The sequence below is a fragment of the Bacillus cereus group sp. MG1 genome, from assembly GCF_040460035.1.
GTDB classification, from domain to species: Bacteria; Bacillota; Bacilli; order Bacillales; family Bacillaceae_G; genus Bacillus_A; species Bacillus_A cereus.
Genome location: NZ_JARVGY010000001.1, coordinates 2,916,028 through 2,971,004, shown reverse-complemented (window position 1 = coordinate 2,971,004; position 54,977 = coordinate 2,916,028). Strand labels below are relative to the sequence as shown.

Sequence of the window (54,977 nt, the reverse complement as noted above, 5' to 3'; positions counted from 1 at the left end):
GGGAATTCATCAAAACCGTCTAACCATGTAATTGGATCGTCAATTTCTGGATTTGCTGTTTTCGCATATAACCAAACTAAATCATATACAACTTCAAAATCTAGCTTACTTAAATCTGCATTTGCTAAATCAATAGTGGCTAGTGAACCCTCTTGAGGATTTGAAGGGGCCAAAATCCCTAACTTAAACATATCAGCAAATAAATCACGTCTGAATTGCGCTTTATATCGTTTAACAGTAGCTGCTGTACTTTTTAATCGGACTTGTTTTCCGTCTATTGTAATTGTCTTTTCCATTTACTATTACGCTCCTTTGGGTGCTGCTGGTGTTTTTACATATACCTTTTTGTACCAGTCGTTATAAATTGCTTGTGTTGTTTTAGCAGTCGTTTTCGTTTTAACCATTGGTCTTCCACCAGGTACTAAAACAATTGGGCTAGAAACAAACTTCAGTTCATTTGTATTTGGTTCAGCCGAACTTGTTTTTGTTTTAGATGCAAGTGTTGGACGACTTGCTGAACAGTTATACATAACATGTAGAGTTGCATTCACGTCACCATCAAACTCAAATAATAAAGCGAATGGTTTTCCTTTTGCATCAGCCAATTCATTTAATACACCATCCGTTTCATCTAATTCTTCACCGAGTGCATCAATAGCAAATTTTTCTGGGATAGTAGCAATACTTAATGTTCCATCGTAACCCTGATTATTACTTGCCGCGTAATAAAGCATGTCATCTGCATAGAATTCAATTAAATCACCGCGTGGCTCAAATGTTAGTTCAACTCCACCAGGTAATGGAATTGGTGTCCCAAATGTAACTAAGAAATCTTTACTATCAAATGGCACGTAATGTACATTTTTCAAACCGAATGTTACCTTGTTTTCATTCATTTACAACAACCTCGTTTCATATGTTTTTTGAAATAATTTCTCAGATTCAATAAAAATCCCATACGAGTCATAAGGTATTTCATGATCGTCTAGGACCTTTTCCAGCTTGGCTTCTGCAACCAAGTCCTTTTTTGTGGTATAAAGTTCGATATTTAAATCATTTATCTTGTGATAGACCTTGTTATCAGCCATTAAATTTGCTGAACCATCCACAAGAAAACAGATATAAGGCGGCTCCGGAACTGGATTACCAGGTGTTGCTATGAAATGCGAATAAGCCACAGGATAACCTGTAGCTTCAAGAATTTTTATAAATTCTCCTAATATCATGATTCAATTGCCCTCTCAACACGTTTTGGTAATTCATCAATTACATACTCTTCCACGGGACGAATATGCACTTTCTCCGGTACTCGTCCACCACCAGCTTTCGCATGGCCATTTTCTAAAAGATGCGTTAATTGTCCTTTTGTATTATGGATAACAACAGCTTTATCAACTTTTTTCTTACGCCAACCTTTTCGATAACCACCTGTTTTTTTAGGACTATTTTGTCTTAACTTATCTACAGCGATATCAGCTACATCTTCTTGTACATTTGTTAATTCTTCTTCCACAACACTTGCATATCTTTGTAATTCTCTAGCAAGCTCTCCCGCAAAATCGTTCATATTAAACATGCTCCTTTGCGATAATAGTCAATGTTTGATACATTTCATCATCATTCATTGGCGGTTCGATAATATCAAAGATACGACCTTTCATATTGATTCGCATTAATTCTGTAATACCTGTTGTATAAGGCATCACAAACCGATAAATACGTGTAGATTGTGATGCTGAAGCTTCAATGTACTCCGAACCTTTTACCGTTTTTATCATTGCCCATGCTCTTTTAACTTCTTGCCAATTACCTGTTTCAACTTCTTGATTTAATTCATCTTTTATTACTTCAGGTTGTTCAATGATAATTCGATTTCTACAATCACCTGTATTCAGTGGTTTTTTATACTGAAAAGGACGCATATTAATCACCGTCCAATTTAATTTCTTCTAATGCTTTATCGATACCTAAACTATTAATCTGACTTAAAAAATTCTTGTCAAAATACTCTAATGCATCGTTATAAACATAACGAGAACGTTCAAAGACTAATTCTTTGAACTCCTCGTCTTTATTTAAATCATAATTCCCACAAACCCTAAGTAATGCCTTGTTAGACGTAGAAAGGATGCGCTTTAGGTTATCATCTTCCTCATCCCCTAAGTGCATCCTATCTTTAAACTCTTGCAATATTTCATCTGAAATTGTTGCGTTTCTCATTTACTTCACCCTTTATTTAGTTTTTGTTTCTGCAGGTGGTGTAAATGAAATTTCTAACTCGTAAACAAGTGCCGCTTTATTATCTTTTGGTTTCCCATTAGCAAATTGTTTAATTGTATAAAGAGTAGCATCTTCGAAAGCTAATGTTTGATCAAATTCTTTTAGCTTGTATCCACCTGCGATTGCAGCAATATATTGTCCTTTTACAAAGAATAATGCTTTGCCAACAGGAACTTCCTCACACTCGACAGGTTTAATATTATAAGGTAATGCCATTACCCATTGACCTGTTGCGGTCTGGATTGTATTACGTGCTTGTACGCCAATCGCATCAATCGGGTTAACTACCATTACAATTTTATTTAATACTTTTCTGGATTTCCCTTTTGCATCAGCAGATAAAGCTTTTACTACTTCGTAAAGTTCGCCTGCTACAATTTCCCCTTTATCAGACGGAGCAAATGTTAGTTTACCAGAAGATTTTTTATCAGTAACAGCGCCTGTTTCTGGATTTACATCTTTCATTAAACCAACTGGTTGGTGTGCTATAGATCCGCCACCATTAATAAAACCAAATTCTAGACCAACAGAATATGTTTCTACTAAAACAGTTCGAACATAGCGTTCAATCCATTCCGGTCCAAGCTCCTTCATATCATTCGGAATTGCTGCAAATGCAGTTAATTTAAGTTGGCCAATCTTTTCTTGTTTGAAGATGGCATCAATTTGCCCGCGAATTTCACTGAATAATTCGCCCCATACATACGCCTTCGTTGCATCAGAGTAAATAAACTTCGTAACTGCTCCTAAGTCTTGCAAACCAATTTCAGCTAATAAGGGATGTTCTGTAACTAAATCTTCAAACACACGCTCTTGCGTCGTTACAGGAAGGATTGAGCCATCTGTAAATCCACCTTCTTTAACAACTGCATTGAAGAATGTTGTTTCTGCTGAAGTTAAAACATTTTGACCACGTTGCTGTAAAATGGAACGATCAAGCATATCGTTATTTACTTGTTCACGAACTGTATTTGCTACATCTGTTTGTAGTGCATCAAAGAAACCTTCAAACGCTGACGTTTGTTCTTGTTCTGTACTTTCCGCGTTAGTTAAAGTATCCGTCAATTTTGCCTTTGCCTTATTAAATGCTTCAGATTTATTAAATTTAATAACCATTATGTGTTTCCCCCGTTTTTTATAATTTTAAAAGGAGCCCTTTAATCCCACTGTTTTTTACAGGTTTAGGATTCGGCTCCTTCGGTTGTTCTTCTATATTGTTTTGTAAATCATTCAGGATTTCGTTTTTTAATCCTGATAATGCTGCATTTAAATCTTCTTTTGTAATTCCTTGGCCCTTGTTCATGGTTCCATTTCTAAAGCCATCGATTACTTTCTGCGGAAGCATGGCAGCAGTAGCCGTTGAAGCTGTCATTTTAACCTGATTCTCCATAAACATGATTTCATCCGCGAAATTGTTTTCTAATGCTTGTTGCGGACCCATCCAAGTTTCTTCAGCCATCATGTTAAGTAGTTCTTCTTCTGATTTACCACTTTTAATAACATAGGCATTTACAATTGCTCGATCTGTTATTTTTAACATCTCAGCCGCCTTTTCCATGTCACGATGATCTCCACCATGCCACTTAGCAGCGTTGTGAATCATGATTTTTGCTGTTGGAGAAATTCGAACTTTATCACCTGCCATAGCAATTACAGAAGCTGCACTTGCTGCTAAACCAACAATTTGAACTTCCACATGACCAGGATAATTTTTTAATGCTGTGTAAATTTCCGAACCCTCATCTACATAACCACCAGGACTATTAATTGATACAATTAAATCCTCACTATTTGCATTATCCAGTTGTTTTGTAATCTTACCTGGGCTTGTCGCATCCATTTCAAACCAATCATAAATCCAAGCTTCATCATTCGAAATGATTGGTCCTTTAACGTCAATTTTCACCGTCATTTGTATTCTCACCTCCTTCAGATTCAGTTAGTTTCGTATAGTTTTTCGTAATATGATGTGTATTTAAGTTAGGATCATCAGAAATTTCATATCCTACTTCTAATCGAATCTCATTCCCTGTAAATGCACTTGAAGAAACGAGTTTATCGATGCTTGTCGCAAGATCAAATATACTTTGATAAGAAACAGCTTTAACTTCAATTTTTTGACCTGAAAGATACTCTTCTTCTTCAAAAAATTTAACGTTTGCTTCATCAGAAAGCTTTTTTAATAAAGGCTTCACTGTGAAAAGCATATAATTTTTCGTTTGCTTCTCAACATCAGCCATTTCGCCATATATCAAAGCAGTTGGAATACCGAAAGCCATTGCTACTTGATTTAAGAATCCATTTGTTACCTTATTAATTTCCTCCACACTCTGCCCAGAATTTGCTCCACCTGACGTTTCAGCATACTTAAAACCCGGTTGTTGCGGAATGATAGCAACGTCTTTTTCTCCAATTGCTTTATACATGTTATCAATAAATTCTTGAAGTTTGGCTTGATGTTTTTCACTCTTTGCAGCGAGCATGTCCATATCAACTGTTCCGCGAATTTGATTCTTACGTTTTTGAGAACTTAATATTCTACCGAATAAATCACCATAATCAGCAAACAAACCATCGATAAGAGGTGATAACTTATCATTCCTGTATCTTAAATGAATGACTTCACTTTGTTTAAAACTTCTCTTAAACTGATAATCTTTTACAGTGACATTTGTAAAAGTATCTTCAAACACAGCATATTCGTTATGTTCAAAGTCATCAGCAATAAGTAGATCACCATCATCCGCTTGAATAATCAAAGCTTCATTATCATAAATAAGTTTGTAAATGAAACTCTCCCAAAAGGTACTTGCTGTCATATTCTTATTCGGTCTAACATTTAATCGGTAGTAAAGCTCATCCTTTTCAAATTCTTCACCGTTTTTCACTCTAAATTCTGACTGACTAATCGTTCTACCTAAAAAGGATATACAGGTATCAATTGCTAATCTTTTCATGTGCACTCTGTTTGCTTTTTCAATAAACATTTCCACATCAAACATAAATCCTACTTCACTATTTCTTTTAAATACTGCGTCCAACCATCCAATGATTATCACCCCCTTTATTAGAATTTAATACCGTCTAACATAAAGTCGAATTCATCCACAAGGATTTTATCCGCTTGCCACAATGCATGGATAAAGGCTTGGAATCCATCTGTTTTCCTTTTAAATTCGTCTTTTTTCAAATACTCTTTGTTTCCATCTTTTTTGATATGAACGTAAACATTATTCGTGTACCAACGCATTAAAGGGTTATCTCCAAAGATAATATGGTTATTAGCAAATAGCGTTTCAACTCTTGGAGCTAAAAGTGAATGAATCGCTTTTGGATTACGGATATATAATAATATGAAACCTTCCGCTTCAAGTGCTGTTTTAACCAGATCAAGACGAAATGTATCGGCTACTATTGTATTAACCCCATATAACTCACGCATTTTTACAAACCAATCTACAATGTGAGAGATATTAATCACTGGCTCATCTAAAATAGTGAGCAATCCTTTTTCTTCCCATTCCTTAATAGGTACTTTTAATTTCACTTTGTCCAAAAAGCCTTTCCTTACAAAAGAATGTGATTTCCAAATATAATCTTCACCATGCTTAAATAGTAGGCCTACCGCTGCAAAGTCTTTGATACTAGCAAAATCGAGCCCGCCCACGGCTGTTTTATGCCTTAAATCCGGAATTTCTCGAAGTGTTACTCCATCTTCTTCAAACCCAGTACGTATGATTTCTTCCCACGGGGCTACAGACTTCGTTAAATCTACTTCTGGTAGATTCATTCTTTTTGTCATAAAGTTTTCTCTATTAGATGGATCATTTTCAAGATTTTTATACTGACGCATAACTTTTTTAAACAAACCTCTAGCATATTGACTCATAGGCTTACTAAACATTGGATTTGCTTTTTCCCACATATCTGGATTGTCTACTTCTTCAGAATCATCCAACTTACAAATAAAAGGAAATAATCTATCCTCTTTTTCTTTCCCTTTCAGGATATTCATGGCCCGCTCTTTCATTTTGTCAAGATAACCTTCACGAACAAATCCATCTGTGGTAATAAAAAATTCCCTAGAGTTAGGAACTTTACCTAAACCACTAGAGAATACCTCTACAACATCGCTATTTTCATACCTATGTATCTCGTCATAAATAACACATCCATCTCTTAATGAATCTTTACTTCCTGCATTCGATGTATGAAATTCAAAAGTTGAACGAGTAGCTTTGTTTGTTATTAATTGTTTTGTTGAGACAAATAGTTCATCTAATATCTCATGTTTTTTATTCTTCTCATAAACATCTACAAAAGACGTTTTAGCCTGCCTTTCTGTATTAGCAACTACCGATACATTATAATGCTCAATACCGTGCAATTCGCTAATAAAGAAGTGTGTCAATGCACTAATCAATCCATTTTTACCAGCCCCCCTTGCCATCATCCAAAAATGCTGATCAAAATAAACATCCTCATATTCATCAAACAAAAAAACAAATGCTATTAAAAATTTTTGAAAGGAATTTAATTTGAAATGCCACTTTTCTATGAAAGTTACACATTTATGAATTAAATCCATATCGAAATGTAGATCATTACGGGTTAATATATCTTGCTTTAAATAATGAATAAGCATGATTCGTTCTTTATTTAATAATACTGTTCCCGTCTCATATAGTTCTATATATTCACTTACATACTTATGAACAATCATATTAAATCACTTGCCGAATACTTCTTAATTTCTTTTTTATTATTTCCTTCTGGCAACAAATCTGTTAGTTGTTTAATGACCCTTTGATATGATTGATCACGGGTATTATATAGCCGGGCAACAGGCCGTTCTCTTTCATACGGCTCTGTTTTATCTGATTGTGAGAACATTTCATAATCACCATTCTCAGATATATCCATCCACATCTCATTCAATAAAACTCGTAATCTTGCTGCCTGAATAATTAACCCTTCAACTACTTTCAACTTACTAGGTGGGATTTCTTTAAATAGTCTTTTCAAACGATTTTTTTCTTTGTTAACTAGTACCTCACGCTCATCAATATCCGCCATACTATCACCTCGATTCAATCATATTTTCATACTGGGTAGGGGTCCTATGCGATATGGCTCAAAAATCTGGAAAAACGACCCCCTCCTCCGGTGCCCCTTAGAGCAATTTTTGATGAAATATTTTAAGGGGGGGTGTTATTACCGAATCATTTTTACCACTTCTCATCATGTTCCCATTTATTCTGTTTCTTTTTGAATGTTCTACCGTGTTCTTTATTATGACAATCCACACAGACTATTTCGAGATTATCTATTTCTAATGCAAGAGCTGGATGATGTTCGAGTTCTTTTATATGATGGACAACAAGTTGAATCTTCTTACGCTTTGCACTCTCGCTGTATTCATTCGTGTCTGTTTGTACTCGGCCATTACGTTTACATTCCTGGCACTCATAGTTGTCACGCTTCTTTACTTGCTCACGTATACTCTTCCACTCACCACTGTCATAGAACTTACGCTTCTGCTGTTTGGTTTTGTATTCCTTCATTACACATTACACCACCATCTGCACACCACTTACAGCCTAATCCATCCTTCGATTTCGCTATTCGTTCATTATACTGTTCCGTATATCCACATACTTTACATCTAAACTGTACAATCTTTTGTACCCTTTTACTTCTTAATAGATCGTCAATTAGTTTGTTCATTAAACTTATATCGGCTTCTTTCTTTGCTGCTGGTGTTAGATTATTATGAAATCCCTCTATCACTTCAATTAAGATTGGCAACTTCTCTACATCTACATACTCTTCAATATCATCTACCCCAACCGAATGTATAAGCGTACTAATTGCAATTGCTTTCTCAAGCTTAGTTAATTGCATCTATTCTCATCCCTTACGCTTAAATCTTTTCTCCATCTGTCTCTTTCTAGTAATTCTTTTATTGATGTTTGTTTCAGGTATTCCACGGAATAAAACATAGGTTTCCCGTCATATAGCTTGTAATACTTAACATCTATTCCAGCTTTTTTATGCGCTTTTTCAAGAGGTTTAAGGCATTTGATATATGCTTTCTTATCAATGAGCATAAGACCAAGCGCAGCAATCTTACCATTTAAAACGCTGTCCAATTATCCTCACCCCTTATCTTCTAATAAACTAGCAATCATTTTATTTAGTACACTTAATGTCGCTTCTCCACACTCTTTCTCTGTTGCACCGTTTACTATCGGTCCGAACTCTTCTTCTAATCGTTGTAAGTCAATATGTTTAGCAAGTGCATCCTCACCTACCGCTACGAGGATTGAGCTAACAATACCTATCTTCTCAAGTTTAGTTAATTGCATCTACCTCACTCCTTCTCTATCAAATGCAACACGTTTGCGCTTATCTTTCCTTAACAACAAATATAATTTATATCTGAATGTTTGAATCACTATCATTAATACGTTTGACAATTTCTGAAGCCATCGCCTTACCATTTAAAACGATGGGACATTCTACTGTAATATCTTTCAGTGCGCTCTTTCCCTTAAACCTACTCATAACCTTTTCCAACTTCTCCAATGCAGCCGTACATTCATTAGCAGCTTCCGTTACTTCTTTAATTCCTTTTAATGCTTCAGTTGTTTCAACATTTAATTCAATTGTTAATCCTTGAATATTCTTTTTTGCATCATGTGATTTTTGTGTATATTTGTTCATTACCCACACATCTACAAAAGCACCATTACATTTTGGACAAACTGTTACTTCTTGATATTCTTCTTTAGATGGATGATAAACTTTATCCATATGACCACATACTAAACATTTAGCTTTATGAAAATACTTTTTCTCTTCATTCACCTTACTCACTCCTCACCATTCTCCTAATAACTCACGTAACTTCGGATGCCTGTATTCGTACCACTTATAGAAAGATAACCAAAATGCTTTTATTGTATCTTCATACATTTCTTTTGCCTCTTCATCGCTTAATTGAAACTCTTTTTTTAAGCACTGTAATGATTCATTGTAATGAAAACTTTCTACACTTTCACGCCAATTAACTAATGTACCTATTAAATAATGTCGTGTCATTTACTAAACACCACCTATGTAATTTTCACATAATAAAAAGCACCCAATTTGGGTGCTCGATATACTGATATATTCATAAAAAACATACAAAAAAACAGAGAAATTTACCTTTACCTATTGATGCGCATTACGATACGTGTTATAATAAGTATAGAAAGTTGAAAGGAGGTAATAACGATTTCTAGTAGGGAAGTAATTAAGAGGTTAAAAAAAGAAGGATGGTTTATAGTGAACATTGAAGGCAGCCACCATCAGTTCAAACATCCTTCTAAGATTGGTAAAGTGACTGTGAAACATCCGTGCAAGGATATTCCAAAAGGTACACTTCGCTCAATCTATAAGCAAGCGGGTTGGTTATAAACCACCCCTTGCTTTCCCTAATTATACAAGAAATCGTTATAAAAACAAATTATGAAAAAAGACTATTACGTTTATCCCGCTATCCTTGAAAAGTCTTCAGATGGTTACGGTATTTACTTTCCAGACCTTCCTGGTTGCGTTTCTCATGCAGATACACAAGAAGATGCTTTAAAGGAAGGTAGAGAAGCATTAGGACTTCACTTATATGGTATGGAAAAGGATAATGAATCAATTCCCGAACCGACACCAATTGATAAATTAGAATTAGATAAAGATGAAAATTCTTTTTTAATTGATGTTTGGATGCCACCACTTAGAAATAAAGACAAAACAACTTATAAAAGAAAAAATGTAACTCTTCCTTCTTGGTTAGAAGAATACGCAACTCATAAAGGCGTTAATTTTTCCGAGATCCTTGTAGAAGGTTTGGAAATGCATTTGGGCATTAAAGATAAAAATAATACACCATAAAGGACGCCATGAGCGTCCTCTTTTTTATATAAGCTATTTGTTACTCATATTCATTTTTTATTCTTCTTTGAACCGACACTATAAGATAAGCACGTATCAGCTCAAAGAAGAGCAAAAGCTCTCCTTATGGACCGTTTAATTATTTTTGTATTCCTGCATAATCACAATTAGATTCGAAAGTTCTCTTTGTAATTATGTACTCGCCCTATAAACGCCAGTTCATTCAAACAGACATCCATAAAGCTTTATTCGGTAACCAACCCATTAAAATTTTACAGTTACTATTAAAAATAGAAAAGAGCAACCATGCACCAGTCGCTCTTACGTAAAATTCTATGCTATTACTATAATTCATTTTTTCAATAGATACCATATGTAAAACTTACTGTAAGAAAAGTGTAAGTTCTTCAGCAAGCTTTATCCTTCTAGAAATTTCAGCATGCTTCTGATATACATAACTACTACTATAGCCTAGTTCCCTAGCTATAGATTCTAATGTTTTTCGTTGCACATACTTACCAAATAGAATTTTATTTTCTAGCCCTTCAAACTTACTAATTAATATTTTGAGGTCGTACTGATCGTTCATCTTATTCGCTAGTTCATATTCTATAGCCGCTATGTGTTCCTCTATTTTCGCACCATCTGAATCAGCAGTTAACTTATACTTTGATAAATCACCAACACTCCAACGCATTAATTCTCTTTTACTTCTATGCAATTTATTTTCTAAATAAATGATTTCATCTTCCAACTTTTTATAATCTTTAAACCATTCAAACAAGGGTTGGCTCACCTGCTTCCTCTTTCACCATGTAAACTCATTTCTTCATGTTACGTTTATTTAACTGTTTTCTTAAATGCCCGTAACTCACATTAAACTTTTTAGCAATTTCAATATATTTCATTCCATGTTCTTTAAGTTTCATGGTTTCTTCACAAATTTTATTCCATTCGTCTTCTGTTCTTTGTATGGATGTTTTAACAAAAACTTTACCACCCAAAACAACCCCTATTTCATTCAATCTCTTCCCTACTTCACACTTTGTCCAACAATACACAAAATCACGAGAACATTTATTGTCACACTGACGGCAATGATTATCTGTTAATCCTAATATTTCAATCCTCGCTTCTTTTGGACTCATATAGTAACCATTCCTAACTTATCTACATGATATAAATAATCAACAGGTGCTCTATTAGTTTGTGGTACTATATACGCTCTTTTCTCAAATTCCTCTCTTGGAATAGACTTTCTTCCTCCATCATAAAGCATAGCTTCATAGTATTCTGTTACTACAGAAACAGGAACAAAATAAATAACCTGATCTGTTCTGAACTCTATTAAAAAGAAACAAATTGCTCCCTGTTCTTGTGTATCCTTTAAATAATCAATTTGGTGCCTACTTATATTATCTAACGGGAAGCTCGTGGTTTTTTCAGTAGATTTCGCTTCAAAATAAACAGCTCTCCCTTTGTACACACCGTCATAATCTACTGTAGATTTACTTTCCCATGCACTTTTAGTTATATTGCCTTTCCTATCTGTCTTTATCACTTTTATTGGTGTAGGGCGCTTATTAAATACTCCTACATTCGCCGCTTTATACATACGGCATGTATTGTTTAATAAAAGCTCAAATGACATTCCTCTATTTGCGTAACCCATGATACACCGTCTCTTTCCACTAAAATAATTATTTTTTACAAATTATAATCTTGTACTACCTGGCTTAAGAACTCTCTTACCGCGCTCTTCTTTCTTGCTTCTGGTTTAATTACAAGCTCAGTTACCTTAAACCCCAGCAATTCAGCACCTTCTATATTTCCTCTAAGCAAGTTGTGTAAATTATGACTATAATACTCATCCGTTACCTCAATCACCAATTCAAGCTTATGACCAGCAGGAAATGTAAGTAATTTTGTAGCTGCTCTATACGTTTCATCTTCTTCCATTCGTTTATTGTGCCGACGTAGTTTTTCTTCAAAATCTTCAGATTTACTTATCTTCATCATTCTGTCTCACCTTTTTCTAAAATAAGAATTTTGTTATAAAACCTCTGTTAAAATACGAAACTCTTTATACATCTGATTTTCAATGGTAATTTCAATTGGTTTACCAACTAATTCAGAAACAATATTTACTTTCGCATCTTGCAAAATACGATTCGTTTCTTTTAATACTTTTTGATACGCTTTATGTTTTTCATCTTCCGATTCCCAATTACAATGTTCCCCTATATTAATAAGGTGTCTTCCTCCACAACTAACCCCGCTATTCCCATCAAAACGGAATTCGAGTTGCAGACCCATTAAGAATGGCCTATCCCTCCATGTTCCAAATTCAGCTTTCTCAATCTTACCTAGAAATTTACCATCCATTTTTATCTCTCCATTTCATTCAAATAACTATTTTGTTTAGTTCTCTTCTTTAATTTCCTTAGTTAATTTAACTGTTCCGATATCCTCGTAAGGCTGAGCGATATATCCTTTATCGTGTAGAGCTTTAACTACTTCTTGCATATCCTTCCAAGCTTCTGTACCTTGACCAAATTTAATAGTGATTATATTCATTTTTCATTCTCCTCTACGAATAATCTTTTTTACATTACACATACTATCCTCAAGTCAATTTCCCATGACTACACTCTTTCAAATCGGAGCTTGCTCCTCCGAAATGTTTTGGATCGTGGCAGGTAACTTAGTCAGTTACCTGCCATTTTCTATTCAAATAACGCTTTTAATAAAAATTAGTTGAAACAACAACTGTCGGCTCTACAGATACTTTTATTAACTTTCTATAGTATCTTTCTCCATTGATTTCAATCGATGTTTTTCTTGCTCCCTTATATAGCGTGTCTAAACGCTTAAAATCACTTTCAGAAATTAACTTCCAAACAAACACATCATCCATCGATTCTTCAACATTTCTAGTATCATAACGCTCCCATTGCCAAAACATTTCCGATAGCCAATCATCTAAGTCAGAATGCGTTGTAAAAATGTACGCTTCATCACCGCAGTCGTCTTCTCTGAATACAAAATAGTACTCCGTTAATATGCTAGTGCCTTTTCCTTCTCTTTGAACGAACTCTTTAAAAGCTTCCCAATTACTTTTCAATCCGCCCCAATCTAAACTTCTCACCATTCTATTCCCCTCCGTTTTTGTACAAAATTCAAATTTGATAACAACCCAGGACTCCCTCATTTAAGAAAGTCCTGGAAATATAATTATTTAACTTGAACCAATGGATTAGCTTCTCCACTTACTTGTGGTAACTTACCATCCCATTTTTCAATTTTTTTAATTTCTACAATTTCTGGAGTTAAAGACTTCTTAATAATCTCATTCGCTTCAGCTTTTCCTCTTGCTTCCTCAATAGCTTTCTCTGCATTGATTGTAGCTTGCTTTTTCTCAATCTCTGCTTTTTCAAGGTTCTGTTGAGCGTCTACTACTCCTTGAATCGCTTTCGCTGTATTTGCGTCTGGTTTAGGTGCTTCTAACGTAACGGAATCTACTAAGAATCCAGTAGTATCTACCATTTTTCTAAATTCCTTTTCTATCGCTCCATTAATTTCCCCTTGATGCTGGAATACCTCAAGAACTGAATAGTTAGAGAAAACGTTTAATGTAGCTTTCTTAAGTCGAGTCTGTAACCACCCGTTCTCAATTACATCTGGAGCTTGTCCTTTGAACTTGTTATAAATCTTAGGAAGTTTCTCTGCATCATTCATGTAATCATAAGATAGACTCACTGTTAATGGCTTACCATCTTTGGTTTGCACGCTAAATTTATCTACTTTAACCGTTTCTGTTGAAATAGGATAAGCTGTTACACGTTTAAATGGCGAAACTAAGTGCCATCCTTGTCCTAAAGTTTCCTTTTCAATTCCTGTACTTCTGTTATAAACAACACCTGCATGTCCCTGATCAATCACCTTCACGCTCATTGCTGTTAAAATTCCACCTGTTAAAAGACTGAAACCTACTACTGCTGCACCTACGATTTTCTTTGTATTCATTTTATTTTTCCTCCTTGAACATGTTTTTAATTTTTAATACTACGTTTCCAATACACTCAAAAACTCCTAATTTACCTGCTACAATCCATAAAAATGACAACACTATGATAAACACTATAATTCCTACAAATAACGAGAACATTGCATCACTCCTTTCTCTTTAGCTTCACAGCAATCCAGCGTGGTATTTTTGTATATTTTAAGAGTGCAAACATGGTAGTTTCCGTATCTCCATTCACAAATGACCAACAAACTCTTCCCATCATTCTGTCCCAATTAAACGTTGGATCAAGTTTTTCTTTGTATGGCCATAACGTTTTGTTCTCTTCAATAGTTATATTCCCCATACCTTTCCTAGCTTTTTTAAACCATTTGTAATCTTTATTGTTACCCTTGCATGCATATAAACCATATTGAGTGCCTCTTGCATATCGCATTTTAAATGTATCTCCTTATCCTTTATTTGAAATAGGGCAAACTATTTATTCACTTGCTTTATCCAACCATATCTTCAGCGAAAAATAGAATTTCTAAATTATCTGTTGCAGCCTCATATATTTGATGCGAGTTCATGATTTGTACAGTTGCTCTATCACCTATTACATGTAAAACACGAGATGCATACACCTCATCCGTTACAACATCACCAGAACGATATTCGTTCGGCTTACGTCCTTTTTGAGCAAATACACGTCTTACGCTTTCTGCATCGATTTCTTCTACTGTTGCATATCTACATTTATTCGCATGATTGTAGCCCCAATCACTATGTATCGCTCCTTCGCATCCCCACGATCCCCATAACTCTACTTTGTCGTTAAAAGTATCCTTAATCACTCGTTTCACTTGTGTAATAACTTTGTTATCCTTCAATTCGCATACAACCCATTGACCAGTAGCTACATTCTTTTCATCAATTTGTAAATTCATTCCCTATCTCTCCTTAATTAAAGATTTATGAATTCAAACTAATTTGCTATATAAGTTAACCTTCTGCGCTTCATTCGTTCTTCTCTTGATGGAATAACCATCTTCGACCAGAACGAAGCGTCCTTACCCTTCTTCCCACATTCTGACCGTGTCATTATTGGAATTGTTATAGCTTCTTCCATTGACCATCCCAAACGTCTAATTCTATCGCGAGCAACCGTGTAACTAATCCCATTTAATGCAGCTATCTCCATTTGTTCATCACTCAATGCTTTATTTTCAAAACAAGAATTTACTTTGCTTGCTCGTTTCATACATTCGCTTCTGTTTAAAGGCGGTTGACTTATTGCATCAATTCTTGTCCATCCTCTTTTTATTCTGTCACAGTATGCGTGACGAGCTATCCCGTTTTGTAAGGCTATTTCCTTCACCTTATTCCAACCATACTTATCCCGCATCGGAACAGGGGTTATTATTGCAATTTCTTTCTCCCAACCTAAATCCCTAACCCTCCTGTTCAATGTGCTACGACTAATTCCATTCTCTGCTGCCATTTCATATTCTTCTGGAGTTATATAATATTCATATGGATTCCGCATGACTATCTTCTCCTTTAGACCATGGTGATGCTTCTTTTGCCATTATCGCTACTTGTGATCGAGATAAAATTGGCGTATTAATCGCTCGTTCAAAATCCCATTTACATTTTTTTACCCTTTCCCATAACCTTGAATAACTAATCCCATTTAATCTTGCTCTTCTAATTTGTTCATTTGTAAAAACACGTTTTTTCTTTTGCTCTCGCATTTTTTCTATTTCTTTTGAATTCATTGGTCTCTGAGTTATCGCTCGTTCAAAATCCCAACCAAGTTTTATTCGCTTTTCAAATGTTTTCATCGCAATACCGTTACTAAGTGCTACATCTTTTACTTCACGCCAAAGGTGATTTTTAATAGGTGGTGTATCGATCGCTCGTTCTTTACTCCAACAAAGATCATAAATTCTAGACCTTAACGTACTTGCGCAAACACCATTTTTTTCTGCTATTTCGTATTCTTCTGGAGTTATATAATAATCATATGGATTCCGCATGAGTATCTTCTCCTATTCAATTGTTAATTAAGTTCTTGAATTTCTTCTAACGATCTATTCGAAACTTCAATACTACGAATCTTAAAACTATAGTTTTTACGATATTTCCCACGGATTTTTAATGCCGCTTCTTCCTTCGTTTCAGCTTCACAAAATTCTAATTTGAATCCTGATTCTGTAACAATATCCACCATGTATGTATCTATAAGTGGCTCATAAATAAAATCATGATCTATTGTGATTTGTTCAGTCATTTAACTCACCTTCTATCGGTGAAAGTGTAATAATCATTTGTTGCTCTAACACGTTCCCTATCACAGCATTCATCCATAGATTAGGATTCATTTTTCTTATTAAAAATTCGATGACTACAATTAACTCTTCGGTAGATAAGGAAACAAATTCTCCTAAAGGTTCTTGATTAAACTTGCCACCACGTTTTTCAATCGTTAGAACTACATCATTATCAATCACGTATCTTTTTGCAGTTACTAAATCAAATTGACGGACTTTCTCGCGGCCGAATCCTTTTATTAATTCCTTTAGCACGTCATAAATGACACGAAAATCTAACACTTTTACTTGCTGTTCAAGCTGCTCTCTACACTGCTTACATAAAGTCCTTTCCAAACTAGAAATATATATTTTACTCATATCAGACTCAGGAAAAGGATTTTCGCATTTATAACACTCTTCTCCAATTACATCTTCAAATGGATTTAACATGTAAATCGCTCCTATGATTTATATTTGTTTAGCACTTCTTGTAATCTCTCACGCTCTTCATCAATAGATTGCGAGTTTTGCTTTTCGATTTCTTTTTTAGTTGGCTCAACATCTTCACGTAACCAATCTGGAACAATTTCTTTTCTATTTGAACGACCTGGTCCCGAGCCATTCAATCGCTTATTCTTACTCATTTCAAAGCGTCTGTCTAATGCAGCAACATCATCTAATGTTTTTACTTTTTGCTTTTCCCAGCTTTTCAAAATGGCCTTAATGTAATTCCATTTTGGCTTATTTTCATCAATAGCTTTGTGAGCAGCATGTTTAATTAATTCGCTACCAAACGAATCACAAAACTCTCCTAATTCCGTAATGGCAATTTCACTTAATGGAATTCCTTCACCTTTTAAAAAGTTATAACCGACCTTAAATTCTTCATCGACTAATACATGTGATTTCGATTCTTTCTTATCATCATGATAATTATTAGTATTTTGTATATTATTAGTACTTAGTAAAGAATTAGTATTTAGTAGTCGGCATTTTTCCATAGGGTGGTTCGTCCACTCGGTGGTTTCACCATCATGTGGTTCATCCATAGGGTGGCTTTTCCACCCAGTGGTTTCACCACTAGGTGGTTTATCCACCCTATGGTTTTTGGTATCTATGGTTGGTAACTCATAAACAATGGTTTCCCAATGTGAAATTTTCCCTGTTTCTGAATTTTGGATTGGATATCTCTTCAAATACCCTGCCTTTTTCAATTCTTTTAGGGTACTTGTTGTTGTTTTCTCGCTATCCTTGGCATGTTGACTTAATTCAGTAGCATGAAATGTCCAATCATCCGGTAAAGAAAGCATGTAAGCCAATAACCCCTTTGCCCTCCAACTTAAATTTTCATCGCGCAAAGGTGTATTGTGTATAACCGAATAATTCGTATCCTTTTTCACTCGAAAAATACCCATATTTCCTACCTCTCCTATTTCCAAAACATCAATTAATTGTTATAATACGTATTATTATTTTTTCTTTAGGACCCGTTGCAGCGGGTTCTTCTCTTATGCATTCTTGCGAATTCTTTCAACTATTTCTTTTCTGCCACCAACCTTTTCAAGACGATCTGCTACACGAAAAACCTCTGTTCTTTCTGCTTCACGATCACTTTTTTGTTTCTTAAAATACATAGCTGATAACTGTTTTGATATCTCTAAATCTCTTATACTTTGCTTCTGATAAGCGTTATGTAATTCAAGATACAAAGTTTTATTCCTTTCCTTATTTGCCTGGTTCATTTGTTTATATAACAGATGCAGATTTTGTATACACTCTCTACGCTCCTCTTCTAATTCCAAAGCCTTTTCTAGATGTTCCGGAAGAACTCGGCTTTCTATTCCCATCATTTAAAGCCTCCCTTTCTAAGCGATCACTTTCATCAAACTTTCGTTCAATGAAAGTACCACCTTTATAAACTCCATACGCAAATATCACTATCCCTAATCCAAAGATACAGACATTCGTTGTACTTTCTACTGTTGTAATATCCATTAGGCTAAAACAAACACCTTTTTAGACTCTATTTCTTGTGACAATGCTTCATTTAAGTACTCTTTAATGTTATTCATCGCTTCTAGCTTCCAAGCTCCACCATCGGCTTCAAACAAACCACAACGAGCACCTTCACGCATTCTGAATACAAACCTACTTTCTGGTTGTTCTACTTCTACAAATGTTCTATATGGCATTAACTCAACTGGGTTAGGAACTTTCGCCTGCCCTCTTGTAGCAGTTCCTGTTTTTACAGTTACAGCTTGCGATACACCATCATCTTCAATTCCTTTTACCATTTCATCTACAACATTTCCTATCACCTTTAAAATAATGCCACGATGATCATTTTCTACAAATCCTGACTGTAATGCGATATTAAGTTCTTCTCTGTCATAAAAACTATCAAAGTTAAAACGTGGAATAGATGCTTTCGCTTGGATATATGTACTTCTAGCCTTATCTCCATTAACTGCAGTAAAGCAACTTACCGTTGTTGGATTTTCAATATGAATCATTAAAGGCTCTGCAGTATCAAATTCTGATTTCACATAACTTACTAAACCAGATAAACTACGTACTACAACTTCCGCAGGTGTTGGCTCTTGCACAAGATGTAATCGTTGCGTGGAATATGTCTGTTCCCCGATTTTATGTGTTTCAATTGTTCCAATCTCTAATACCTTTTCAATTGCTTCTCTTGTCATAGTCATTTTTATTTCCCCTTTTCTTAATTAGATTTAGTTTTCAAATAATCGATTACTACTGTTTGCTTCTCAGCAGCTTGATTTTGTTCTTTCTCTTCTACTTCTTCTACAGGCTGTCCAACATCTGTTTTCACATCACCCTGTAGATCCATATAAAACTGTCCCTGGATCCCGGAAGCTAACTCTTGACCAACTAAATTTCCGTTTTGGTCCATATCTAATAAAATCTTAGACTCTACCGCTTCTGTTGGTGCTAGTTTCGAAGTGGCTTGAACCTGACAATTCCATACATCACGCTTTTTATCACCAGCAAACGAAAGTGTTAAAACAATCTTTCTTGCTTTTTTAGGATCAGTATTTAAATCCGCCATATTTTCCATTACACGCTCAAACTCTTGATGAAATCTTTCAGCAAGTGCTCCATCGGCAAATGTATTTAAATCAATCATGACTTCCATTATTTTTCTCACCTAAGCCTTCCTTCTTAAAATTCAACATCCACTTGAATATCGATGTTCATAGGTAGTTCTTGAGCTACAATAATTGAATTAGGACTCGTTCCTTTTTTAATCAACTTTTGAACCCCTTCTTTTGCGGCATCCTTTGTTTTGTATCCAAAAACATTTGGTGTACTGGATAAACTCGTAACAATTACTAAAATTTGTTGTTGCATGATTGCTCCTCCTACTGAACTTCCGCCATATTTATTTGTGCATTTGTAGCTGTAATTTCTTCTTCTAAAATGATTGGAAGTGAATATTCTTCATTAATGATTTGAATCGCTCTATCTAAATGATGACGTTTAATAGCTTTATAACTACTAATCCCAAACTCTCTATGTAATTGACTATAAATATCGCTATACACTTTTTTTCTAAGGCTAACATCCCGATAAGCATTAGATTCTTTACCACCTAATAGAAGAACACCTAACTTTCTTACAACCTTTGATACTTCATCACATTCGATAGCATATAAAGGGGCGTTTTCTCGTAAATCCTTCACATCTGATTTAATATCTTGAATTTCTTGTTTTTGATCTTCTAAAACATCAAATGTGAGTTTCAAAATACTCATCGGATCTTTAGGAAGTTGTTGCTGATTTTGTATGTGTTGTTTCATTCGTTTAAACTCTTCAATAAACTTAATTTTCATTTGAACGGCTTCTTTTGTGTTGTAACTCATTGCAACCAGCGTGAAAGCTTCTTCTGTTAAGTTATACTTAAGATATTTTCGCCCACGCTCATTTTCATAATTTGACTCGTGAAAATTTACGAGTGAAAATTCAGGTCCCGCATATTCAATTTGTTTTCTAATATCTTTCAACACATTGTCATGTGTCTTTACAAACATTTCAGCAATCATTAGACTATCTGTTACTACTTTTCCGTTGTTTTCAAATACTAATGCTTGTTCGTTTGCTACTGTTAAATGATTCATGTTACTTTCCTCCTCTACAAATTCGGAATAACTTTAGTTTTATTCGTATTACGATGCACCAAATGCAATTCATTACTTACTTTTTTAAAAATCAACCAATTATCAGGATTCAAATTGTATGATTTAATATGAATCTTTTCTTTTTTTGTTGGCTTTTTACCATTTTTCAATTAACTCACCTCCCTTCGATCTGAAACCTTACGGTTCATTTCGTATAACTTACGTTTTACTTCTGCGCATTTTTTAACAATTTCATGCCCTTTCATAATTCGTGTTGCTAATAGTACTCCGTTCATGTTTTTCACTCTCCTTAAGATTTATTGACTTAATGGATATATGTAAGTTAACTTGCTTTTATCTACTCACAATCTGATTAAAATGCTTTTCAAGAAACTCTTGCATTCTATCAGCTATAAACAACCACTTTTTCCCTCTAGACTCTGGGTAATAAACAAAACCACCGTTATTAATATCCAATATTTTTTTATAACAAGGTTTGTAAAGAATATTTTGTGTTAACCAACCATAACTATATCCAGTAGCTTTTTTTAAATCCTTCATTTCCCACCATGTTTTTTCTTTTTCCACTTAAAACCCTCCTCATAATATTGAGATACTCGATATTAATCTATAAAAAAAAGATACTCAATTGGTAATCCTAACTTTTTTTTAATAACTTGCATCTCATAATCCGAAAATGAAAATTTCCCTTTTTCCTTCGCAGAGTATGCGTCTCTATTGATCCCCAATGCAATTGCCATTTCTGCAATCGTGATATCACGTGCCATTCTTTCTCTTTTTAAAATTCGTTTAGGTTTTAAATATTTCTTTCTAATTTCTTCTTTAACAGTCATTGTGTCACCTCCGAATTATCCGATGACCAAATAATATCGCATATCTCGATATTTTTCAAGCTATACACAAAAATAATATTACGATGTACAATATTTTTATTGTGTCACGCGTTATTTTAGAGTATACTATCCTTATCGTATCAATGGATGGAGGTCACTTGAAATTGAAAAAAAATATTCTGGGTCCAGCGATCAAATATTTACGTAAATACAGAAGAATGACTCAAAAAGATTTAGAAAAAGTTACTGGTTATAAACAAAGCACCATATCTGGTCATGAAAATAGAAATAGCACACTTGATGAGTTAGATATACAAAATTATGCAAAGGCATTACAGGTAAGTCCCCAAAGTTTCTTTACGATAGCAGAAAAGCTGGAAAAAGGAGAAAGAATTACTGATGATGATGTATCAGGGATTATCACTATAAACAAGGATCAGGAAACAGAAGATGATCCTCATATGGTAATCGCAGCTCACATGGAAGATAATCTAAGCAAAGAAGAACTACAAGAGGTAATGGACTTCATTAATTTTGTTAAAAGTAAAAGAAAATAGGAGCATTTATATGAACAAGTTGGAAACACTTATAGCACAATATCCAGAAATAACTTTCAACTTTAATAATGAGATGCCTAATGGGTTAAGTGGACTTTGTGTTGGTAGTGAAATATATATCAATAATAATCTTAATCAAACCATTGCAGAAAAATACGTAACAGTTAGTGAGGAAATAGCTCACTTTGAGAAAGGCATAGGTAATATAATTAAACAGGAAACTATTACCGAACGTCAGCAAGAATTCCAAGCCCGAAAAATAGGCTGCCTCCGAATTGTGACAATTGATGCTTTAATACTATGCTATGAAAAAGGCATCCAAACACCTTGGGATATAGCAGAAGAACTTGAAGTTACAACGGCTTGTGTTATAGATGCATTTGAATATATCCGGATGACAAAAGGAGTATCTTTTTATCATAAAAATTACTTAGTTCATTTCTTAACTGATACACATATAAACATTCAAAAATTTTAGTGAATTTTATTTTGAATGGAGGAGAAAAACTTGGCAAGCTTTGAAAAAAGAGCAACTGGTTGGAGGTATCGCGTTTCTTATAAAGATGGAGATAAATACAAAACAAAAACCCAAGGTGGATTCTCGACCAAAAAGGAAGCAGCAATTGCAGCAAGTGAATTAGAAAAAAAAATAAGTCGTGGACATAATTTAAATGCAGAAGATAAACTATTCTCCGAGTATATGAGAGAATGGTTTGAAGTATATAAAAAAGGAAAACATAGTCTATCGCATGAGAAAAACCTTTTACAATCTGTAAAATTAGTCGAAGAACATTTTATTGGTGTCCGTATGAAAGACTTAAATAGAGTTTTATATCAAAACTTTTTAAATGAATTATCTAAAAAACGTGCTAAAATGACCGTCAAGAAAAAACATAACTGCGTTAAAGCATGTATAAAATATGCAATTGAAGATGGAATTTTGCATAGAGACCCTACTTACAAAGCTATCATACATGGAGAAAATGAAACAAAATCAGAAGAATTAAAGTTTATCAATCAAGAAGAGATGAAAAACATAGTGGATGAATTACGCGCAAATTTGACACCACAATACATTTCAAGATATATAATTCTTTTTGCCATAGCCACTGGGGCAAGATTTGGTGAAATAATGGGGATGACATGGGACTGTATAGACTTAGAAGAAAGAACAATTACAATCAATAAGACTTGGGATTATCGTGATAAGAATGACTTTGGTAACACTAAAAATTATCAATCTGTACGTACAATAACAATTGATCAGGAAACAGTGAATATGTTAAAAGATTTACAAAAACACCAAAAAGAACATGCTCTGAAAACAGGTTTAAGGAATACTAAAAATTTGTGCTTTATTAATAATCAAATGGAAGTTATAACAAATAACGCTGTAAACAAAGTTCTTAAAAAGATTTGCGCAAGGTGCAATGTTAAACTAATAACATGTCATTCATTACGCCATACACATGCATCTATACTCTTATACAATGGCGTTAATATAAAATACATTTCAAGAAGACTTGGCCACAAAGATATTGTAATTACACTACAAACATATTCACATGTCTTAGATGAAATGGAACAAAAAGAATCTAGAATCGTTGATCAAACTATGTTGAATTTGTTCCAATCAGTTATATAAAACGTGCAAAAATCGTGCAAAAAAATTTCTAAACGTATAAGTTTATTTGAAATAGATAGTTCCTACAAAATTATATAAGTCCAGTTATATCAAGGTTTTAAGAAAAAACATGTAATTATTTAAAAATCTAAAAGCGCGCCCAGAGGGATTCGAACCCCCGGCAGACGTGGTACCGGAAACCACCGCTCTATCCGACTGAGCTATGGGCGCATGATTATAGAAAACACTTCATTTTCTTCTCATAATAATAGCAATAAAATCCATCTAAATCAATAAAAATATCCCCGTAATACCTTATGCATCTTAGCTAAAAGCATATAAAATCCATTCCACCCCTAAATTTTCCAATCATAAATTCTCCCCAACTCACAAATTATAATCTTTGAATTGATATTCCAAAGGGGGCTTCATTCAATGACTGTAATTACAAAATTAAAGCAGACTGTTTCTGGATTAAAAAGTGCACAAGCTAGCTTAGAGGGATTCGCTCTTGATACGGATAACCAACAAGCTAAGCAACTTTTCCAAACAGCTGCGCAGCAAACACAAACGATTATCGATTCTTTAAACCCACGTGTTGAAGAAGTCCAACAAGAAGAACCACAATACTCACAGCAATAACGAATCAGTCTTGCTGTGAAATAGAAAAAGGATGATATGCAGTCATCCTTTTTCTATCACATTACATATTGCAATAGAAATGGAATGATGATTATGCGAAAGATTGGACTTATAACCGCGTTATTTATACTTCTATTTAGTTCTTTTACCGGTTGTGATCATAGCCCATTAGATAAAAAGGTAAAGAAAGAAGAAACAAAACGAACAGAAAAAGAAAAGGGTCCAAAATTAACAAAGATGAGTACAGAATCCTTTAATCAATCTATATCGCAAGGAGCTAAGAAAAAGGCCCTCGCTATGGATGAAATTATAAAAAGCGCAGCAGTGAATTCAAATTTAGATCTCTACATAGCGGTTATACCTGAGCATCATGAAAGGTTTGGATTAAAACCTTTGCGCAAGAAACTTCAAAAGCAACTAAGTGATGAATATCCTACTTTCGATGTTCGTGTTAGTACAGATAAAAAAATCTTTATGTTACTCGAAAAGCTTGCAAACAAAATTAAGAAAAAAGAAGTATCTAAAGATGAGATCAAAAAACAGTTAAAGCTAATCGGATCAGAAATGGAATCTAACACTTAACGCTTTCGAATAGAAAAGGAAGGATTGCAATGTCAAGTAAAGATAAAAACTTAACCCCTGTACAACAGGAATACAAAAAATTTGAGCAAGAACGCGAACCGAAACGCCCTGTTCTAAAAAATTGTTTAAAGGCCTTTTTCGTTGGTGGTTTTATCTGCCTAATCGGGCAACTGATATCAACTTTTTATATTACGTATTTCGATTTTACCGAACGCTCAGCAGGAAATCCAACAGTCGCAACTCTCATTTTTATCTCAATGTTGCTAACCGGATTCGGTGTATACGATCGTCTCGGTCAGTTTGCAGGCGCTGGAACAGCTGTACCTGTCACTGGATTTGGTAACTCTGTTATCTCCGCGTGTATTGAACACCGAACGGAAGGTTTTGTACTCGGTGTCGGCGGTAATATGTTTAAACTAGCTGGTTCTGTTATTTTATTTGGTGTATTTTCCGCTTTCGTCATCGCACTTATTAAAACTATTCTCGTTCAATGGGGAGGGCTATAAATGTTACAAGGACACCGAACGTGGGTATTTGAAAACAAACCAGTCATTATTTCAACAGGGGTTGTCGGTGGACCATTTGAAGCAAAGGGGAACATCCCAGAAGACTTCGATATCCTTCATGAAGATTTATGGCTCGGACAAGATTCCTATGAAAAAGCACATAAAATTTTATTCGAAGAGGCTTGTAGTCGCGCTACTGAAAAAGCAGAACTTCGTAAAGATGATATTCAGTTCGTACTCGCAGGAGATTTAATTAATCAAATTACCCCTACAAGCTTTGCTTGCCGCACACTGGGCACTCCTTATCTCGGATTATTCGGGGCTTGTTCTACTTCTATGGAAGGTTTAGCACTTGGGGCAAGTATCGTAAATGCAAAAGGTGCAAAATATTTATTAACTGGAGCTTCAAGCCATAATACAGCTGTAGAAAAACAGTTCCGCTACCCTACCGAATACGGTGGACAAAAGCCGCCTACTGCACAGTGGACAGTAACCGGAGCAGGAGCCGCTATATTAAGCGATACTGGACACGGTCCAAGAGTAACCTCTGCAACAATCGGCCGAGTGGTTGATATGGGATTAACGGATCCGTTTAATATGGGAGGCGCAATGGCTCCAGCTGCAGTTGATACAATTGAAGCCCATTTACGTGAACGTCAAATTGATGCCTCTTACTACGATTTAATCGTAACAGGCGATCTCGGACATGTAGGACGCGAAATTGCTTATGACTTACTACATAAACACGGAACGAAAGTAACGAGCGAACAATTTCAAGATTGCGGAATTATCATTTATAGAGAAGGACAACCTGTCATAGCTGGTGCTAGCGGACCTGGATGTTCTGCAACAGTCGTGTACGGTCATTTATTAAACCGAATGAAAAGAGGAGAGTTCAAAAAAATACTTGTCGTTGCGACAGGCGCTTTACTATCTCCACTTACATTCCAACAAGAAGAAACGATTCCGTGTATCGCTCACGCCGTTTCGATTGAATTTGGAGGTGCAACGCAATGATTTTTTTCTGGGCTTTCGTCATTGGCGGACTCATATGTGTAATCGGCCAACTTATGTTTGATGTCGGCAAACTAACACCTGCTCATACAATGGCAACACTCGTTGTTGCTGGAGCTATATTAGATGGATTTAATTTGTATGAGCCATTAATTGATTTCGCTGGAGCCGGGGCAACTGTACCTATTACAAGCTTTGGTAATGCCCTCGTTCATGGCGCAATGGAAGAAGCTGCAAAACATGGCATCGTTGGCGTTATTACCGGCATGTTTAAAGTAACGAGCGCCGGTGTATCAGCGGCTATTATTTTCGGCTTCATTGGAGCATTGTTATTCAAACCGAAAGGATAAGAGGTGTTTATATGACTGTTATCGCTAGCGTAAAAACTTGCCTTGCTAGTGTAAGGGGCGCTCAAGCAAGTTTAAGCTCCCTTTCATTAAATTCACAAGACGAAGAATCAAAACGCGTATTTCATGAATGTATGTTAGAAATGGACAGCGTCATCGCTGATTTAAAGGATAGAATTTCAGTATTAGAACGTGAAGAACCTCAATATAAAGGGTTTTAAGTAGACTGGAGGAAACGACTATGTCTCACCTGCCGGAATGGACACTTGTCATTCTTCGCTCTGTATTCATATTAATTATTTTATTCGCTATTACGAAATGGTTAGGGAAAAGACAAATCTCTCAGCTTTCCTTTTTTGAATACATAGCCGGAATGACGATTGGTGACATCGCTGCCCAAGTATCTACAGGGCTCGATTCAAAATTTTTTCACGGCGTCTTTGCGATACTCATTTTCGCTGTGGTACCTTTTTTAACAGGAATCCTCTCTTTAAAGAACAAAACAGCTCGGGACTTCTTTGAAGGGAAATCTACCGTATTAATAAAAGACGGAAAGATACTCGAAGATAACTTAAAGAAAGAAAAATATACGAGTGACGAATTACTGGAACTTCTCCGTGGAAAAAGTGCGTTCAGCGTAGCTGAAGTCGAATTTGCTGTCTTAGAACCGAGCGGAGAATTAAATGTATTATTAAAGAAAGATTCCCAGCCACTTACAGCAAAAGACATCGGTTTAAAAGTACCAAACGAGAAAGAACCACAAACTGTTATTATGGATGGAAATGTACTAGATGAACCTCTTTCAGCAAGCGGACATAACCGCGCTTGGCTACATTCAGAATTAGAAAAACTCGGTGTTGTTATTGAAAATGTCTTCCTCGGTCAAGTGGATTCATACGGACAACTTACTATCGACATTTACAATGACAAACTCCAAATGCCTTCTCCTCAAAACAAACCTTTATTATTAGCATCTTTAAAAAAATGTCATGCTGATCTTGAACTATTTTCCTTAGAAACAAAGTCGAAATCAGCAAGTGAAATGTATAGTAAAAACGCGAAACAAATCGAAAAGATTTTAAATAAAGTAACCTATCTTTTAAAAGACTAATTATCGAAAGAACGCTTCAGTTAAAAGGCGTTCTTTTCTTTTTTCTCCAGTTTTCATAACGTTTAAATTTATGTAATTCGGTTATGATGTTGAAGATACATAAGCAGGGAATTTCGAAAACATAGCGAATATTTCATGGTACAACTACATATTTTTTTGATTTAAAGTGGTTTCGTTTGACCTTTATTGACCATAATTGTATTATAAGACTAAGAAAGCTTTATAAGGAGGAAATAACAGATGAATTTAATTCCTACAGTAATTGAACAAACAAATCGTGGAGAACGCGCTTACGATATTTACTCTCGACTATTAAAAGACCGCATCATTATGCTTGGTAGTGCAATTGATGACAACGTAGCTAACTCAATCGTTTCCCAGCTTTTATTCTTGGAATCTCAAGATCCAGAAAAAGATATTCACATCTACATCAACAGCCCTGGTGGTTCTATCACAGCAGGTATGGCAATCTATGATACAATGCAGTTTATTAAACCACAAGTATCAACAATCTGTATCGGTATGGCAGCATCTATGGGTGCATTCTTACTTGCAGCAGGTGAAAAAGGAAAACGTTATGCACTTCCAAACAGTGAAGTAATGATTCACCAACCACTTGGCGGAGCACAAGGTCAAGCGACTGAAATCGAAATCGCTGCAAAACGTATCCTATTCTTACGTGAAAAACTAAACCAAATTCTTGCTGACCGCACTGGTCAACCACTTGAAGTACTACAACGCGACACAGACCGCGACAACTTCATGACAGCAGAAAAAGCTTTAGAATACGGTTTAATCGATAAAATCTTTACAAATCGTTAATAACTAAAAGCGAAAGCGGCTCGTTTAGAATCGCAGGTCGCTGGAGCTGGATACAACTAAAAGTGGAAGCGCCCTATAATTGGGCGCTTCTTTTATATATTGTTCCCCGCTCACATACCCCATCCAGTATCTCTCTAAATATATCAGCGATTTTTCAAATATATCGACCGCAACTCCGATTATATCGGCGATTATTTTAATATATCGACGTTTCGACATAACTTATCGACTTACCGACAATTCTCGACAAGCACGTACCCCTTAAATACCCCTCCTCGCTAATTCGCACAGACAACAAAAAAGCTATCGCATATACGCGATAGCTTTTTATTGTACATATGCAGCTAATGCTTCTAAAGCCTCTTCTGCATCTGAACCTTCTGTTGTAATTGTTATCATGCTTCCAGTTCCAATTGCTAAGCTCATAATCCCCATTATGCTCTTTGCATTTACTGTCTTTCCATCTTTCTCGATGAAGATATCTGCATGAAAGCGATTTGCCTCTTGTACAAACAACGCAGCCGGACGTGCTTGTAAACCGTTTTTTAATGAAACTTGAACTCTTTTTTGAACCACAGCTCCATTTCCCCTTTAACCTCTTATTTTTTTGCTACCGTTTCCCCCGCGCGTAATTTCTCTGCAATTTCATCGATTTTACGCAAACGATGATTAATACCCGACTTACTAATCTTCCCCCCGGATACCATCTCACCTAACTCTTTCAATGTTACATCTTGATAATCTCTTCGTAATTGTGCAATCTCTTGTAGTTTATCCGGCAATATATCAAGACCAACTGTCTCATCAATGTAGCGTATATTTTCAATCTGCCTTAGTGCTGCACCAATTGTTTTATTTAAATTAGCTGTTTCGCAGTTCACTAAACGATTTACAGAATTACGCATATCACGTACGATTCGAATATCTTCAAATCTTAAAAGTGCATTATGAGCACCTATAATATTTAAAAACTCTGTAATTTTTTCTGCTTCTTTCAAATACGTAATGTACCCTTTTCTTCTCTCCAGCGTCTTACTATTTAAATCAAATCCGTTCATCAGTTCACATATAGCATCATTATGTTCCTTATATAACGAAAAGATTTCTAAATGATAAGATGATGTTTCTGGGTTATTTACTGAACCACCTGCTAAAAATGCTCCGCGTAAATACGATCGTTTACAACACTTCTTCTCAATCAATTCTTGTGATATATTTCGAATAAATGAAAAGTCATCTCGAACAATATGAAGATCAGCTAATATTTCGCGAGACTTCTCAACAAGCCGCACAATATATACATTATTTTTCTTCAATCGCATTTTTTTACGAACAAGTAATTCTACCGTCACGTCATATCCTTTTTTCAAAAGCGTATAAATCCTTCTTGCAATTGCCGCATTTTCCGTTTGAATATCGATAGATAGACGACGGTTTGAAAAAGAAAGCGACCCGTTCATTCGAAGTAGCGCTGATAATTCTGCTTTCTCACAGCATTCCTTCATCTCAAGATTCGTCAACTCTTTCTTTGTTTCTGATGCAAATGACACAGTCAACACCTCCTTATACGATTATTGCGGAACAAAATTCTTGTCCTATATGAATGAGGAGCGCTACCTCAAACGAGGCAACGCATATTTATAACAATGAATATAAAATCGAAGCTAACTTTAACGTATCATGCCTTACAACATGATCATCATACTTCGCTAATCCCTCTTGAATAACATCAATATTATTTTCAACAAAACGTTCTTCATCCACTACAACTGGTGTAGACATTTCTTCATCATATAACTTACGTAATTCACAAGGAATCTCACGGTTATTTACAATTGCAGTATTGATAAATGGTTGCCCTAAATGATCGTGTAACGCCTGCACATGATCAAAAGCAGTATATCCCATCGTTTCACCCGCTTGTGTCATAACGTTACATACATATACCTTCTTCGCCTTTGCAGCAAGAACTGCGTCTCCAATTTTGTTAACAACTAAATTGGGTAATATACTCGTATACAAACTTCCTGGGCCGAAAACAAGTAAATCAGCTCGTTTAATCTCAGCCAACGTTTCATGCAATGGCTCTACATCTTCTGGAGTTAAAAAGACGCGATTAATCTTCTTTCCGTAATAAGGAATCTTTGATTCACCTGTTACAATTTCTCCATCTTCAAGTTCCGCATGAAGTACCGCACTTTGATTCGCTGCTGGTAATACACGTCCTCTGACATTTAATACTTTACTTGTTTCCGTAATTGCATGGAAAAAGTCTCCTGTAATCGAGGTCATACCTGCCAATAATAGATTTCCTAACGCATGACCTTTCAGTCCGTCTCCTGTTGTGAAACGGTGCTGAAATAAAGCTTCCACCAGTGGCTCTACATCCGATAACGCAACAAGTACGTTACGGATGTCACCTGGAGGTGGAATTTCTAACTCATCACGTAATCGACCCGAACTGCCACCATCATCAGCGATTGTAACAACTGCTGTAATATCAACAGGATATTGCTTTAATCCTCTTAATAAAACTGAGAGTCCAGTTCCGCCTCCCATGATGACAATTTTAGGTTTTCTCTCTTTTTTCATCCCTTAATGGCCCTTTCTCTTCTCCACATCACGATGAGATACATGAACACTATACTCTGGTTTCAAATGTTTCCCAAGGTATTCTGTAAGCGTAACAGAACGATGCTGTCCACCTGTACATCCAATTGCAATTACAAGTTGACTTTTGCCTTCTCTTTTATAATGAGGCAGCATGAAAGTAATCAGATCCGTCAACTTCTCTAAAAACTTATGTGTCTCATTAAATTTCAGTACATACGAAGAAACTTCTTCATCTAGTCCTGTTAATGGCTTCATGTGTGGAATGTAATATGGATTTGGTAAAAAACGAACATCAAATACTAAATCTGCATCAATTGGAATACCGTACTTAAATCCAAATGACATAACATTTACACGAAATGCTTGCTCAGTTTCTGTTGAGAACAAGTGAACAATTTTTTCACGTAATTCTTTCGGTTTTAAATCCGATGTATCAAGCACAATATTCGCTCGTGCCTTCATATCTGTTAATAAATTGCGCTCTGCTTCGATTCCCTTTAACGGCAAACCAGTTGGTGCAAGTGGATGCGAACGTCTCGTTTCTTTATAACGAGTTACAAGCGTACTATCTTTCGCATCTAAAAATAAAATATGAGGAATAATCCATGTACGTTCTGATAAATCATCAAGTGCTCCCCATAAATGTTCGAAAAACTCTCGGCCACGTAAATCAATACCAAGTGCCACTTTATTCATTTTCCCTTTTGAATCCGCCATAAGCTCAATAAACTTTGGCAATAACATCGGTGGTAAATTATCTACACAAAAATATCCTAAATCTTCAAAACTTTGTAAAGCTACTGTTTTTCCAGCTCCAGACATCCCTGTAATAATTACCATTTTTATATCATTATTCTCTGTCATCGTATCCTCTCCTTGACGGTTTAACTCGGATCTAATCGATATGAAAGCAACTCAAAATCTGGGGTATATACAAATGTACCGTAGATTATGCCATTTCCTTTAATTAAATAATCAATAATGTGATAATCTCCTGGCGCCATTGCTAAATCATCAATTTTATCAAATGTATGCCAACCAATGATGCCTTCTTCGCTCTCTAGTTTGTTTTCTCCTGCAAAATCTGTCGCTAAAAAGGAGAACATCATCCATTCAGAAACAACTTTATCACCTTCTTGGATGACAAAGGTGAAGACCCCCTTTAACGCTGGGTTTTTCAAATAAATACCTGTTTCTTCGCGATATTCGCGAACAACGGAATCTCTTACAGTCTCACCACGCTCCATTTTCCCGCCTGGTGCAACCCACCAATTCCGGCGAGGTTTTTGGAGTAAGAGTACTTCATTATCTCTAATTAACACACAGTTTGTCACTCTTTGCATGTTTCTTCACCTCAGCTACTTGCAGTAAAATTCCTCACTGCATACTTCTTTCATTATACTATCAAAAACAGTTTGCTACAACGAAGGAGCCAGTCCTCTTTCGCTAAGCATATGCTACTCAGCAATTTTAAAAAAGCTTTCTATAACAAGCAATGTAAATGCTTAGACTTTTAATGAATAGCATGAAAAATCCCCTTAACGCTTTTTATCGCCAAGGGGATTAAAGTACTTATTTCTTACCGAAATAAGTAACAATCGCAAATCCTAAAATAAAGGTAATGATTGAACTTATAATTGAAAATCCACCAGTCGGAATCCCAGGGAATACAATTACAATCGAACCGATTACAAGTCCAATAATTGCCGCAAATGTCATACTTTTATAACGATCTAATAAAAAACTAATGCCTTTACTACTTACAACAAATCCAACCATAACACCAGCACCGATAACCACGATTAAAGGTAAGTTAAGTGTAGTTAAAGCGTTAATTGCTGTTGGATACACACCAATAATTAATAAAATAAACGATCCACTAATCCCAGGAAGCAGCATTGCCATACTAGCCATCCATCCTGCGAAAAATAAACCAATTGCATTTACAATTGTTAAAGTCGTAATTGGATCTGCTGCCTTATCTGGTTTAAAGAAAGCTGTAATCGCAACAAGAATTGCTGCAACTATTAATAAAACGATGTGCTTACCTTTAAACGACGACTTTGCATCAGCTTCCCTCATTAACATCGGTAATATACTAATAATTAAACCGAGGAAGAAAAATTGAGTCGGTTCATAATGATTTGCAAGTAAATATTTAATAACGTGACTTAACGTTAAAAATGCCGCTGCCACACCAGCTGCAAGGGGAATTAAAAATCCTAAATGTTTTTTCCATTCACGACTAAAGAATCCACTAATTGCCGCAAGCAATTGTTCATAAATCCCTAACACAACAGCGATTGTACCGCCGCTCACACCAGGAATTAAATCACTAACGCCCATACAAAATCCACGATATATATTACGCCATTCCATACTGAATAAATTCCTCATTTCTTATAGTGATTTTTTCCGTAAAGTCCAGTATATCAATAAGAAAGCTTATAATCCTTATATTTTTTGACAAAACTTTGACATTTTCACACAAAAAAAGAAGAAAGCTCCTGTCGGTAGCTTTCTTCTCACAAGGTATATTATCCCTTATTTTTCTGATACAGTTTTTAATTCCTCTAATAATTCTTCTACGTAATGTTGTGCACTTTGCGCTGCAATACTACCGTCACCTGTTGCAGTTACAATTTGACGAAGCATTTTTTCACGAACATCACCAGCTGCGAAAATACCAGGGATTTTCGTTTCCATACGCTCGTTCGTTTCAAGGTAACCATTTTCATTTGTAATACCTAGTTCAACAAATGGTTTTGATAAAGGTAACATACCGATGTATACAAATACGCCGTCAGTTTTGACTTCTTTCTCTTCTCCACTATTTACGTCCACAAGTGTTACACTTCCTACTTTACCACTTGCTTCGTTGATTTCTTTTATAGTGTGATTCCAAATGAAATCTACTTTTTCGTTTTGGAAAGCACGGTCTTGTAAAATTTTCTGTGCACGAAGCGTGTCACGACGGTGAACGATCGTTACTTTTGATGCGAAGCGTGTTAAGAACACACCCTCTTCAACAGCAGAATCTCCGCCACCAATTACGATAAGCTCTTTTCCTTTAAAGAATGCTCCGTCACATACTGCACAATATGATACACCGCGGCCGCCAAGTTCTGTTTCACCCGGTACACCAATTTTTTTATACTCTGCACCGCTTGCAACGATAATTGCACGTGCTTTATATTCTTTTTTACCAGCAATAATTGTTTTGTATTCTTTACCATCGATGACTTTTTTCACATCACCGTATGCATATTCAGCACCAAATTTCTTCGCATGCTCAAACATTTTATTTGATAAATCTGGTCCTAAAATAGACTCATAACCTGGGTAGTTTTCTACATCTTCCGTGTTTGCCATTTGGCCACCTGGAATACCTCGCTCAAGCATTAATGTGCTTAAATTTGCACGAGATGTATATACTGCAGCTGTCATACCAGCTGGTCCTGCACCAATAATAACGACATCATAAATTTTTTCTTCTGACACACTATTCACTCCTATCCATTCCTACACAATTAAGTTACCCTCATTATACTGTTAGCATCATTTTTTTCCCAATGATTTGCTTATCTTATGTGTGCGTACGCTTAACAGCTTGCACATACTTTCGGACAGTCGCTACAGATACATTATATACATCTCCAAGCTCCGACTGTGTCATTTTATTTCCTTGTTCGCCGCGTACAATGTATTCAATCGCAGCTGACCAGCCGTACACATTTGTAAATATGTCTCCAGATGTATATAAACGTATGAACGTACAAAACCAAAAGTGTAAACACTCTTCGATTAATTCATCATCTTTTTTCGTATAATTGTATAATGCATCCGCAATTCTCGCGCACTGCTCAAATTGCTGTAAATCAGCTGGAATACTCTTATGACTATTAAGTAAAAAGAAGTACTTTGCAAGTTGCGATACGATGGGAACACCGTTCTTCGCTTGCGTTATATCAAAGAAGAATCCAACCTTCTCCGGCGTTGACAATTCATTCATTAAATATAAAGCTAGCATTTGTTCTTCTAGCGTCGCACTTTGCTGAAATGATTTTCGTAATTCTTCAAATAACACATTTTGCCCTTCATCTGCTAAATTCAGCGCATTCCACGGTTCTTTTCCCTTTTTATCAGGATGTAATTCCACGACATATTGCCACATTTTTTCAGCTAGTTGCTGGTCTTTCACCATATACGCAGAATATGCAAACCAATAATAAAAACTAACGTCTCCCTCATATCCTTGACGCTTTAATAGTTTGAACCACTTATATGCATGCTCGAAATAACCAATTGTTGCGAGTGTAGTTCCCAGTTTCAAACGATGTTCAAATGAAATCGGATATACCGAAACTAGCTGTCCCGCTAATGCCTCTACTTGTTTATGCTCTCCAATTGAATATAGAAAAATAAGCGTATTACAAAGCGCATGTATATTGCCAGGATTTTTCTCTAAAATCATTTCTGTTAACTTCAGTGCTTTGTCTACATTACCAGATTGAAAATGTGCAATGGCTAAATTATTATGACCTGACCAAAATTCCGGATAATCTTTCGTAACAATTTCTAATGTAGCAATTGCTTCTTCCAATTGTCCATTACGAATATAGCGATTCGCTTCTTCCTGCATAACAATTAAATCATCTTCATCTTCAATCTCTTCCGCACCCATTGCTTCTTCTTCCATAATCTCAAGAAGTTCTAACGTATCTTCTACGAATTCCTTCTCTTTTGCAACTTCTAAATAACGATCTGCATATTTCTTCGCCTGTTGAAATAACCCCATATATGCATAATTATTTGCAATAAAATAATAGCACTGTTCAAGTTCTGGATTAGATCTAACTAACTTTAAGAAGATTTGATTCGATTCTTGATATTCACCAGCCTCAGATAATACTGATGCTAATTGACATAAAATAAACGGCTCCTTCTCACTTTGTGCCGCTCTTCGAAAATATTTAATTGCATCTTGCAATTTTTGTCCTTTGTAAGCTCTCATCCCTTTTTTATAAAAGAAGTCCGCTAATTGATTAAAAGAGATAACTTGTCCGTTCTCCTTATATATCCTTTGATTTTTCCCCATATATCCTCCAGTTTTTTGTTTTCTTCGTTCACACATTCTTCTATCTATAAGTATAAACGATTCCGTAAAAAACAAAACAGTATATTATACTCAATTATTTCCTTTTTATTCATAAAAAAAGAGGAGAAATGTTACATTTTCACCATGAACCTTCTCTTGCGGTCATTTGCTCTTTCGTATAAATAATACGCATTGGATTTCCACCTACGAAAGCACCGCTCGGTACATCTCTATGAACAAGTGTGCCAGCTGAGACAGTCGCACCGTCTCCAATGTTCACACCTGGTAATATTGTTACATTCGCTCCAATCATTACTTCATTTCCAATGACGATTTCGCCAAGTCGATATTCACGAATTAAATATTCATGTGCTAAAAGCGTTGTGTTATAGCCAATAATCGAATTCTCTCCCACAGTTATCTTTTCTGGGAACATAATATCCGGCATTACCATAAGCGCAAATGATGTTTTCTTTCCTACTTTCATCCGTAAAAAAGTGCGGTACAACCAATTTTTTACGGATAAAAATAGCGTGTAACGCGCAATTTGGATAATAATAAAGTTTTTCATTACCTTCCAAAAAGACACTGTTTTATACACATTCCATAACGAATTTTCTCCTGAAACAGGATAGCGCGTTGTCCGTCGCACTTAGCTCGCTCCTCTACTAACTTACTTGAACCTTTATGAACGGTTCATGTTAGACAAAATCGGTAGCAAATCACTCATTTTATCTAGCATAAAGTCCGGCTTGTAAGCCTCTAAATACGCTCTACCTTTCAACGTCCATGAAACCGCAGCTGTTTTCGTCCCCGCATTTTGACCACCGACAATATCATGATGATTATCCCCAACCATCAATGCCTCTTCTGGTTTTGCATCTAATAATTCAAGCGCTTTTTGAAGTGGCTCCGGATGTGGTTTCACATGCTCTACATCATCAATTGTCACGACAACATCAAAAAATTCATCAAGCTTTGACAACTGTAATCCCATCTCAACGGTTTGTCTCGCTTTCGTTGTAACAATACCAACTTTATAACCTTGCTTCTTCAACTCTCGAACTGTTTCATATACAGTTTCATATTCTTCTACTAATTCATCATGATGATCATGGTTAAATTTCCGATAGCTAGTAATCATCTCTTCAACCTTACTTTCATCAATCTTGCTGAAAGTATCATGCAAAGATGGACCGATAAATGGCAACACATCTTCACGCTTATATTGATTTGGATAATATGTATTTAAAGTATGTAAAAACGAAGAAATAATAAGTTCATTTGTATTAATTAAAGTTCCATCTAAATCAAATAACACGGTATTTATTCTCATCGCCTTAGTCCTTTCGCCTTCCTGAATATGAAAGAAGCAGCATCTTATAATAAGATGCTACTTGTCTCTAATTTTCTAAATATCTTTTATCAGCTTGCCCCATTTTTCGTCTCACAATAATGAAAATAATAGAAATAACAACAAGTCCAATTGACATTACTTGTGCAATACGAAGTGGTCCTAGCATTAAACTATCTGTACGTAAGCCTTCTACGAAGAAGCGTCCTACTGAATACCAAATTAAATATGTGAAGAATAACTCCCCGCGACGTAAATTCACTTTTCTTAATGCAAGTAGTAAAATTACGCCTGCAAAATTCCATAATGATTCATATAAAAACGTCGGATGATAGTACACACCCTCAATATACATTTGATTAATAATGAAATCCGGTAAATGAAGACCTTCTAAAAACTGTCTCGTTACTTCATCACCATGCGCCTCTTGGTTCATAAAGTTTCCCCATCGGCCAATTGCTTGTCCTAGTAAAATACTTGGTGCAGCAATATCAGCCAGCTTCCAGAAGGAAACCCCGCGTCGTTTCGCAAAAAGAACACCTGTAATAACAGCCCCGATTAAACCACCGTGAATCGCCAAACCACCTTGACGAATATTAATAATTTGACTCGGATTTTGTGCGTAATATTCCCATTCAAAAATAACATAGTACATTCTCGCAAAAAGAATAGCGATCGGTACTGCAATTAATACAAGGTCAACAAATGTATCTTTTGGAATACCTAGCCTTTCTCCCTCGCGAGTTGCCAGCCAAAGACCTAATAGTACACCTGTACCGATAATAATCCCGTACCAATACACAGGAAACGGCCCAAGTTGGATAGCTACACGGTCAAGCTGTGGTACAGAAGCTAACAGCATATGTATATGACCTCCCTCTCCAAAGTTTACTCCTGATTTCCTAACTCAATTGCACTCATTAATCGTTCAGAGAACTGCTGTGCTGCATTGACTCCCATACGTTTCAAACGGAAGTTCATCGCTGCTACTTCAATAATAACAGCCAAGTTTCGACCAGGACGAACTGGAAGTGTAATCTTCGTAAGTTCTGTATCAATAATTTTCATCTTCTCTTCATCAAGACCTAAGCGATCGTAATTTTTCTTTTGATCCCAAATTTCAAGATTAATAACAAGTGTAATACGCTTATAATTTCGTACTGCCCCTGCACCGAATAACGTCATAACGTTAATAATACCTAGACCACGAATTTCTAATAAATGCTCGATTAAATCTGGTGAACTTCCGACTAACATGTCTTCATCTTCTTGACGAATTTCCACACTATCATCCGCAACAAGACGGTGACCACGCTTTACAAGCTCAAGAGCTGTCTCACTTTTACCAACACCACTTTGACCTGTAATTAAAACACCAACGCCGTAAATATCTACTAACACACCATGCACAGCTGTTGTTGGTGCTAACTTACCTTCTAAATAGTTTGTTAAACGACTTGATAATCTCGTTGTCGTTTGAGAAGAACGTAATAAAGGCATACCTGATTCACGTGATGCTTGTAATAACTCATCTGGTACATCTTGATTACGAGTTACAATAATACATGGCGTCTCCTCAGTACAAAGCGCTTTCATTCTCTCTTGTTTTTGCTCTGACGTTAACGTGTCAAAGAAAGTAAGCTCCGTTTTACCAAGAAGCTGCACACGATCTGCTGGATAGTATGTAAAAAATCCTGCCATTTCAATTCCAGGTCGTGATAAATCACTTGTATCAATCGGACGATGAATGCCTTCTTCACCACTGATTAACTCCAATTGAAATTGTTCAATTAAATCTTTTGTTCTTACTTTCGGCATATGTATAAACCTCCACTCCGCTGCGGGTTCAGTCTCGTTTGATGTAAAATTCCATTCTATCGGATATTGTACCATTTTTTTCTGAAAACAAGAAATACGGTTTCTAATAAATAGAAAAAAACATTTCATACGAATAATGAAATGTTTTTCTTTTTGTCACTTTCTCTTTTTTTCATATAGAGGCTCAACAATTGCCTTTTCAATTATCATATTAAAAATTGAAATACAAATTGCCGCAACAATCGCTACACCAAATCCTGATATATTAAAAGCATCTCCTAATAATGAATCTGCTATTTTTAACGTAATCGCATTAATAACAATTAAGAAGAAGCCGAAAGTTACAACAGTAATTGGTAGCGTAATTAAAATTAAAAATGGCTTTACGAACACATTTAAAACCGCCAATATAATACTCGCAATAATTGCAGTTTGTATATTTGCTACGTAAAATGCATCTGGTGCAATCCCTTTTAAAAGTCCCGATACAGCGATTAACACAACGCTATTTACAAGAAGTGATACAATCCATCTCATTTCGTTACACATCCTTTTAAACATATATATTTCATCATACGCTAATAGATAAGAAACGCAAGTATGATACGAACACTTATATCAACTTATTCTATCTTTCATGCTTGTATACCTACTAACATTTCTTAGTAAAATAAGGGCCGCACCATCTATGTTCATGAGTTTTTACAAAAGTCCAAGTGAACTCCTTATCTACAATATAGATATCACCCTTATACATATCGTCCCTCTCACACAATATATCATCCATATGTAACAAACTCGCATCCTTTATTAACAGTACCTCATCACAGTGTTGGTAGAAAATGTAGCAATCCTTTTTCACTTCATTATGAAACGCGTTCTTTGCTTCTTTACCCTCTAAACGCTTCTTTTTCTCATAACTAAATATGTGCCAAAGATACCCACATCCATACTTATCTCCATAAAGAAAAATGTCTTCTTTTTCTTCATCACTTAAATGATTTGCAAAGTGATCCTCCCAGCGCTTTCGAAAATATACACCCCAATTTTGAAACTCTCTTACCTTCATATTTTTCTTCCTTAACACCTCTAAAAACTTCATCTTCTCCCCCTATACAATAAAAAACGAGCGTCATTTCCACCCGGTTTTCATCAATAAACTTATTGCGATAATTCTACTTCTTTTATTTTCTCTTTCATTCTTGCTTTATCACGATTTAAAATCTCTTTTAAATATTTACCTGTGTACGAGCGCTCTTCTTTCACTACTTGCTCTGGCGTTCCGGAAGCAACGATTTGTCCACCTTTATCTCCACCCTCTGGTCCAAGGTCAACGATATAATCAGCCGTTTTAATTACATCTAAATTATGTTCAATTACAAGTACCGTCTCACCGCTCTCAACAAGACGTTGCAACACTTCTAGAAGACGTGCAATATCATGCGCATGCAAACCAGTCGTTGGTTCATCTAAAATGTATAACGTACGTCCTGTAGAACGACGGTGTAATTCAGAAGCTAATTTCACACGCTGTGCTTCCCCACCAGATAATGTTGTTGCTGGTTGACCTAATTTCATATAACCAAGCCCAACGTCTACAAGCGTTTGAAGTTTACGCTTAATTTTTGGGATATTAGCGAAGAACTCTACTCCATCTTCAATTGTCATCCCTAACACTTCAGAAATATTCTTATCTTTATATTTCACTTCTAACGTTTCACGGTTGTAACGTTTACCATGACAAACTTCACACGGAACATACACATCTGGTAGGAAATGCATTTCGATTTTAATAATTCCATCACCACGGCACGCTTCACAACGGCCACCTTTTACGTTAAAGCTGAAACGTCCTTTTTGATATCCGCGCACTTTCGCTTCATTCGTTTGTGCAAACACATCACGAATATCATCGAATACACCTGTATACGTCGCTGGATTAGAACGTGGTGTACGACCGATTGGTGATTGATCAATATCAATTACTTTATCTAAATGTTCAAGACCTTTAATCTCTTTATGAGTACCTGGCTTCGCTTTCGCTTTATATAACTTTTGAGCTAGCGATTTATATAGTACTTCATTAATCATCGTACTTTTACCAGAACCAGATACCCCTGTTACCGCTACAAACGTACCAAGCGGGAATGACATTTTCGCATTCTTTAAGTTATTCTCTTTTGCGCCGACAATCTCTACTTTACGTCCATCACCTTTACGTCTTTCAAGTGGAACTGGAATAAACTCTTTACCGCTTAAATACTTCCCTGTTAATGAATTATCATCTTGCATCACTTCAGCCGGCGTCCCTGCTGAAACGACCTGTCCACCGTGAATACCTGCACCAGGCCCTATATCAAGTAAATAGTCAGCAGCCATCATCGTATCTTCATCATGTTCAACAACAATTAACGTATTACCTAAATCGCGCATTTCTTGCAATGTACGAATAAGACGATCGTTATCACGCTGGTGTAAACCAATTGAAGGTTCATCAAGAATATAAAGTACGCCAGTTAGACGAGAACCAATTTGCGTCGCTAAACGAATACGCTGCGCCTCACCACCTGATAAAGTTCCTGCGGCACGACTTAACGTTAAATAATCTAAACCAACGTTCACTAAGAACCCAACGCGCTCCTGAATTTCTCTTAAAATTAAATGAGCTATTTTTTGTTGCTTCTCCGTTAGCTCTACATTCGAGAAGAATTCTTGTACTTCTTGAACTGAATACTTCGTTACGTCAGCAATCGTTTTATTGCCAACAAATACAGCTAAGCTCTCAGGCTTTAAGCGTCCACCTTTACACTTCGGACAAGCTTGTTCTGCCATATACTTTTCCATTTGCTCACGAATGTAATCGGAGCTCGTTTCACGATAACGACGTTCAATGTTTGGAATAACACCTTCAAATAAAATCTCATTTTCCTTTACTTGACCAAATTCATTTACATAGCGGAAATAAACCTTCTCTTCCCCGCTTCCGTACAACACTTTATCAAATAAATCTTTCGGTATATTTTTCACAGGCACATCCATATCAACGCCGTAGTGATTACATACAGATTGTAAAAGTTGCGGGTAATATTGTGAACTTGTCGGTTCCCAAGGTGCAATTGCATGTTCATTTAATGATAAATCCCAGTTCGGGATAACAAGCTCTAAATCTACCTCTAGCTTTGAACCAAGTCCATCACAAGAAGGACATGCTCCGAACGGACTGTTGAATGAGAACATACGCGGCTCTAATTCTCCGATTGAAAAACCACAATGCGGACAAGCATGATGTTCACTAAATAGAAGTTCCTCTTCTCCCATTACATCAATTAACACTCGGCCTCCGCCAAGCTTTAATGCACTTTCAAGTGAATCAGCAAGACGGCTTGCGATTCCTTCTTTTACAACAATACGGTCAATTACAACTTCAATGGAATGCTTCTTATTTTTATCTAACGTAATATCTTCAGATACATCAAGCATTTCACCATCAACACGTACACGAACATATCCTTGCTTCTTAATATCTTCAAGTACTTTCACATGTGCACCTTTACGCCCAGACACGATAGGAGCTAACACTTGTAATTTCGTACGTTCAGGATATTCAAGAACACGGTCTACCATCTGCTCTACTGTTTGTGATGTAATTTCAATCCCATGATTTGGACAAATTGGCGTACCAATTCGCGCAAATAATAAACGTAAATAATCATAAATCTCCGTTACCGTTCCGACAGTTGAACGTGGATTACGACTCGTCGTTTTTTGATCGATTGAAATCGCTGGTGACAATCCTTCAATCGTGTCAACATCCGGCTTATCCATTTGTCCTAAAAACTGGCGCGCATACGCAGATAATGATTCTACGTATCTGCGCTGCCCTTCTGCATAAATCGTATCAAATGCTAATGATGATTTCCCCGAACCAGACAATCCCGTTACAACGACAAGCTGATTTCTCGGAATGGTTACATCAATATTTTTTAAGTTATGTGCTCTAGCACCTTTTACAACGATAAAATCCTTGCTCTTACTCACTTTTTTCACCCTTCCGCTTTTAATTCTAATAGTAAATCTCTTAGTTCAGCTGCACGCTCGAAGTCTAACGCTTTTGCTGCTTCTTTCATCTCTGCTTCCATCTTCGCAATTGTCTTTTCGCGCTCTTTTTTCGTCATTTTCTTAGAAGGAGTTGCTTCGTATGTTTCTGCCTCTTCAGCAGCTGTCGTTGCACGGATAACATCACGAACGCCTTTTTGAATCGTTTTCGGCGTAATACCATGCTCTTCATTGTAAGCTTCTTGTATACTACGACGACGCTTCGTTTCTTCAATCGCAATTCCCATAGATTTCGTTATACGATCTGCATACATAATAACGCGGCCGTTTTCATTACGCGCGGCACGACCAATTGTTTGAATTAATGAACGTTCTGAACGCAAAAATCCTTCCTTATCAGCATCTAAAATAGCGACAAGTGATACTTCCGGAATATCTAATCCTTCTCGCAATAAGTTAATGCCGACAAGTACATCAAATTTACCGAGGCGAAGATCACGGATAATTTCAATACGTTCTAACGTTTTAATTTCAGAGTGAAGATAGTTAACTTTAATTCCTACATCTTTTAAGTAATCCGTTAAATCCTCTGACATTTTCTTCGTTAAAGTCGTAATTAATACACGTTCATTTTTTGCAATACGATCTTGAATCTCTCCTAATAAATCGTCAATTTGCCCTTCAATTGGTCGTATATCAATTGGTGGATCTAAAAGCCCTGTTGGACGAATAATTTGTTCTATTACTTCTGGTGACTGCTCTAACTCGTACGGTCCTGGCGTTGCTGAAACGTAAATAACTTGATTCGTTTTCTCCTCAAACTCATCAAACATGAGCGGTCTATTATCTAAAGCTGATGGCAGACGGAATCCATGATCCACAAGCACTTGTTTACGTGCTTGGTCACCGTTATACATCGCTCTTACTTGTGGTACTGATACGTGCGACTCATCCATAACGATTAAGAAATCTTTCGGAAAATAGTCTAATAACGTATACGGCGTTGCCCCCGCTGGACGAAGTGTTAAATGACGGGAGTAGTTTTCAATACCTGAACAAAAGCCCATCTCGCGCATCATTTCTAAATCATAACGTGTACGTTGCTCTATACGCTGCGCTTCTAACAACTTACCGTTATCATTTAACTCCTTTAAACGTTCTTCTAATTCTTTTTCGATATTTTCAATAGCGACCTTCATTTTCTCTTCACGTGTAACGAAGTGAGATGCTGGGAAGATTGCTACATGATCACGTTCTGCTAATACTTCACCTGTTAACGCATTTACTTCACGAATACGATCGATTTCATCACCGAAAAACTCAATTCGAATACAATGCTCATCAAGTGATGCTGGGAAGATTTCAACTACATCTCCGCGTACACGGAATGTACCACGCTTGAAATCAATATCATTACGTCCATACTGTACATCAACAAGTTCACGAAGCAATTGATTACGGTCTTTTTCCATACCAACTCGAAGCGAAACAACTAGCTCGCGGTATTCTTCTGGAGAACCTAAGCCATATATACACGAAACACTCGCAACGATAATTACATCGTCCCGTTCAAATAATGCAGACGTTGCCGAGTGACGCAATTTATCAATTTCATCATTAATCTGCGCATCTTTTTCAATAAACGTATCTGTTTGTGGTACATACGCTTCTGGCTGATAATAATCGTAGTAACTAACAAAATATTCAACTGCATTATTCGGGAAAAAGTCTTTCAACTCACTATATAACTGCCCTGCTAACGTTTTATTATGAGCCATAACAAGTGTTGGCTTTTGCACTTCTTTAATGACATTTGAAATCGTAAATGTCTTACCCGTTCCTGTCGCTCCAAGCAACACTTGCTTTTTCTTTCCACTATTAATTCCCTCTACAAGCTTCTCTATAGCTACCGGCTGATCACCTTGCGGGGAATACGCTGAGACAATTTCAAATTGACGTTCCAAGAAAATCCGACCTCCTCATAAAAATCTGTATTATTATTTTACCACGAATACCTATAAAAAACCTAAAAAAACGAACAGATATTCGGTAAAGTTTTCGACAATATACACATAGAAAAAGGAAGGAGTAAATACTTCCTTCCTCTACTAATTCTATTTTTTAGGTACATATACTAAGTCATATCCATTGCGCCCAGCTTCATTCATACAATCTATTAACCGATAAGTACTTCCTGATTCGCGCTGCTCTTTAACAATACCTTTACAACTATCTTTATGTAACCCTTTATCCTTCCCAGCAAATTTGTCTTTTCTATTATCTGACACATAAAATATATCGTTCCCACTATACTCTAACGTTTGAAAAATCGGGTCCCCTTCAAGGGTATACTGTACAATTCTTATTTTATCAACTTCCCTTTGCTCGACATTCAAAACGAACTTTTCAAATTTATCTAGATTGAGAATTCCTGCTCCCTTTACAATGACATCATTCTTCTTATCAATTGTAGTGCTAGATGGTGAACATGCTACTAAACTAAAGAGAAATAGACTTATAAAACTGGTTCTTTTTCCTATTGTCATCCTCTCCTATAAAAATTATTTGTATACCAGAAAAGCTACTTTCAATTATGAAAGTAGCTTTTCTTTTCCTTTCTCCTTCTTCGGAAAAATCACATATGAAAATGAAATCGCTGTATCAACTAAAAATATAATCGCCCACACTTGACTCACGCGACTTGCAGCTTTATTTAAAACGATTCCCGATTCTAACCAATTACCCCATTGTTCAAATGGAATAAATCCATACGCGAAGAAAAAAAATATGTGCACACCAACGAATAAAACAAGATGTAATACCCAATTTTTTATTTCCTGCTTTGCATAGGCCATACCTGTTAATTCTACCTGTTCTTCAATAATAGGCGCCGGTTCATTACGCCATTTCGCAACTGATTTTTGTACAAATATATCAAGCTTCTTTAAATCCTTTTTCCCGTAGAAAACTGCATATAATAAAATGATTACAGTAATAATCTGAAAGTTAGAGAACTTTCCTGTTTGATAATAGTCCACTACCCCTAAAGTTAAAATAAATACTTCATTTACGAGGAGTACAATCCCCATAATAAAACTCGCCCTTTTCAAACGGAATCCGTAGCGAAGTAAAAAGAAACCGATAGCTGATAACCAAAATACAATTTCTGCCCCAATTAAAAAATACCAACGATATTCTGCGAGTATACTCATTTATCCTTCTCCCTTTCATCATAAATACGAAAAGCCTCATCCATATATGCTAAAAGTTCTTCTTCAATTGGATACATGCTCATTTTCTGTGAATCTTCCTTCGATTTTCTAACTTCCCATAACTTATCTAAAAACGCTTCGTCACCATTAGCCATTTCTAAACATTTCTGCATTAATTTCTTCGTTGCCTCTTGTACTTCATCACTTGCGACTTCTTTACCGTCTTTCATAAAAGTACGTAATTGCTTTAATAAATCTACCCATTCTAAAACATTCGGATCTTCCTCACTCATATTTGGCAAATTCTGAAGCAATTTTTGTTCTTCCTTTGAAAATACTTCATTTTGAAATATTTCACGTATACGAGGGGACTGTTTTGAAAGCTGAATAAGTTCAAACATAACTTTCCAATCAAGTTCTCCCTCTACATCTACCGAATAAACAACTGCTTGTAAAACACGCTCCATTCGATTAAATTTCTTTTGTTCTTCCTGTACAAACCGAAGTTGTTTTTCAAGCGAATTTTTTAAATCCAGCTCACCTTTTACTAACATATTCGCAGCTTCTTTTAATGAAAATCCCATTTCTTTCAAAAATAAAATTTGTTGCAAACGAATAACGTCATTTTCACTATATAACCGATGTCCACCCTCTGTTTTTCCGCTCGGCTTTAATAAATCTATTTGATCATAATAACGTAGTGTACGTACTGTAACCCCTGTTTCTTTCGTCAATTCTTGTATTGAAATCACTACCATCACCTCTTCCCTCTCATTATAAAAGATGACGTTACGTAACTTTCAAGCGTTTTGTAAAAAAAATACAAAAAGCTGTTTATACAAAGTGTATAAACAGCTTTTATGGAAATAACCCCTTTTGTATGGCGCGCCCACAAAATAAAATAAGTGCTCCAACGACAACACTCGTTGCCGTTTTATGATAATGGGCTAATAATAATAAATAATACGATAAACCTACAGTACCAATCATAATACAAATGCTCGGCACTGGATTACGAGAAAAGTTTTGCATTCCCCAAAGAAGCGAAAATATAGCTGTAGCGACACATAACACCGGTAATCCCATCCCAGTTCCCCTTTTTCTATCTATTATTCCTTGTTGCTAACACGCTCGTTGATGCGATACTAATTAATAAATCAAAACCAATCCTTATATATTTAAACGTTTACTCTAATTGAAATCTCTCAAGCTTATCATTTATTTTCTTTCTCCTTACTCCAGCGTAAATATTTCCTCCACCTTCACTCCAAAATACTTGGCGATTTTTAAAGATAACTCTAGACTCGGATTGTAATGATGGTTTTCAATCGCCACTATCGTCTGCCGCGTCACTTGCATCGCCTTTGCCATTTCAACTTGCGTTATATGATTTTGCTTTCTTAACTCTTTTATTTTATTTTTCACACCCATAGGCTCCACCTTCAAAAGTAAAGATATCTTTACTTAAATTATAAATATTTTCCAGTTATAAGTAAAGATATCTTTACAAATTTTAGAAAAACGTTTCACTGAACACCTACTCTAATAAAGTACAAGAGTAATTCAATTTATATCAGCGCAACTTAAATTATATCGGCGATTTCCCAAATATATCAGCGCAACTCCATTTATATCGGCGATTTCCCAAATATATCAGCGCAACTCCATTTATATCGGCGATTTTTTAAATATATCGACTTACCGACAAATATCGACATCCGTAGCGCTACTATAATCATAAGAAAAAGCTGTCCCCAAATACCTTCGGGAACAGCTTTCTCCTCTACTACATAAATCCTAGCGCATATACAAGAACGTATCCAAGAACCGATAAGCAAACCGAGCCAATCAGCCCCGCCACGAACGCTTTGCTTCCTAACTTACGGAACGTTTTAAACTCTACATTTAAACCAAGTCCTGCCATCGCCATTGCGATTAGCATATAAGCAATGACAACAATGTATCCCGCAACTACTTCTGGAATAATCCCGAGCGAATGCACTGCACTCATCGCTAAAAATCCGAAAATGAACCATGGAATTGGAAGGTCGCGCCACGATCTTTTTTCCTTGCTTCCTTCACTCTTTCCAAACCATAATCCAATTAAAATTGCTACTGGTACGAGCATTGCAACGCGCGTTAGCTTCACGATAACTGCGATGTCTATAGCCGTACTTCCTCCTGGCGCCGCGGCTGCGATAACATGAGCAATTTCATGCAGCGTGGCCCCTGAGAATACACCGTAACCATATGGAGATAGGCCAAGCACTGGATATAACAACGTATAAATAAGCGTAAATATCGTACCTAAAATAGCAATAATTGCAGCCCCAACTGCCGTTTCATCATCTTTTGCTTTCACTTGCGGCGCAATTGCCACGACCGCTGCCGCCCCGCAAATTGCTGTACCACATGCGGTTAAAATCCCAAGTTTCTTTTCTACCTTAAATACTTTCGTTAGTCCATATACAACGAAAATCGTAAATGTAATAACAACCGCTGCGATGACCAATACTTTCGGCCCTGCCTTCGCAATATCAACAAGATTTAATCGCATTCCAAGTAAGATGATTCCAAAGCGCAGCAACTTCTTACTCGCAAAGTTCGTCCCTGCAATCGCATCTTGAGGGACTCCAATTGCAGCGCGCCAAACCATCCCAATTAGAATAGCAATTACTAATTGTCCCATAATATTTAAAAATGGAAGCTCTGCTAAATATTTCGCGGCAATTGCGATTAATAATGTAATCCCAATTCCTTGCGAAAATCCAAAACGCTTCTTCTTTTGTATAACAAGTGTTTGTTCCATTTTGAACCACTCCAATAATCGTATTGGAACATGCATGTTCTTTCTACTTACATTATAAGAGAGTTTCTATAATAAGTTTAATACCAATACCAAATCTCTATCATTAGAAATACTTATGATAAGATAATAGAAAAAGAAAGGAGCCCATTATATGAACGTAGACATTTTAAAAATTTTTGTTACTGTCGTTGAACAGAAACACTTCTCCCGTGCAGCAGAATTATTAAACCTTTCACAGCCTGGAGTAAGTATGCATATACGCAACTTAGAAAACGAATTTGGCACTACACTTATTCAACGCTCCCCGAAGCACGTCCAAGTTACTGAAGCTGGAAACATATTATATATACATGCAAAGCAAATGCTCTCTCTTTACGAAGATGCTAAACAAGAAATTAATGAACTACATAACGTTGTAACAGGAACACTTCGCATTGGTGCTAGTTTTACAATTGGCGAATACTTACTTCCAAAAATACTGGCTAACTATGCGAATGAAAATCCACACGTCGAAGTTCATACTTTCATCTCAAATACAGAAGACGTTTTGCAAAGCCTTCGCTCTAATCAAATTGATATCGGCCTAGTGGAAGGACAAGTCGTATACGCCGACGTAGATGTTGAAACATTTATGCAAGATGAAATGAAGCTCGTCGTCCCGCCAAATCATCCATTACTCCGCACAAATGAAATAAATGAAAGTACACTCCAAGATCAAGTATGGGTATTAAGAGAAAGTGGTTCTGGTACACGCGCTTATAGTGACCGCTTTATTCATCAACACCATTTAAAAATGAAACGATTCTTTACATTCAGTAGTATCCAAAGCGTAAAGGAAGCTGTTAGTGCCGGGCTTGGCATCGCTATCCTTTCTGATTGGACTGTACGGAAAGAGCTATTAGCAAAAGAACTATTCCACGTCGAAGTTCCAAATGAACAACTAATCCGTCCGTTCTCCATCGTGCGCGGTAAATATTTCATTCCATCTAAAGCCATTCAAGTGTTCTTAAATCATGTAGATTCTTTTGCGAAAAAACAGAGTTGACCTTCACATTAGTGTGAAGGTTTACAATACATGTAAAAGGAGTGAAATACATTGCGAATTGGAGAATTATCAAAAGAAACTGGCGTTAGTGAAAGATCACTAAGACATTACGAAGAAAAGGGCTTACTCCCTTCTAAGCGCCTTGCGAATGGTTACCGTGATTTTGATGAAAGTGCCATCGAAAAAGTGGAGCTTATTCAAATGTACTTACAAATTGGCTTAAATTTAGAAGAGACGGCAAGGATGCTGCGCTGCCTTGAAATTGAACCGCACCTGTACGACAATCCGTGCAGCAGTATCCTTACGCTTTACGAAGATAAACTCAATGAAGTAACAAAGCAAATCTCATTGCTTTCCAACATCCAAACGAATTTGCAAAAACACGTTTCACTCCTAAAACATGCAAAAGAAAAGGGATGATTACATGTTTGTTATACATGGCAGTTCAAGACAAAACGGAAATACAGAAGCTTTAACACATATGATGATAGAGGACATTGAAACAGAACAAATTTATTTGCGTGATCATACTGTCTATCCTATTACAGACCAACGTCATGATGCAGAAGGATTCCAATCCGTAAATGATGACTATGAGCAGTTAACGAAACGCATGCTAGAACACGACACGATTATCTTTGCTACACCATTATATTGGTACGGAATGAGTGGACATATGAAAAATTTTGTTGATCGCTGGTCACAAAGCTTGCGCGATACATCCCTTCATTTCAAAGAAAAAATGAAAGGCAAAAAAATGTATGTTGTCATCGTTGGCGGGGACAACCCAAAGGTAAAAGCATTACCGCTTATTGCTCAATTCCAATATATCTTTGATTTTGTTGGCTCTTCATTTGAAGGTTATGTTATCGGGAATGCGAATGGACTGGATGAAATTAAAAACGATGCTGAGGCGCTGGCAAAAGCACAATTGTATAATGATACATTCAAAAATAGCGAACAGAAATAAGTTTGACAAACCCTTTTGTATGCGCATACAATAAAAGTAATATTATGAAAGGAAGGTACTTTGACCAATGAAGTTCTAATTCTCTTATTTATTTCATCCATCACAAATAGTGAACAAAAATGATGAAAACTAGCAGGGGATTAGTCTGTCCATTTGTCGATACTTTCTTTCGAAACGATCATGTAAAAAATCGTTTATTTATGTACGATTTTTTTACATACAAGGGCGACGTTTATCCTCTCTAGTGAAACTAGGGAGGGTTTTTTATGACTATTTTATTCGCAAGTAATATTGAAAAGAGCTTTGGTGATCGCACACTATTTACATTACCATCACTGGAAATTCAAGCACAGGATCGCATAGGAATTGTCGGAGTCAACGGAGCTGGTAAATCTACGTTATTACAAATATTAAGTAAAGAAATAGAAGCTGACAGAGGCATAGTAACTCATCATAGTTCTATCAGCATCATTCCTCAGCTTAGCGAAGAACTACCGGAAACTGCTTCTTCTCTTGCAAAAGGAAAATGGAGTATTTCAAACGTTACCGACGCAATGAGCGGCGGTGAACGAATGCGGCTAAAGATCGCCCATGCTCTCGAACAAAATGCAGGCATTTTATTCGCTGATGAACCAACAAGCCACTTAGATATGGTCGGTACAGAGCAATTAGAAAAGGCACTTTCGTCTTATAAAGGAGCACTTGTTTTAATATCGCATGATCGTGAATTTCTAGATAATATATGTACCAAAATTATTGAAATTGAAGACGGTACTATTCAAGAGTACAAAGGGAATTATTCAAACTATCGAAAACAAAAAGAACGTGAACGAATACAAAAACAAGCAGAATATGAGCAATATGTACAAGAAAAAAATCGTTTAGAACAGTCCATTCTACAAAGAAAGCAACGTGCTTCTAACATGACAAAAATCCCAACGCGGTTCAGTTCATCTGAATCTAGACTTTATAGGTTAAGTGGGGCTCATGGCCAAGAACAGGTTAGCAAAGCAGCGAAGGCATTAGAGACACGTCTCGAAAAACTAGAAAAGAAGGAAAAGCCAAAGGATCTTTCTCAAGCTCAATTTGACGTGCAATACCATACTCCCATTCATAGTAAGGTGGCAGTACAATTCAATAAAGCAACAAAGAAAATAGGCGACCGCACACTATTTAAAAATATGAATGGAACTATTGCCCCTGGTGCAAAGCTTGCCGTTTTAGGGGCAAATGGAAGCGGCAAAACCACTTTGTTCAACATGCTTCTCACAAACGAGCGTGGCATGCAGCTATCGAAAAGTTGTAAAATTGGATACTTCGAACAAACATTATCTATTTTAAAAACAGATAAAACCATTTTAGAAAATGTTCTAGAAGAAACAAACTATACAGAAGCATTCGTTCGCACAATACTTGCACGACTTCTATTCCGCCGTGAGGATGTTCATAAACCTGTGCATGTTCTAAGCGGGGGTGAACGAATGAAGGTTGCACTCGCAAAAGTATTTTTAGGAAACTATAATATGCTTCTGCTAGATGAACCGACAAACTATTTAGACTTAGCAACGCAAGAAGAATTAGAAACCATGTTACAAGAATATCCTGGCACAATACTTTTCATTAGCCATGACCGTGCCTTTATTCGCTCTGTTGCAGACCATATTCTACAAGTAGATGAGAGTGAACCAAGAATCTTCCACGGTAATTACGAGCAATACACAAAAAGAACCACCGGAGCTTCTGTAAACGCTACTGAGCAAGAATTGTTACGATTACAAACAAAATTAACAGAAGTCATCGGCCGGATTTCCATTTCAAATCATCACGATGACATCACATCTCTCGAACAAGAATACGCAAAATTATTAACTCAATTTCAAAAATGTAAAGAAGCGCTCTAATGTCTTCCCTATATATCGACGGGGCCTTCCACATTTCCCAAGAAATATTGAAACTTCGACATACAAAGTAAAAAGCCGTGCATCAGCACGGCTTTTTACTTTATATGCGGACAGCAGTCCCGCTCACCGCAACCATTAACATACCTTCGCGAACTACTTCGTAATCCACGTCGATACCAACAATTGCATTTGCATTTTTTTGTCTTGCGAAAGTTTTCATCTCTTCCATTGCGATGTCGCGTGCTTCTTTTAATTTACTTTCATAAGCGCCAGCACGACCACCGACAACGTCACGAACAGAAGCGAAAAGGTCACGAACGATATTCGCACCCATAATCGCTTCTCCATTGACGATATCGATATACTCAATAATTTCTTTTCCTTGAATTGTAGACGTTGTTGTTACAATCATACTTTATAGCCTCCCATATGAGATTTTTACCTACTTATGGTGCACTAATTCAGTACAAATTATATTTACGAACTAAACTGAGCTTCGTATAACCTACTGTATCCTCCGCCTTGCTCAATTAATTCATTATGTGAACCTTGTTCTGCAATGCCATCTTTATTTACAACGACGATGCGATCTGCATTTTTAATCGTTGCAAGTCTGTGAGCGATAACTAGCGTTGTGCGACCGACAGCTAATTCAGCAAGCGATTTTTGAATCGCAAGTTCTGTCTCTGTATCTAGTGCAGAAGTTGCTTCATCCAATATTAAAATTGGCGGGTTTTTCAAGAACATACGAGCAATAGCTAGACGCTGCTTTTGTCCACCTGAAAGTTTCACGCCGCGCTCACCGATAACAGTATCTAAACCTTCCGGCTGTGAGTAAATTAAATCTTCTAACTGCGCACGTTTTACTGCCTGCCAAATTTCAGGCTCTGATGCCTTTAAATTTCCGTAAGCGATATTTTCACGAATTGTTCCTGAAAATAAGAACACGTCTTGCTGCACAATTCCAATTTGCTTACGAAGTGAAGATAATGTCATATCTTTCGTATCAATCCCATCAATTTGAATTGATCCAGATGATTGCTCATAAAAACGTGGTAATAGGCTACATAACGTCGTTTTCCCAGCTCCTGATGGTCCAACGAACGCAACCGTTTCACCTGCATGTATTTTCAAACTAATGTCATTTAAAATTGGTTCTTTATTTTCATATCCGAACGTAATGTTGTTATATTGAATATCACCATGTACATGTTTAACTTCCATTGCATCTTTAGAGTCTACAATGTCAGGCTCTGTTTCAAGAAGCTCTACATATCTTTTAAAACCGGCGATTCCCTTCGGATAGCTTTCGATTACCGCGTTAATTTTTTCAATTGGGCGGAAGAAAATATTCGTTAATA

The 54,977-nt window shown here is 36.2% G+C and carries 81 protein-coding genes, 1 tRNA gene and 1 pseudogene (2 of these 83 only partly in view); 17 read left to right on the top strand and 66 right to left on the bottom strand.

All coding sequences use genetic code 11. The features are described from left to right. The 17 genes from QCI79_RS15455 to QCI79_RS15375 all read right to left on the bottom strand — a co-directional run. Positions 1-296: the 5' portion of a hypothetical protein gene (locus QCI79_RS15455; RefSeq protein ID WP_021727801.1), read on the bottom strand. It extends 67 nt beyond the left edge of the window; the window shows 296 of its 363 coding nt (coding positions 1-296); the start codon lies at positions 294-296; its stop codon lies beyond the left edge, outside the window. A 6-nt stretch (positions 297-302) separates the two neighbouring features. Beyond that, on the bottom strand, positions 303-896 hold the full coding sequence (locus QCI79_RS15450) for a major tail protein (RefSeq protein ID WP_021727802.1): 594 nt from the start codon (positions 894-896) through the stop codon (positions 303-305). Next, on the bottom strand, positions 897-1,226 hold the full coding sequence (locus QCI79_RS15445; RefSeq protein WP_021727803.1) for a hypothetical protein: 330 nt from the start codon (positions 1,224-1,226) through the stop codon (positions 897-899). It abuts the gene before it with no gap. Further along, positions 1,223-1,567: an HK97 gp10 family phage protein gene (locus QCI79_RS15440; RefSeq protein ID WP_023901327.1), complete on the bottom strand. Its 345-nt coding sequence runs from the start codon at positions 1,565-1,567 to the stop codon at positions 1,223-1,225. The genes QCI79_RS15445 and QCI79_RS15440 overlap by 4 nt, the downstream gene beginning before the upstream one ends. A gap of 1 nt (position 1,568) precedes the next feature. After that, on the bottom strand, positions 1,569-1,922 hold the full coding sequence (locus tag QCI79_RS15435) for a phage head closure protein (protein WP_021727805.1): 354 nt from the start codon (positions 1,920-1,922) through the stop codon (positions 1,569-1,571). 1 nt (position 1,923) lies between these two features. Continuing rightward, positions 1,924-2,220, bottom strand: coding sequence for a hypothetical protein (locus QCI79_RS15430; protein ID WP_021727806.1), 297 nt, complete (start codon positions 2,218-2,220; stop codon positions 1,924-1,926). A gap of 12 nt (positions 2,221-2,232) precedes the next feature. Further along, positions 2,233-3,396 (bottom strand): phage major capsid family protein, encoded by a 1,164-nt coding sequence (locus tag QCI79_RS15425; RefSeq protein WP_021727807.1) that lies wholly within the window; start codon positions 3,394-3,396, stop codon positions 2,233-2,235. Positions 3,397-3,415: 19 nt separating this feature from the next. Continuing rightward, on the bottom strand, positions 3,416-4,192 hold the full coding sequence (locus QCI79_RS15420) for a head maturation protease, ClpP-related (protein ID WP_021727808.1): 777 nt from the start codon (positions 4,190-4,192) through the stop codon (positions 3,416-3,418). Then, positions 4,176-5,339 carry a phage portal protein gene (locus QCI79_RS15415; protein ID WP_031303405.1) on the bottom strand — a complete coding sequence of 388 codons (1,164 nt, stop codon included), beginning with the start codon at positions 5,337-5,339 and terminating at the stop codon, positions 4,176-4,178. Before QCI79_RS15415 ends, QCI79_RS15420 begins: the two co-directional genes overlap by 17 nt. Positions 5,340-5,347: 8 nt before the next feature. Continuing rightward, positions 5,348-7,003, bottom strand: a complete 1,656-nt coding sequence (locus QCI79_RS15410) for a terminase TerL endonuclease subunit (RefSeq protein ID WP_021727810.1) — start codon at positions 7,001-7,003, stop codon at positions 5,348-5,350. Beyond that, on the bottom strand, positions 7,000-7,356 hold the full coding sequence (locus tag QCI79_RS15405; RefSeq protein ID WP_000763337.1) for a hypothetical protein: 357 nt from the start codon (positions 7,354-7,356) through the stop codon (positions 7,000-7,002). The genes QCI79_RS15410 and QCI79_RS15405 overlap by 4 nt, the downstream gene beginning before the upstream one ends. Before the next feature lie 152 nt (positions 7,357-7,508). Further along, the gene (locus tag QCI79_RS15400; RefSeq protein WP_021727811.1) at positions 7,509-7,844 is read right to left on the bottom strand and encodes an HNH endonuclease; all 336 of its coding nucleotides are present in this window, start codon (positions 7,842-7,844) and stop codon (positions 7,509-7,511) included. Beyond that, positions 7,810-8,184, bottom strand: a complete 375-nt coding sequence (locus tag QCI79_RS15395; protein ID WP_001177569.1) for a hypothetical protein — start codon at positions 8,182-8,184, stop codon at positions 7,810-7,812. The genes QCI79_RS15400 and QCI79_RS15395 overlap by 35 nt, the downstream gene beginning before the upstream one ends. Beyond that, entirely contained in the window at positions 8,175-8,432 is a 258-nt protein-coding gene (locus QCI79_RS15390; protein ID WP_021727812.1) for a hypothetical protein, read from the bottom strand. Before QCI79_RS15390 ends, QCI79_RS15395 begins: the two co-directional genes overlap by 10 nt. A 6-nt stretch (positions 8,433-8,438) precedes the next feature. Next, positions 8,439-8,648 carry a hypothetical protein gene (locus QCI79_RS15385; RefSeq protein ID WP_016099128.1) on the bottom strand — a complete coding sequence of 70 codons (210 nt, stop codon included), beginning with the start codon at positions 8,646-8,648 and terminating at the stop codon, positions 8,439-8,441. 67 nt (positions 8,649-8,715) lie between these two features. Further along, on the bottom strand, positions 8,716-9,150 hold the full coding sequence (locus QCI79_RS15380) for a hypothetical protein (protein WP_023901328.1): 435 nt from the start codon (positions 9,148-9,150) through the stop codon (positions 8,716-8,718). Positions 9,151-9,162: 12 nt separating this feature from the next. Beyond that, positions 9,163-9,384, bottom strand: coding sequence for a hypothetical protein (locus QCI79_RS15375; RefSeq protein WP_021727814.1), 222 nt, complete (start codon positions 9,382-9,384; stop codon positions 9,163-9,165). Between the two features lie 171 nt (positions 9,385-9,555). Here QCI79_RS15375 and QCI79_RS15370 point away from each other — a divergent pair, with 171 nt between their 5' ends. Together QCI79_RS15370 and QCI79_RS15365 are read left to right on the top strand one after the other, a co-directional pair. Beyond that, positions 9,556-9,744, top strand: coding sequence for a type II toxin-antitoxin system HicA family toxin (locus QCI79_RS15370; protein ID WP_080546591.1), 189 nt, complete (start codon positions 9,556-9,558; stop codon positions 9,742-9,744). Between the two features lie 51 nt (positions 9,745-9,795). After that, positions 9,796-10,215, top strand: a complete 420-nt coding sequence (locus QCI79_RS15365; protein WP_000711195.1) for a type II toxin-antitoxin system HicB family antitoxin — start codon at positions 9,796-9,798, stop codon at positions 10,213-10,215. A 382-nt stretch (positions 10,216-10,597) separates the two neighbouring features. Here the strand turns inward: QCI79_RS15365 and QCI79_RS15360 are convergent, their stop codons facing one another. The 24 genes and pseudogenes from QCI79_RS15360 to QCI79_RS15245 form a co-directional block, all read right to left on the bottom strand. Beyond that, on the bottom strand, positions 10,598-10,999 hold the full coding sequence (locus tag QCI79_RS15360) for a hypothetical protein (protein WP_003308641.1): 402 nt from the start codon (positions 10,997-10,999) through the stop codon (positions 10,598-10,600). Between the two features lie 37 nt (positions 11,000-11,036). Further along, positions 11,037-11,363 (bottom strand): hypothetical protein, encoded by a 327-nt coding sequence (locus tag QCI79_RS15355; RefSeq protein ID WP_021727815.1) that lies wholly within the window; start codon positions 11,361-11,363, stop codon positions 11,037-11,039. After that, positions 11,360-11,887, bottom strand: a complete 528-nt coding sequence (gene recU, locus QCI79_RS15350; protein WP_000540090.1) for a Holliday junction resolvase RecU — start codon at positions 11,885-11,887, stop codon at positions 11,360-11,362. The genes QCI79_RS15355 and recU overlap by 4 nt, the downstream gene beginning before the upstream one ends. Before the next feature lie 35 nt (positions 11,888-11,922). Next, entirely contained in the window at positions 11,923-12,234 is a 312-nt protein-coding gene (locus QCI79_RS15345; protein ID WP_023901329.1) for a hypothetical protein, read from the bottom strand. A gap of 33 nt (positions 12,235-12,267) precedes the next feature. Further along, positions 12,268-12,600 (bottom strand): hypothetical protein, encoded by a 333-nt coding sequence (locus QCI79_RS15340; protein ID WP_021727817.1) that lies wholly within the window; start codon positions 12,598-12,600, stop codon positions 12,268-12,270. Between the two features lie 42 nt (positions 12,601-12,642). After that, positions 12,643-12,792 (bottom strand): annotated as a pseudogene (locus QCI79_RS15335) (DUF8088 domain-containing protein); the annotation flags it as partial. Between the two features lie 166 nt (positions 12,793-12,958). Next, complete coding sequence (locus QCI79_RS15330) at positions 12,959-13,366, bottom strand: hypothetical protein (protein ID WP_016090376.1); 408 nt, start codon at positions 13,364-13,366, stop codon at positions 12,959-12,961. A gap of 83 nt (positions 13,367-13,449) precedes the next feature. Beyond that, complete coding sequence (locus tag QCI79_RS15325; protein WP_001093039.1) at positions 13,450-14,241, bottom strand: prohibitin family protein; 792 nt, start codon at positions 14,239-14,241, stop codon at positions 13,450-13,452. Between the two features lie 146 nt (positions 14,242-14,387). Then, a complete protein-coding gene (locus tag QCI79_RS15320) occupies positions 14,388-14,678 on the bottom strand; it encodes a hypothetical protein (RefSeq protein ID WP_021727939.1) in 291 nt (96 codons plus the stop codon). 58 nt (positions 14,679-14,736) lie between these two features. Next, entirely contained in the window at positions 14,737-15,171 is a 435-nt protein-coding gene (locus QCI79_RS15315; protein WP_021727940.1) for a hypothetical protein, read from the bottom strand. A 38-nt stretch (positions 15,172-15,209) separates the two neighbouring features. Further along, positions 15,210-15,770: a hypothetical protein gene (locus QCI79_RS15310; protein WP_021727941.1), complete on the bottom strand. Its 561-nt coding sequence runs from the start codon at positions 15,768-15,770 to the stop codon at positions 15,210-15,212. Next, positions 15,754-16,263 carry a hypothetical protein gene (locus QCI79_RS15305; protein WP_023901362.1) on the bottom strand — a complete coding sequence of 170 codons (510 nt, stop codon included), beginning with the start codon at positions 16,261-16,263 and terminating at the stop codon, positions 15,754-15,756. The genes QCI79_RS15310 and QCI79_RS15305 overlap by 17 nt, the downstream gene beginning before the upstream one ends. 23 nt (positions 16,264-16,286) lie before the next feature. Next, entirely contained in the window at positions 16,287-16,517 is a 231-nt protein-coding gene (locus QCI79_RS15300) for a hypothetical protein (protein ID WP_000139236.1), read from the bottom strand. Further along, positions 16,510-16,989 carry a hypothetical protein gene (locus QCI79_RS15295; RefSeq protein WP_048549428.1) on the bottom strand — a complete coding sequence of 160 codons (480 nt, stop codon included), beginning with the start codon at positions 16,987-16,989 and terminating at the stop codon, positions 16,510-16,512. Before QCI79_RS15295 ends, QCI79_RS15300 begins: the two co-directional genes overlap by 8 nt. An 11-nt stretch (positions 16,990-17,000) precedes the next feature. Further along, positions 17,001-17,954 (bottom strand): DnaD domain protein, encoded by a 954-nt coding sequence (locus QCI79_RS15290; protein ID WP_021728135.1) that lies wholly within the window; start codon positions 17,952-17,954, stop codon positions 17,001-17,003. Between the two features lie 93 nt (positions 17,955-18,047). After that, on the bottom strand, positions 18,048-18,389 hold the full coding sequence (locus QCI79_RS15285; RefSeq protein ID WP_353842243.1) for a hypothetical protein: 342 nt from the start codon (positions 18,387-18,389) through the stop codon (positions 18,048-18,050). Between the two features lie 144 nt (positions 18,390-18,533). After that, on the bottom strand, positions 18,534-19,247 hold the full coding sequence (locus QCI79_RS15280) for a hypothetical protein (RefSeq protein WP_000178949.1): 714 nt from the start codon (positions 19,245-19,247) through the stop codon (positions 18,534-18,536). Positions 19,248-19,264: 17 nt separating this feature from the next. Next, entirely contained in the window at positions 19,265-19,699 is a 435-nt protein-coding gene (locus QCI79_RS15275) for a hypothetical protein (protein ID WP_000453491.1), read from the bottom strand. Positions 19,700-19,725: 26 nt separating this feature from the next. Beyond that, the gene (locus QCI79_RS15270) at positions 19,726-19,914 is read right to left on the bottom strand and encodes a hypothetical protein (protein WP_001187283.1); all 189 of its coding nucleotides are present in this window, start codon (positions 19,912-19,914) and stop codon (positions 19,726-19,728) included. An 11-nt stretch (positions 19,915-19,925) separates the two neighbouring features. Beyond that, entirely contained in the window at positions 19,926-20,681 is a 756-nt protein-coding gene (locus QCI79_RS15265) for a Rha family transcriptional regulator (RefSeq protein ID WP_048549487.1), read from the bottom strand. 14 nt (positions 20,682-20,695) lie between these two features. After that, positions 20,696-20,851 (bottom strand): DUF6906 family protein, encoded by a 156-nt coding sequence (locus tag QCI79_RS15260; protein ID WP_000788384.1) that lies wholly within the window; start codon positions 20,849-20,851, stop codon positions 20,696-20,698. Further along, a complete protein-coding gene (locus tag QCI79_RS15255) occupies positions 20,852-20,977 on the bottom strand; it encodes a hypothetical protein (RefSeq protein WP_023901365.1) in 126 nt (41 codons plus the stop codon). A 58-nt stretch (positions 20,978-21,035) separates the two neighbouring features. After that, the gene (locus QCI79_RS15250; protein ID WP_000410023.1) at positions 21,036-21,269 is read right to left on the bottom strand and encodes a DUF771 domain-containing protein; all 234 of its coding nucleotides are present in this window, start codon (positions 21,267-21,269) and stop codon (positions 21,036-21,038) included. Positions 21,270-21,304: 35 nt separating this feature from the next. Then, positions 21,305-21,535 (bottom strand): helix-turn-helix transcriptional regulator, encoded by a 231-nt coding sequence (locus QCI79_RS15245; protein ID WP_000216290.1) that lies wholly within the window; start codon positions 21,533-21,535, stop codon positions 21,305-21,307. 164 nt (positions 21,536-21,699) lie between these two features. On the opposite strand from QCI79_RS15245, the gene QCI79_RS15240 reads away from it, so the two are divergent. From QCI79_RS15240 to QCI79_RS15230, 3 genes are read left to right on the top strand one after another with little or no spacing between them, the layout of a single operon-like run. Then, entirely contained in the window at positions 21,700-22,092 is a 393-nt protein-coding gene (locus tag QCI79_RS15240; protein ID WP_002133807.1) for a helix-turn-helix domain-containing protein, read from the top strand. Between the two features lie 10 nt (positions 22,093-22,102). Next, complete coding sequence (locus QCI79_RS15235) at positions 22,103-22,570, top strand: hypothetical protein (RefSeq protein WP_001037137.1); 468 nt, start codon at positions 22,103-22,105, stop codon at positions 22,568-22,570. A gap of 30 nt (positions 22,571-22,600) precedes the next feature. After that, a complete protein-coding gene (locus tag QCI79_RS15230; protein ID WP_021727786.1) occupies positions 22,601-23,737 on the top strand; it encodes a site-specific integrase in 1,137 nt (378 codons plus the stop codon). 134 nt (positions 23,738-23,871) lie between these two features. Here the strand turns inward: QCI79_RS15230 and QCI79_RS15225 are convergent. Continuing rightward, a tRNA-Arg gene (locus QCI79_RS15225) sits at positions 23,872-23,947 on the bottom strand. Between the two features lie 204 nt (positions 23,948-24,151). Here QCI79_RS15225 and QCI79_RS15220 point away from each other — a divergent pair. The 8 genes from QCI79_RS15220 to clpP all read left to right on the top strand — a co-directional run bounded on the left by QCI79_RS15220 (position 24,152) and on the right by clpP (position 28,740). After that, positions 24,152-24,358, top strand: coding sequence for a DUF1657 domain-containing protein (locus tag QCI79_RS15220; protein ID WP_000216166.1), 207 nt, complete (start codon positions 24,152-24,154; stop codon positions 24,356-24,358). A 93-nt stretch (positions 24,359-24,451) separates the two neighbouring features. Next, a complete protein-coding gene (locus QCI79_RS15215) occupies positions 24,452-24,940 on the top strand; it encodes a YhcN/YlaJ family sporulation lipoprotein (RefSeq protein ID WP_001226064.1) in 489 nt (162 codons plus the stop codon). 29 nt (positions 24,941-24,969) lie between these two features. Further along, the gene (gene spoVAC / locus QCI79_RS15210; protein ID WP_000095408.1) at positions 24,970-25,446 is read left to right on the top strand and encodes a stage V sporulation protein AC; all 477 of its coding nucleotides are present in this window, start codon (positions 24,970-24,972) and stop codon (positions 25,444-25,446) included. Beyond that, positions 25,447-26,463: a stage V sporulation protein AD gene (gene spoVAD, locus QCI79_RS15205; protein ID WP_000938972.1), complete on the top strand. Its 1,017-nt coding sequence runs from the start codon at positions 25,447-25,449 to the stop codon at positions 26,461-26,463. Then, positions 26,460-26,810, top strand: coding sequence for a stage V sporulation protein AE (gene spoVAE, locus QCI79_RS15200; protein ID WP_000575919.1), 351 nt, complete (start codon positions 26,460-26,462; stop codon positions 26,808-26,810). The genes spoVAD and spoVAE overlap by 4 nt, the downstream gene beginning before the upstream one ends. Positions 26,811-26,821: 11 nt before the next feature. After that, on the top strand, positions 26,822-27,028 hold the full coding sequence (locus tag QCI79_RS15195) for a DUF1657 domain-containing protein (protein WP_000215909.1): 207 nt from the start codon (positions 26,822-26,824) through the stop codon (positions 27,026-27,028). Between the two features lie 20 nt (positions 27,029-27,048). After that, positions 27,049-27,918: a DUF421 domain-containing protein gene (locus tag QCI79_RS15190; protein WP_000018924.1), complete on the top strand. Its 870-nt coding sequence runs from the start codon at positions 27,049-27,051 to the stop codon at positions 27,916-27,918. A gap of 240 nt (positions 27,919-28,158) precedes the next feature. Next, positions 28,159-28,740, top strand: a complete 582-nt coding sequence (clpP, locus tag QCI79_RS15185) for an ATP-dependent Clp endopeptidase proteolytic subunit ClpP (protein WP_001049162.1) — start codon at positions 28,159-28,161, stop codon at positions 28,738-28,740. A 327-nt stretch (positions 28,741-29,067) separates the two neighbouring features. Here the strand turns inward: clpP and QCI79_RS15180 are convergent, their stop codons facing one another. From QCI79_RS15180 to QCI79_RS15075, 22 genes are all read right to left on the bottom strand, one after another. Continuing rightward, complete coding sequence (locus QCI79_RS15180; protein WP_000250307.1) at positions 29,068-29,316, bottom strand: HPr family phosphocarrier protein; 249 nt, start codon at positions 29,314-29,316, stop codon at positions 29,068-29,070. Positions 29,317-29,339: 23 nt separating this feature from the next. Next, positions 29,340-30,290 (bottom strand): DNA-binding protein WhiA, encoded by a 951-nt coding sequence (gene whiA / locus QCI79_RS15175; protein ID WP_000006560.1) that lies wholly within the window; start codon positions 30,288-30,290, stop codon positions 29,340-29,342. Positions 30,291-30,378: 88 nt separating this feature from the next. Then, complete coding sequence (locus tag QCI79_RS15170; RefSeq protein ID WP_000712186.1) at positions 30,379-31,332, bottom strand: gluconeogenesis factor YvcK family protein; 954 nt, start codon at positions 31,330-31,332, stop codon at positions 30,379-30,381. Positions 31,333-31,335: 3 nt separating this feature from the next. Next, the gene (gene rapZ, locus QCI79_RS15165) at positions 31,336-32,217 is read right to left on the bottom strand and encodes an RNase adapter RapZ (protein WP_000138459.1); all 882 of its coding nucleotides are present in this window, start codon (positions 32,215-32,217) and stop codon (positions 31,336-31,338) included. Between the two features lie 20 nt (positions 32,218-32,237). Then, the gene (locus QCI79_RS15160) at positions 32,238-32,696 is read right to left on the bottom strand and encodes an NUDIX hydrolase (RefSeq protein WP_001190080.1); all 459 of its coding nucleotides are present in this window, start codon (positions 32,694-32,696) and stop codon (positions 32,238-32,240) included. A gap of 229 nt (positions 32,697-32,925) precedes the next feature. After that, on the bottom strand, positions 32,926-33,732 hold the full coding sequence (locus QCI79_RS15155; RefSeq protein WP_000455200.1) for a DUF368 domain-containing protein: 807 nt from the start codon (positions 33,730-33,732) through the stop codon (positions 32,926-32,928). Between the two features lie 165 nt (positions 33,733-33,897). Next, a complete protein-coding gene (trxB, locus tag QCI79_RS15150; protein WP_001288079.1) occupies positions 33,898-34,854 on the bottom strand; it encodes a thioredoxin-disulfide reductase in 957 nt (318 codons plus the stop codon). An 85-nt stretch (positions 34,855-34,939) separates the two neighbouring features. Next, positions 34,940-36,451, bottom strand: coding sequence for a tetratricopeptide repeat protein (locus QCI79_RS15145; RefSeq protein ID WP_000517720.1), 1,512 nt, complete (start codon positions 36,449-36,451; stop codon positions 34,940-34,942). A gap of 139 nt (positions 36,452-36,590) precedes the next feature. Then, positions 36,591-37,103, bottom strand: coding sequence for an acyltransferase (locus QCI79_RS15140; protein ID WP_021727785.1), 513 nt, complete (start codon positions 37,101-37,103; stop codon positions 36,591-36,593). Between the two features lie 33 nt (positions 37,104-37,136). Beyond that, positions 37,137-37,787 carry a pyrophosphatase PpaX gene (ppaX, locus tag QCI79_RS15135; protein ID WP_002097946.1) on the bottom strand — a complete coding sequence of 217 codons (651 nt, stop codon included), beginning with the start codon at positions 37,785-37,787 and terminating at the stop codon, positions 37,137-37,139. A gap of 67 nt (positions 37,788-37,854) precedes the next feature. Continuing rightward, positions 37,855-38,667 (bottom strand): prolipoprotein diacylglyceryl transferase, encoded by an 813-nt coding sequence (gene lgt / locus QCI79_RS15130; RefSeq protein ID WP_000922850.1) that lies wholly within the window; start codon positions 38,665-38,667, stop codon positions 37,855-37,857. Positions 38,668-38,693: 26 nt separating this feature from the next. Further along, positions 38,694-39,623, bottom strand: coding sequence for an HPr(Ser) kinase/phosphatase (hprK, locus tag QCI79_RS15125; protein ID WP_001127250.1), 930 nt, complete (start codon positions 39,621-39,623; stop codon positions 38,694-38,696). Between the two features lie 156 nt (positions 39,624-39,779). Further along, positions 39,780-40,160, bottom strand: coding sequence for a phage holin family protein (locus QCI79_RS15120; RefSeq protein WP_001267308.1), 381 nt, complete (start codon positions 40,158-40,160; stop codon positions 39,780-39,782). A gap of 115 nt (positions 40,161-40,275) precedes the next feature. Next, positions 40,276-40,725 carry a DUF4275 family protein gene (locus QCI79_RS15115; protein ID WP_000670204.1) on the bottom strand — a complete coding sequence of 150 codons (450 nt, stop codon included), beginning with the start codon at positions 40,723-40,725 and terminating at the stop codon, positions 40,276-40,278. Positions 40,726-40,784: 59 nt separating this feature from the next. Continuing rightward, positions 40,785-43,661 (bottom strand): excinuclease ABC subunit UvrA, encoded by a 2,877-nt coding sequence (gene uvrA / locus QCI79_RS15110; protein ID WP_000045583.1) that lies wholly within the window; start codon positions 43,659-43,661, stop codon positions 40,785-40,787. Between the two features lie 5 nt (positions 43,662-43,666). Then, entirely contained in the window at positions 43,667-45,643 is a 1,977-nt protein-coding gene (uvrB, locus tag QCI79_RS15105) for an excinuclease ABC subunit B (protein WP_000441052.1), read from the bottom strand. A 150-nt stretch (positions 45,644-45,793) separates the two neighbouring features. Then, positions 45,794-46,225, bottom strand: coding sequence for a DUF4362 domain-containing protein (locus tag QCI79_RS15100; protein ID WP_000152002.1), 432 nt, complete (start codon positions 46,223-46,225; stop codon positions 45,794-45,796). A gap of 45 nt (positions 46,226-46,270) precedes the next feature. Continuing rightward, entirely contained in the window at positions 46,271-46,891 is a 621-nt protein-coding gene (locus QCI79_RS15095) for a hypothetical protein (protein WP_000025225.1), read from the bottom strand. Continuing rightward, entirely contained in the window at positions 46,888-47,649 is a 762-nt protein-coding gene (locus QCI79_RS15090; RefSeq protein WP_000260337.1) for a MerR family transcriptional regulator, read from the bottom strand. The genes QCI79_RS15095 and QCI79_RS15090 overlap by 4 nt, the downstream gene beginning before the upstream one ends. Positions 47,650-47,749: 100 nt before the next feature. Next, a complete protein-coding gene (locus QCI79_RS15085; RefSeq protein ID WP_000524139.1) occupies positions 47,750-47,977 on the bottom strand; it encodes a hypothetical protein in 228 nt (75 codons plus the stop codon). Positions 47,978-48,124: 147 nt separating this feature from the next. Continuing rightward, positions 48,125-48,322, bottom strand: coding sequence for a helix-turn-helix transcriptional regulator (locus tag QCI79_RS15080; protein WP_000538364.1), 198 nt, complete (start codon positions 48,320-48,322; stop codon positions 48,125-48,127). Positions 48,323-48,677: 355 nt separating this feature from the next. Next, entirely contained in the window at positions 48,678-49,700 is a 1,023-nt protein-coding gene (locus QCI79_RS15075; protein WP_000438437.1) for a YeiH family protein, read from the bottom strand. A gap of 151 nt (positions 49,701-49,851) precedes the next feature. Here QCI79_RS15075 and QCI79_RS15070 point away from each other — a divergent pair, with 151 nt between their 5' ends. The 4 genes from QCI79_RS15070 to abc-f all read left to right on the top strand — a co-directional run bounded on the left by QCI79_RS15070 (position 49,852) and on the right by abc-f (position 53,616). After that, a complete protein-coding gene (locus QCI79_RS15070; protein ID WP_001099987.1) occupies positions 49,852-50,745 on the top strand; it encodes a LysR family transcriptional regulator in 894 nt (297 codons plus the stop codon). Between the two features lie 51 nt (positions 50,746-50,796). Beyond that, on the top strand, positions 50,797-51,165 hold the full coding sequence (locus QCI79_RS15065) for a MerR family transcriptional regulator (RefSeq protein ID WP_001219199.1): 369 nt from the start codon (positions 50,797-50,799) through the stop codon (positions 51,163-51,165). Positions 51,166-51,169: 4 nt separating this feature from the next. After that, on the top strand, positions 51,170-51,715 hold the full coding sequence (locus QCI79_RS15060; protein ID WP_000497612.1) for a flavodoxin family protein: 546 nt from the start codon (positions 51,170-51,172) through the stop codon (positions 51,713-51,715). 266 nt (positions 51,716-51,981) lie between these two features. Next, on the top strand, positions 51,982-53,616 hold the full coding sequence (abc-f, locus tag QCI79_RS15055; RefSeq protein WP_021727783.1) for a ribosomal protection-like ABC-F family protein: 1,635 nt from the start codon (positions 51,982-51,984) through the stop codon (positions 53,614-53,616). A 100-nt stretch (positions 53,617-53,716) separates the two neighbouring features. Here the strand turns inward: abc-f and QCI79_RS15050 are convergent, their stop codons facing one another. Together QCI79_RS15050 and QCI79_RS15045 are read right to left on the bottom strand one after the other, a co-directional pair. Then, positions 53,717-54,028 carry a heavy metal-binding domain-containing protein gene (locus tag QCI79_RS15050; protein ID WP_000637523.1) on the bottom strand — a complete coding sequence of 104 codons (312 nt, stop codon included), beginning with the start codon at positions 54,026-54,028 and terminating at the stop codon, positions 53,717-53,719. A 65-nt stretch (positions 54,029-54,093) separates the two neighbouring features. Beyond that, positions 54,094-54,977, bottom strand: the 3' portion of a protein-coding gene (locus tag QCI79_RS15045; protein ID WP_000944624.1) for an ABC transporter ATP-binding protein. Its footprint extends 832 nt past the window's final position; 884 of the gene's 1,716 nt are visible here — the last part of the coding sequence; its start codon lies off the right edge, out of view — the gene reads right to left on this strand; its stop codon occupies positions 54,094-54,096.

Excerpts from the sequence above, each read along its gene's own strand:
- QCI79_RS15450 (WP_021727802.1), bottom strand. The coding sequence starts at position 896 with ATGAATGAAAACAAGGTAACATTCGGTTTGAAAAATGTACATTACGTG.
- QCI79_RS15445 (WP_021727803.1), bottom strand. The coding sequence starts at position 1,226 with ATGATATTAGGAGAATTTATAAAAATTCTTGAAGCTACAGGTTATCCT.
- QCI79_RS15440 (WP_023901327.1), bottom strand. The coding sequence starts at position 1,567 with ATGAACGATTTTGCGGGAGAGCTTGCTAGAGAATTACAAAGATATGCA.
- QCI79_RS15435 (WP_021727805.1), bottom strand. The coding sequence starts at position 1,922 with ATGCGTCCTTTTCAGTATAAAAAACCACTGAATACAGGTGATTGTAGA.
- QCI79_RS15430 (WP_021727806.1), bottom strand. The coding sequence starts at position 2,220 with ATGAGAAACGCAACAATTTCAGATGAAATATTGCAAGAGTTTAAAGAT.
- QCI79_RS15425 (WP_021727807.1), bottom strand. The coding sequence starts at position 3,396 with ATGGTTATTAAATTTAATAAATCTGAAGCATTTAATAAGGCAAAGGCA.
- QCI79_RS15420 (WP_021727808.1), bottom strand. The coding sequence starts at position 4,192 with ATGACGGTGAAAATTGACGTTAAAGGACCAATCATTTCGAATGATGAA.
- QCI79_RS15410 (WP_021727810.1), bottom strand. The coding sequence starts at position 7,003 with ATGATTGTTCATAAGTATGTAAGTGAATATATAGAACTATATGAGACG.
- QCI79_RS15405 (WP_000763337.1), bottom strand. The coding sequence starts at position 7,356 with ATGGCGGATATTGATGAGCGTGAGGTACTAGTTAACAAAGAAAAAAAT.
- QCI79_RS15400 (WP_021727811.1), bottom strand. The coding sequence starts at position 7,844 with ATGAAGGAATACAAAACCAAACAGCAGAAGCGTAAGTTCTATGACAGT.
- QCI79_RS15395 (WP_001177569.1), bottom strand. The coding sequence starts at position 8,184 with ATGCAATTAACTAAGCTTGAGAAAGCAATTGCAATTAGTACGCTTATA.
- QCI79_RS15385 (WP_016099128.1), bottom strand. The coding sequence starts at position 8,648 with ATGCAATTAACTAAACTTGAGAAGATAGGTATTGTTAGCTCAATCCTC.
- QCI79_RS15375 (WP_021727814.1), bottom strand. The coding sequence starts at position 9,384 with ATGACACGACATTATTTAATAGGTACATTAGTTAATTGGCGTGAAAGT.
- QCI79_RS15365 (WP_000711195.1), top strand. The coding sequence starts at position 9,796 with ATGAAAAAAGACTATTACGTTTATCCCGCTATCCTTGAAAAGTCTTCA.
- QCI79_RS15355 (WP_021727815.1), bottom strand. The coding sequence starts at position 11,363 with ATGAGTCCAAAAGAAGCGAGGATTGAAATATTAGGATTAACAGATAAT.
- recU (WP_000540090.1), bottom strand. The coding sequence starts at position 11,887 with ATGGGTTACGCAAATAGAGGAATGTCATTTGAGCTTTTATTAAACAAT.
- QCI79_RS15345 (WP_023901329.1), bottom strand. The coding sequence starts at position 12,234 with ATGATGAAGATAAGTAAATCTGAAGATTTTGAAGAAAAACTACGTCGG.
- QCI79_RS15340 (WP_021727817.1), bottom strand. The coding sequence starts at position 12,600 with ATGGATGGTAAATTTCTAGGTAAGATTGAGAAAGCTGAATTTGGAACA.
- QCI79_RS15330 (WP_016090376.1), bottom strand. The coding sequence starts at position 13,366 with ATGGTGAGAAGTTTAGATTGGGGCGGATTGAAAAGTAATTGGGAAGCT.
- QCI79_RS15325 (WP_001093039.1), bottom strand. The coding sequence starts at position 14,241 with ATGAATACAAAGAAAATCGTAGGTGCAGCAGTAGTAGGTTTCAGTCTT.
- QCI79_RS15320 (WP_021727939.1), bottom strand. The coding sequence starts at position 14,678 with ATGCGATATGCAAGAGGCACTCAATATGGTTTATATGCATGCAAGGGT.
- QCI79_RS15315 (WP_021727940.1), bottom strand. The coding sequence starts at position 15,171 with ATGAATTTACAAATTGATGAAAAGAATGTAGCTACTGGTCAATGGGTT.
- QCI79_RS15310 (WP_021727941.1), bottom strand. The coding sequence starts at position 15,770 with ATGCGGAATCCATATGAATATTATATAACTCCAGAAGAATATGAAATG.
- QCI79_RS15305 (WP_023901362.1), bottom strand. The coding sequence starts at position 16,263 with ATGCGGAATCCATATGATTATTATATAACTCCAGAAGAATACGAAATA.
- QCI79_RS15300 (WP_000139236.1), bottom strand. The coding sequence starts at position 16,517 with ATGACTGAACAAATCACAATAGATCATGATTTTATTTATGAGCCACTT.
- QCI79_RS15295 (WP_048549428.1), bottom strand. The coding sequence starts at position 16,989 with ATGTTAAATCCATTTGAAGATGTAATTGGAGAAGAGTGTTATAAATGC.
- QCI79_RS15290 (WP_021728135.1), bottom strand. The coding sequence starts at position 17,954 with ATGGGTATTTTTCGAGTGAAAAAGGATACGAATTATTCGGTTATACAC.
- QCI79_RS15285 (WP_353842243.1), bottom strand. The coding sequence starts at position 18,389 with ATGATGGGAATAGAAAGCCGAGTTCTTCCGGAACATCTAGAAAAGGCT.
- QCI79_RS15280 (WP_000178949.1), bottom strand. The coding sequence starts at position 19,247 with ATGACTATGACAAGAGAAGCAATTGAAAAGGTATTAGAGATTGGAACA.
- QCI79_RS15275 (WP_000453491.1), bottom strand. The coding sequence starts at position 19,699 with ATGGAAGTCATGATTGATTTAAATACATTTGCCGATGGAGCACTTGCT.
- QCI79_RS15270 (WP_001187283.1), bottom strand. The coding sequence starts at position 19,914 with ATGCAACAACAAATTTTAGTAATTGTTACGAGTTTATCCAGTACACCA.
- QCI79_RS15265 (WP_048549487.1), bottom strand. The coding sequence starts at position 20,681 with ATGAATCATTTAACAGTAGCAAACGAACAAGCATTAGTATTTGAAAAC.
- QCI79_RS15255 (WP_023901365.1), bottom strand. The coding sequence starts at position 20,977 with ATGAACGGAGTACTATTAGCAACACGAATTATGAAAGGGCATGAAATT.
- QCI79_RS15245 (WP_000216290.1), bottom strand. The coding sequence starts at position 21,535 with ATGACTGTTAAAGAAGAAATTAGAAAGAAATATTTAAAACCTAAACGA.
- QCI79_RS15235 (WP_001037137.1), top strand. The coding sequence starts at position 22,103 with ATGAACAAGTTGGAAACACTTATAGCACAATATCCAGAAATAACTTTC.
- QCI79_RS15220 (WP_000216166.1), top strand. The coding sequence starts at position 24,152 with ATGACTGTAATTACAAAATTAAAGCAGACTGTTTCTGGATTAAAAAGT.
- QCI79_RS15215 (WP_001226064.1), top strand. The coding sequence starts at position 24,452 with ATGCGAAAGATTGGACTTATAACCGCGTTATTTATACTTCTATTTAGT.
- spoVAC (WP_000095408.1), top strand. The coding sequence starts at position 24,970 with ATGTCAAGTAAAGATAAAAACTTAACCCCTGTACAACAGGAATACAAA.
- spoVAD (WP_000938972.1), top strand. The coding sequence starts at position 25,447 with ATGTTACAAGGACACCGAACGTGGGTATTTGAAAACAAACCAGTCATT.
- spoVAE (WP_000575919.1), top strand. The coding sequence starts at position 26,460 with ATGATTTTTTTCTGGGCTTTCGTCATTGGCGGACTCATATGTGTAATC.
- QCI79_RS15195 (WP_000215909.1), top strand. The coding sequence starts at position 26,822 with ATGACTGTTATCGCTAGCGTAAAAACTTGCCTTGCTAGTGTAAGGGGC.
- QCI79_RS15190 (WP_000018924.1), top strand. The coding sequence starts at position 27,049 with ATGTCTCACCTGCCGGAATGGACACTTGTCATTCTTCGCTCTGTATTC.
- clpP (WP_001049162.1), top strand. The coding sequence starts at position 28,159 with ATGAATTTAATTCCTACAGTAATTGAACAAACAAATCGTGGAGAACGC.
- QCI79_RS15170 (WP_000712186.1), bottom strand. The coding sequence starts at position 31,332 with ATGAAAAAAGAGAGAAAACCTAAAATTGTCATCATGGGAGGCGGAACT.
- rapZ (WP_000138459.1), bottom strand. The coding sequence starts at position 32,217 with ATGACAGAGAATAATGATATAAAAATGGTAATTATTACAGGGATGTCT.
- QCI79_RS15160 (WP_001190080.1), bottom strand. The coding sequence starts at position 32,696 with ATGCAAAGAGTGACAAACTGTGTGTTAATTAGAGATAATGAAGTACTC.
- QCI79_RS15155 (WP_000455200.1), bottom strand. The coding sequence starts at position 33,732 with ATGGAATGGCGTAATATATATCGTGGATTTTGTATGGGCGTTAGTGAT.
- QCI79_RS15145 (WP_000517720.1), bottom strand. The coding sequence starts at position 36,451 with ATGGGGAAAAATCAAAGGATATATAAGGAGAACGGACAAGTTATCTCT.
- ppaX (WP_002097946.1), bottom strand. The coding sequence starts at position 37,787 with ATGAGAATAAATACCGTGTTATTTGATTTAGATGGAACTTTAATTAAT.
- lgt (WP_000922850.1), bottom strand. The coding sequence starts at position 38,667 with ATGCTGTTAGCTTCTGTACCACAGCTTGACCGTGTAGCTATCCAACTT.
- hprK (WP_001127250.1), bottom strand. The coding sequence starts at position 39,623 with ATGCCGAAAGTAAGAACAAAAGATTTAATTGAACAATTTCAATTGGAG.
- QCI79_RS15120 (WP_001267308.1), bottom strand. The coding sequence starts at position 40,160 with ATGAGATGGATTGTATCACTTCTTGTAAATAGCGTTGTGTTAATCGCT.
- QCI79_RS15115 (WP_000670204.1), bottom strand. The coding sequence starts at position 40,725 with ATGAAGTTTTTAGAGGTGTTAAGGAAGAAAAATATGAAGGTAAGAGAG.
- QCI79_RS15100 (WP_000152002.1), bottom strand. The coding sequence starts at position 46,225 with ATGACAATAGGAAAAAGAACCAGTTTTATAAGTCTATTTCTCTTTAGT.
- QCI79_RS15095 (WP_000025225.1), bottom strand. The coding sequence starts at position 46,891 with ATGAGTATACTCGCAGAATATCGTTGGTATTTTTTAATTGGGGCAGAA.
- QCI79_RS15090 (WP_000260337.1), bottom strand. The coding sequence starts at position 47,649 with ATGGTAGTGATTTCAATACAAGAATTGACGAAAGAAACAGGGGTTACA.
- QCI79_RS15085 (WP_000524139.1), bottom strand. The coding sequence starts at position 47,977 with ATGGGATTACCGGTGTTATGTGTCGCTACAGCTATATTTTCGCTTCTT.
- QCI79_RS15080 (WP_000538364.1), bottom strand. The coding sequence starts at position 48,322 with ATGGGTGTGAAAAATAAAATAAAAGAGTTAAGAAAGCAAAATCATATA.
- QCI79_RS15075 (WP_000438437.1), bottom strand. The coding sequence starts at position 49,700 with ATGGAACAAACACTTGTTATACAAAAGAAGAAGCGTTTTGGATTTTCG.
- QCI79_RS15070 (WP_001099987.1), top strand. The coding sequence starts at position 49,852 with ATGAACGTAGACATTTTAAAAATTTTTGTTACTGTCGTTGAACAGAAA.
- QCI79_RS15060 (WP_000497612.1), top strand. The coding sequence starts at position 51,170 with ATGTTTGTTATACATGGCAGTTCAAGACAAAACGGAAATACAGAAGCT.
- abc-f (WP_021727783.1), top strand. The coding sequence starts at position 51,982 with ATGACTATTTTATTCGCAAGTAATATTGAAAAGAGCTTTGGTGATCGC.
- QCI79_RS15050 (WP_000637523.1), bottom strand. The coding sequence starts at position 54,028 with ATGATTGTAACAACAACGTCTACAATTCAAGGAAAAGAAATTATTGAG.